The sequence below is a fragment of the Anabaena sp. EIM26 genome, assembly GCF_057568715.1.
The window spans coordinates 3,623,943-3,681,613 of the sequence record NZ_CM172472.1 but is presented as its reverse complement, the minus strand read 5'-3'; the positions used below and the strand labels follow the sequence as shown (position 1 = coordinate 3,681,613).

At 39.6% G+C, this 57,671-nt stretch carries 49 protein-coding genes and 3 pseudogenes (2 of these 52 cut by a window edge); 32 read left to right on the top strand and 20 right to left on the bottom strand.

The window, feature by feature from the left end; all coding sequences use genetic code 11:
• On the bottom strand, positions 1 to 1,086 hold the beginning of the coding sequence (gene gyrA / locus AC012T_RS16040) for a DNA gyrase subunit A (protein WP_487059788.1). It extends 1,434 nt beyond the left edge of the window; the window shows 1,086 of its 2,520 coding nt (coding positions 1-1,086); it begins with the start codon at positions 1,084 to 1,086; its stop codon lies off the left edge, out of view.
• A 229-nt stretch (positions 1,087 to 1,315) separates the two neighbouring features.
• Here gyrA and AC012T_RS16035 point away from each other — a divergent pair, with 229 nt between their 5' ends.
• Positions 1,316 to 1,720, top strand: a complete 405-nt coding sequence (locus tag AC012T_RS16035) for a response regulator (RefSeq protein WP_487059787.1) — start codon at positions 1,316 to 1,318, stop codon at positions 1,718 to 1,720.
• A 478-nt stretch (positions 1,721 to 2,198) separates the two neighbouring features.
• Here the strand turns inward: AC012T_RS16035 and AC012T_RS16030 are convergent, their stop codons facing one another.
• Positions 2,199 to 3,080: a tetratricopeptide repeat protein gene (locus AC012T_RS16030; protein ID WP_487059786.1), complete on the bottom strand. Its 882-nt coding sequence runs from the start codon at positions 3,078 to 3,080 to the stop codon at positions 2,199 to 2,201.
• 814 nt (positions 3,081 to 3,894) lie between these two features.
• Here AC012T_RS16030 and AC012T_RS16025 point away from each other — a divergent pair.
• The 8 genes from AC012T_RS16025 to AC012T_RS15990 all read left to right on the top strand — a co-directional run bounded on the left by AC012T_RS16025 (position 3,895) and on the right by AC012T_RS15990 (position 13,882).
• Positions 3,895 to 5,448, top strand: a complete 1,554-nt coding sequence (locus AC012T_RS16025) for an efflux RND transporter periplasmic adaptor subunit (RefSeq protein ID WP_487059785.1) — start codon at positions 3,895 to 3,897, stop codon at positions 5,446 to 5,448.
• A gap of 147 nt (positions 5,449 to 5,595) precedes the next feature.
• Entirely contained in the window at positions 5,596 to 6,873 is a 1,278-nt protein-coding gene (locus tag AC012T_RS16020; RefSeq protein WP_487059784.1) for an ABC transporter permease, read from the top strand.
• Positions 6,874 to 6,945: 72 nt separating this feature from the next.
• Positions 6,946 to 7,617 (top strand): ABC transporter ATP-binding protein, encoded by a 672-nt coding sequence (locus AC012T_RS16015; RefSeq protein WP_487059783.1) that lies wholly within the window; start codon positions 6,946 to 6,948, stop codon positions 7,615 to 7,617.
• Positions 7,618 to 7,728: 111 nt separating this feature from the next.
• Positions 7,729 to 9,081 carry a TolC family protein gene (locus AC012T_RS16010; RefSeq protein ID WP_487059782.1) on the top strand — a complete coding sequence of 451 codons (1,353 nt, stop codon included), beginning with the start codon at positions 7,729 to 7,731 and terminating at the stop codon, positions 9,079 to 9,081.
• Positions 9,082 to 9,360: 279 nt separating this feature from the next.
• The gene (locus AC012T_RS16005) at positions 9,361 to 9,954 is read left to right on the top strand and encodes a TetR/AcrR family transcriptional regulator (RefSeq protein WP_487066626.1); all 594 of its coding nucleotides are present in this window, start codon (positions 9,361 to 9,363) and stop codon (positions 9,952 to 9,954) included.
• A 275-nt stretch (positions 9,955 to 10,229) separates the two neighbouring features.
• Positions 10,230 to 11,690 carry an efflux RND transporter periplasmic adaptor subunit gene (locus AC012T_RS16000; RefSeq protein WP_487059781.1) on the top strand — a complete coding sequence of 487 codons (1,461 nt, stop codon included), beginning with the start codon at positions 10,230 to 10,232 and terminating at the stop codon, positions 11,688 to 11,690.
• An 87-nt stretch (positions 11,691 to 11,777) separates the two neighbouring features.
• A complete protein-coding gene (locus AC012T_RS15995) occupies positions 11,778 to 12,995 on the top strand; it encodes an ABC transporter permease (RefSeq protein WP_487059780.1) in 1,218 nt (405 codons plus the stop codon).
• A 119-nt stretch (positions 12,996 to 13,114) separates the two neighbouring features.
• Entirely contained in the window at positions 13,115 to 13,882 is a 768-nt protein-coding gene (locus tag AC012T_RS15990; protein WP_487059779.1) for an ABC transporter ATP-binding protein, read from the top strand.
• An 81-nt stretch (positions 13,883 to 13,963) separates the two neighbouring features.
• Here AC012T_RS15990 and AC012T_RS15985 read toward each other — a convergent pair whose 3' ends face one another.
• Entirely contained in the window at positions 13,964 to 16,117 is a 2,154-nt protein-coding gene (locus AC012T_RS15985) for a hybrid sensor histidine kinase/response regulator (RefSeq protein ID WP_487059778.1), read from the bottom strand.
• Positions 16,118 to 16,939: 822 nt separating this feature from the next.
• Between AC012T_RS15985 and AC012T_RS15980 the strand changes: the two genes are divergently transcribed.
• From AC012T_RS15980 to AC012T_RS15965, 4 genes and pseudogenes are all read left to right on the top strand, one after another.
• On the top strand, positions 16,940 to 17,659 hold the full coding sequence (locus AC012T_RS15980; protein WP_487059777.1) for a response regulator: 720 nt from the start codon (positions 16,940 to 16,942) through the stop codon (positions 17,657 to 17,659).
• A gap of 49 nt (positions 17,660 to 17,708) precedes the next feature.
• Positions 17,709 to 19,381, top strand: a pseudogene (locus AC012T_RS15975) (SpoIIE family protein phosphatase).
• Positions 19,382 to 19,384: 3 nt separating this feature from the next.
• Complete coding sequence (locus AC012T_RS15970; protein WP_487059776.1) at positions 19,385 to 19,804, top strand: ATP-binding protein; 420 nt, start codon at positions 19,385 to 19,387, stop codon at positions 19,802 to 19,804.
• A 168-nt stretch (positions 19,805 to 19,972) separates the two neighbouring features.
• On the top strand, positions 19,973 to 20,422 hold the full coding sequence (locus tag AC012T_RS15965; RefSeq protein WP_487059775.1) for a hypothetical protein: 450 nt from the start codon (positions 19,973 to 19,975) through the stop codon (positions 20,420 to 20,422).
• A gap of 23 nt (positions 20,423 to 20,445) precedes the next feature.
• Here the strand turns inward: AC012T_RS15965 and AC012T_RS15960 are convergent, their stop codons facing one another.
• Both AC012T_RS15960 and AC012T_RS15955 read right to left on the bottom strand, forming a co-directional pair.
• Complete coding sequence (locus AC012T_RS15960; protein ID WP_487059774.1) at positions 20,446 to 20,862, bottom strand: nuclear transport factor 2 family protein; 417 nt, start codon at positions 20,860 to 20,862, stop codon at positions 20,446 to 20,448.
• Between the two features lie 161 nt (positions 20,863 to 21,023).
• Complete coding sequence (locus AC012T_RS15955) at positions 21,024 to 21,545, bottom strand: orange carotenoid protein N-terminal domain-containing protein (RefSeq protein ID WP_487059773.1); 522 nt, start codon at positions 21,543 to 21,545, stop codon at positions 21,024 to 21,026.
• A gap of 295 nt (positions 21,546 to 21,840) precedes the next feature.
• Between AC012T_RS15955 and queG the strand changes: the two genes are divergently transcribed.
• Together queG and AC012T_RS15945 are read left to right on the top strand one after the other, a co-directional pair.
• Positions 21,841 to 22,812, top strand: a complete 972-nt coding sequence (gene queG, locus AC012T_RS15950) for a tRNA epoxyqueuosine(34) reductase QueG (protein ID WP_487059772.1) — start codon at positions 21,841 to 21,843, stop codon at positions 22,810 to 22,812.
• Complete coding sequence (locus AC012T_RS15945; protein ID WP_487059771.1) at positions 22,787 to 23,425, top strand: HAD-IA family hydrolase; 639 nt, start codon at positions 22,787 to 22,789, stop codon at positions 23,423 to 23,425. Before queG ends, AC012T_RS15945 begins: the two co-directional genes overlap by 26 nt.
• A 65-nt stretch (positions 23,426 to 23,490) precedes the next feature.
• Here the strand turns inward: AC012T_RS15945 and AC012T_RS15940 are convergent, their stop codons facing one another.
• Entirely contained in the window at positions 23,491 to 23,868 is a 378-nt protein-coding gene (locus AC012T_RS15940) for a hypothetical protein (RefSeq protein ID WP_487059770.1), read from the bottom strand.
• Positions 23,869 to 24,085: 217 nt separating this feature from the next.
• On the opposite strand from AC012T_RS15940, the gene AC012T_RS15935 reads away from it, so the two are divergent.
• Positions 24,086 to 24,619: an orange carotenoid protein N-terminal domain-containing protein gene (locus AC012T_RS15935; RefSeq protein WP_487059769.1), complete on the top strand. Its 534-nt coding sequence runs from the start codon at positions 24,086 to 24,088 to the stop codon at positions 24,617 to 24,619.
• A 168-nt stretch (positions 24,620 to 24,787) separates the two neighbouring features.
• Here AC012T_RS15935 and arfB read toward each other — a convergent pair whose 3' ends face one another.
• The gene (arfB, locus tag AC012T_RS15930) at positions 24,788 to 25,201 is read right to left on the bottom strand and encodes an alternative ribosome rescue aminoacyl-tRNA hydrolase ArfB (protein ID WP_487066624.1); all 414 of its coding nucleotides are present in this window, start codon (positions 25,199 to 25,201) and stop codon (positions 24,788 to 24,790) included.
• 274 nt (positions 25,202 to 25,475) lie between these two features.
• Between arfB and AC012T_RS15925 the strand changes: the two genes are divergently transcribed.
• The 4 genes from AC012T_RS15925 (at position 25,476) to AC012T_RS15910 (ending at position 28,595) form a co-directional block, all read left to right on the top strand.
• Complete coding sequence (locus AC012T_RS15925; protein ID WP_487059768.1) at positions 25,476 to 26,240, top strand: WecB/TagA/CpsF family glycosyltransferase; 765 nt, start codon at positions 25,476 to 25,478, stop codon at positions 26,238 to 26,240.
• A 212-nt stretch (positions 26,241 to 26,452) separates the two neighbouring features.
• Positions 26,453 to 27,661, top strand: coding sequence for an RNA-guided endonuclease InsQ/TnpB family protein (locus tag AC012T_RS15920; protein WP_487059767.1), 1,209 nt, complete (start codon positions 26,453 to 26,455; stop codon positions 27,659 to 27,661).
• Positions 27,662 to 27,724: 63 nt separating this feature from the next.
• Positions 27,725 to 28,471 (top strand): cell division ATP-binding protein FtsE, encoded by a 747-nt coding sequence (gene ftsE / locus AC012T_RS15915; RefSeq protein ID WP_487059766.1) that lies wholly within the window; start codon positions 27,725 to 27,727, stop codon positions 28,469 to 28,471.
• On the top strand, positions 28,449 to 28,595 hold the full coding sequence (locus AC012T_RS15910) for a hypothetical protein (RefSeq protein WP_487059765.1): 147 nt from the start codon (positions 28,449 to 28,451) through the stop codon (positions 28,593 to 28,595). The genes ftsE and AC012T_RS15910 overlap by 23 nt, the downstream gene beginning before the upstream one ends.
• Positions 28,596 to 28,633: 38 nt before the next feature.
• Here AC012T_RS15910 and AC012T_RS15905 read toward each other — a convergent pair whose 3' ends face one another.
• On the bottom strand, positions 28,634 to 29,389 hold the full coding sequence (locus AC012T_RS15905) for an armadillo-type fold-containing protein (protein WP_487059764.1): 756 nt from the start codon (positions 29,387 to 29,389) through the stop codon (positions 28,634 to 28,636).
• A gap of 270 nt (positions 29,390 to 29,659) precedes the next feature.
• Positions 29,660 to 30,262: a hypothetical protein gene (locus AC012T_RS15900; RefSeq protein WP_487059763.1), complete on the bottom strand. Its 603-nt coding sequence runs from the start codon at positions 30,260 to 30,262 to the stop codon at positions 29,660 to 29,662.
• A 503-nt stretch (positions 30,263 to 30,765) separates the two neighbouring features.
• Between AC012T_RS15900 and AC012T_RS15895 the strand changes: the two are divergent.
• Positions 30,766 to 31,661, top strand: a pseudogene (locus tag AC012T_RS15895) (alpha/beta fold hydrolase).
• 577 nt (positions 31,662 to 32,238) lie between these two features.
• Here AC012T_RS15895 and AC012T_RS15890 read toward each other — a convergent pair.
• On the bottom strand, positions 32,239 to 32,772 hold the full coding sequence (locus AC012T_RS15890) for a DUF4330 domain-containing protein (RefSeq protein ID WP_487059762.1): 534 nt from the start codon (positions 32,770 to 32,772) through the stop codon (positions 32,239 to 32,241).
• Between the two features lie 297 nt (positions 32,773 to 33,069).
• On the opposite strand from AC012T_RS15890, the gene AC012T_RS15885 reads away from it, so the two are divergent.
• Positions 33,070 to 33,924 (top strand): M48 family metallopeptidase, encoded by an 855-nt coding sequence (locus tag AC012T_RS15885; protein ID WP_487059761.1) that lies wholly within the window; start codon positions 33,070 to 33,072, stop codon positions 33,922 to 33,924.
• A 112-nt stretch (positions 33,925 to 34,036) separates the two neighbouring features.
• On the opposite strand, the pseudogene htpG reads toward AC012T_RS15885, so the two are convergent.
• Positions 34,037 to 36,007: pseudogene (gene htpG / locus AC012T_RS15880) on the bottom strand (molecular chaperone HtpG).
• A 147-nt stretch (positions 36,008 to 36,154) separates the two neighbouring features.
• Here htpG and AC012T_RS15875 point away from each other — a divergent pair.
• The 5 genes from AC012T_RS15875 to AC012T_RS15855 all read left to right on the top strand — a co-directional run bounded on the left by AC012T_RS15875 (position 36,155) and on the right by AC012T_RS15855 (position 40,532).
• Positions 36,155 to 36,604, top strand: a complete 450-nt coding sequence (locus AC012T_RS15875; protein WP_487059760.1) for a hypothetical protein — start codon at positions 36,155 to 36,157, stop codon at positions 36,602 to 36,604.
• Positions 36,605 to 36,611: 7 nt separating this feature from the next.
• Positions 36,612 to 36,797 (top strand): type II toxin-antitoxin system HicA family toxin, encoded by a 186-nt coding sequence (locus AC012T_RS15870; protein WP_487066622.1) that lies wholly within the window; start codon positions 36,612 to 36,614, stop codon positions 36,795 to 36,797.
• On the top strand, positions 36,797 to 37,054 hold the full coding sequence (locus AC012T_RS15865; RefSeq protein ID WP_487059759.1) for a type II toxin-antitoxin system HicB family antitoxin: 258 nt from the start codon (positions 36,797 to 36,799) through the stop codon (positions 37,052 to 37,054). The genes AC012T_RS15870 and AC012T_RS15865 overlap by 1 nt, the downstream gene beginning before the upstream one ends.
• A 47-nt stretch (positions 37,055 to 37,101) precedes the next feature.
• On the top strand, positions 37,102 to 37,533 hold the full coding sequence (locus tag AC012T_RS15860) for a DUF29 family protein (RefSeq protein WP_487059758.1): 432 nt from the start codon (positions 37,102 to 37,104) through the stop codon (positions 37,531 to 37,533).
• A 221-nt stretch (positions 37,534 to 37,754) separates the two neighbouring features.
• Positions 37,755 to 40,532: a tetratricopeptide repeat protein gene (locus AC012T_RS15855; RefSeq protein WP_487059757.1), complete on the top strand. Its 2,778-nt coding sequence runs from the start codon at positions 37,755 to 37,757 to the stop codon at positions 40,530 to 40,532.
• A gap of 380 nt (positions 40,533 to 40,912) precedes the next feature.
• On the opposite strand, the gene AC012T_RS15850 is transcribed toward AC012T_RS15855, so the two are convergent.
• From AC012T_RS15850 to AC012T_RS15830, 5 genes are all read right to left on the bottom strand, one after another.
• Positions 40,913 to 41,488 (bottom strand): Uma2 family endonuclease, encoded by a 576-nt coding sequence (locus AC012T_RS15850; RefSeq protein ID WP_487059756.1) that lies wholly within the window; start codon positions 41,486 to 41,488, stop codon positions 40,913 to 40,915.
• Between the two features lie 81 nt (positions 41,489 to 41,569).
• The gene (clpB, locus tag AC012T_RS15845; RefSeq protein ID WP_487059755.1) at positions 41,570 to 44,254 is read right to left on the bottom strand and encodes an ATP-dependent chaperone ClpB; all 2,685 of its coding nucleotides are present in this window, start codon (positions 44,252 to 44,254) and stop codon (positions 41,570 to 41,572) included.
• A 314-nt stretch (positions 44,255 to 44,568) separates the two neighbouring features.
• The gene (gloA, locus tag AC012T_RS15840) at positions 44,569 to 45,003 is read right to left on the bottom strand and encodes a lactoylglutathione lyase (protein WP_487059754.1); all 435 of its coding nucleotides are present in this window, start codon (positions 45,001 to 45,003) and stop codon (positions 44,569 to 44,571) included.
• A gap of 71 nt (positions 45,004 to 45,074) precedes the next feature.
• The gene (locus AC012T_RS15835) at positions 45,075 to 45,533 is read right to left on the bottom strand and encodes a DUF29 domain-containing protein (RefSeq protein WP_487059753.1); all 459 of its coding nucleotides are present in this window, start codon (positions 45,531 to 45,533) and stop codon (positions 45,075 to 45,077) included.
• A gap of 186 nt (positions 45,534 to 45,719) precedes the next feature.
• Positions 45,720 to 46,628 (bottom strand): TetR/AcrR family transcriptional regulator, encoded by a 909-nt coding sequence (locus AC012T_RS15830; protein WP_487059752.1) that lies wholly within the window; start codon positions 46,626 to 46,628, stop codon positions 45,720 to 45,722.
• 120 nt (positions 46,629 to 46,748) lie between these two features.
• Here AC012T_RS15830 and AC012T_RS15825 point away from each other — a divergent pair, with 120 nt between their 5' ends.
• Genes AC012T_RS15825 through AC012T_RS15815 form a run of 3 tightly spaced genes read left to right on the top strand, consistent with a single transcriptional unit; the run spans position 46,749 to position 49,987 of the window.
• A complete protein-coding gene (locus AC012T_RS15825; RefSeq protein WP_487059751.1) occupies positions 46,749 to 48,038 on the top strand; it encodes an ABC exporter membrane fusion protein in 1,290 nt (429 codons plus the stop codon).
• Entirely contained in the window at positions 48,035 to 49,213 is a 1,179-nt protein-coding gene (devC, locus tag AC012T_RS15820) for an ABC transporter permease DevC (protein ID WP_487059750.1), read from the top strand. The genes AC012T_RS15825 and devC overlap by 4 nt, the downstream gene beginning before the upstream one ends.
• 57 nt (positions 49,214 to 49,270) lie before the next feature.
• Positions 49,271 to 49,987, top strand: coding sequence for a DevA family ABC transporter ATP-binding protein (locus tag AC012T_RS15815; protein ID WP_487059749.1), 717 nt, complete (start codon positions 49,271 to 49,273; stop codon positions 49,985 to 49,987).
• Positions 49,988 to 50,113: 126 nt separating this feature from the next.
• Here the strand turns inward: AC012T_RS15815 and AC012T_RS15810 are convergent, their stop codons facing one another.
• Positions 50,114 to 51,229, bottom strand: a complete 1,116-nt coding sequence (locus AC012T_RS15810; protein ID WP_487059748.1) for an AI-2E family transporter — start codon at positions 51,227 to 51,229, stop codon at positions 50,114 to 50,116.
• 642 nt (positions 51,230 to 51,871) lie between these two features.
• On the opposite strand from AC012T_RS15810, the gene AC012T_RS15805 reads away from it, so the two are divergent.
• Both AC012T_RS15805 and ftsH read left to right on the top strand, forming a co-directional pair.
• Positions 51,872 to 52,540 carry a DUF1614 domain-containing protein gene (locus AC012T_RS15805; protein WP_487059747.1) on the top strand — a complete coding sequence of 223 codons (669 nt, stop codon included), beginning with the start codon at positions 51,872 to 51,874 and terminating at the stop codon, positions 52,538 to 52,540.
• A 93-nt stretch (positions 52,541 to 52,633) separates the two neighbouring features.
• The gene (gene ftsH, locus AC012T_RS15800) at positions 52,634 to 54,568 is read left to right on the top strand and encodes an ATP-dependent zinc metalloprotease FtsH (RefSeq protein WP_487059746.1); all 1,935 of its coding nucleotides are present in this window, start codon (positions 52,634 to 52,636) and stop codon (positions 54,566 to 54,568) included.
• 115 nt (positions 54,569 to 54,683) lie between these two features.
• Here the strand turns inward: ftsH and AC012T_RS15795 are convergent, their stop codons facing one another.
• From AC012T_RS15795 to AC012T_RS15785, 3 genes are all read right to left on the bottom strand, one after another.
• Entirely contained in the window at positions 54,684 to 54,893 is a 210-nt protein-coding gene (locus tag AC012T_RS15795; RefSeq protein ID WP_487059745.1) for a hypothetical protein, read from the bottom strand.
• 190 nt (positions 54,894 to 55,083) lie between these two features.
• Positions 55,084 to 57,159 (bottom strand): GAF domain-containing protein, encoded by a 2,076-nt coding sequence (locus tag AC012T_RS15790; protein WP_487059744.1) that lies wholly within the window; start codon positions 57,157 to 57,159, stop codon positions 55,084 to 55,086.
• 425 nt (positions 57,160 to 57,584) lie between these two features.
• Positions 57,585 to 57,671, bottom strand: partial view of a glycosyltransferase family 39 protein gene (locus AC012T_RS15785; RefSeq protein WP_487059743.1) — the 3' portion only. Its footprint extends 1,488 nt past the window's final position; the window shows 87 of its 1,575 coding nt (coding positions 1,489-1,575); its start codon lies beyond the right edge, outside the window; the stop codon is at positions 57,585 to 57,587.

Below are 57,671 nucleotides of genomic sequence, written 5' to 3'. Positions count from 1 at the left end.
CTGCAACATTTGACGCAAACTTAACTGGCGTGGTTGCCCATTCACGATCGCTAACAGAATCGCTCCAAAGGTAGTTTGTAAAGCGGTTTGGTGATACAAATGCTGAAGAACTTCCTGGGGGTTGGTATCGCGTTTGAGTTCAATGACCACTCGCATCCCTTCGCGATCGCTCTCATCCCGCAAATCAGAAATGCCGTGTAAGCGTCCTTGATTGACCAAATCTGCTACTTTCTCGATCCAGCCAGCCTTATTCACCTGATAAGGCAATTCTGTAATAATAATTGCCGTCCGCCGCTTACTGCCCCTAGTAGCCGGAATTTCCTCTAATGTGGCCACACCACGCAGCAAAATCCCACCTTTACCTGCGGTGTATGCTTCTCTAATTCCTGAATTACCAACAATTTCTCCACCAGTAGGAAAATCTGGGCCGGGAATAATGTCAAATAACTTTTCATCTGTCAAATCTGGGTTGTCAATTAAAGCAATCAACCCATCAACGATTTCCCCTAAGTTGTGTGGTGGGATATTCGTCGCCATTCCCACCGCAATACCTGAACAACCATTGAGCAACAAAAACGGTAACTGAGCAGGTAATACAGTGGGTTCTTGCTGAGAATTATCGAAGTTGCCAATAAAATCTACAGTTTCTTCGCCAATTTCCGTCAGCATTCCCTCATGACCAATGGATGCTAGACGCGTTTCTGTATAACGCATCGCTGCGGGTGGGTCATTATCGACACTACCAAAATTACCATGTCCTCCCAGTAAGGGATAGCGGCTGGAAAAATCCTGCACCAACCTCACTAAGGCATCGTAAACCGCTTGATCACCGTGGGGATGGTACTTACCTAGTACATCTCCAACTACACGGGCGCATTTCCGGTAAGGTCTATCTGGTGTTAAACCGAGTTCGTGCATCGCATACAAAATTCGCCGATGCACTGGCTTTAAGCCATCACGCACATCCGGTAACGCTCGCCCGACTATCACACTCATGGCATATTCTAGGTAAGACCGTTGCATCTCGGTGTGCAGGGCTGTTGTGATGACCTGTCCTGTTGAGAGCAGGTTTAACTGTTTTGCCATGAAGCTCTTTTCCCTGAATTTTAACTACACAAAAGTCACTGAAACTTAACACTGTAGAAACCACAGCATAACGGATGAAATAGGATTTTTAACACTGGCTTGATCCTCATAGGATAAAAAGCAGTAGTATTATCCTTGATGTTGGGGATACACATTGATTATTAAAAAGGTGGTAGACCACTGCTTTGATCAGGTGGTCAAACCTCTCACCCTTATAAGTTAAATTCTCATGAAAACTGTTTTAATTGTCGAAGATGATCTGATTAATGCTCGAGTTTTTTCCAAGATTTTGTCCAAACGCGGTGGTTTGGGTGTAAAACACACGGAAGATGTGGAAGAAGTAATGAAAATTGCCCAAGCTGGGGAAGCTGATTTGATTTTAATGGATGTTTCTCTGTCACGTAGTATGTATCAAGGTAAGTCTGTTGATGGTATCAAAATTACGCAAATGTTAAAAGCTGATCCAAAAACGACTAATTTACCTGTAATTTTAGTGACAGCACACGCCATGGAAGGCGATCGCGAAAACTTTCTCAAACAAAGCGGTGCTGATGGCTACATCTCTAAACCAGTTGTTGACCATCAACAGTTTGTTGATCAAATCATGGCACTTCTACCCAAAGCAGAGGCTTGAGAATTGATGGCTGAAGTTAGCAAGGCTTACCCATAAATTAAATAATTTGATTTTGGGCTACTTTCACATAGCAGGAAACAGTGAGCAAGGGACAGAGAAATCTTAACAGGCGTGAAAGTCTGTTAGTCTCCGGGTTTTGTGATAGCTGCACTCGCGGCGAAGCTTCTCCTAGAGGAGGATCGCAGCTATCGCCGTCAGTCCTGCCGATAGACTATGCCTTTTTGGTATCGCCCCAGAAGGCATCGGTTTTATGTTTATTGCTACCTGGCAACTGCCACATTTGTATAGAATATATGTACTATAAATGGGTAAAGGTCAGCAACTATTAACCTAAATTATTATTTATTGATTCTGAAAGAAGGTGAGAGAGGGAGATGGAGAGAGAATTTAGATAACTCCACAAAATAAACTATCCAATTTCACTGAATCAAAACGGCTGTTGCCTCCCCCTGCTCCCTGCTCCCTGTCCTCCTACCTCCTACTGTCTAGGCTGTTGTTCGGTTGCTGGTGTTTCTTGGGGTTCTAGGGCTGCTTGCATCTGGGGTAATTCTAAGAATTTTTTCGTATCTAGCAGCAGACGTGTACCCCAGAGATTTTGCTTGAGAAAATCTAAATCAGCATAGCGTTGATCTATGCGAATTGCTGCTTCTCCCATAGATAATCCTTGTTGAGTATCACCTTTATTATAAAATGCTACAGCTAAAGCTAATAAAGGTTCTGCGGCTTGCTTATCAATAGCAACAGCCTCTTGCCATTGTTTAATTGCCCCTTGAACATCACCCTGTTCGTATTTGATTAAGCCGATGTTGTTAATTGCCGGCCAGAATTTTTTATCTTGAGAGACAGCTTGATTGAATTGAGCGATCGCATCGGGTAAGCGACCTAACATATAGTAAGCATTGCCTAAATCGAACAAACCTTCTGGGTCATTGGGCTTTAACTGCAAACCTTTTTGATAATGGGCTACAGATGCCTGATAATTTTGTTTCTGAAAATTAGCTGAACCCAAAGCAAAGAGAATATCCGCATTTTTGGGATTTAGTGTTTGCGCTTTTTGTAAAGCTGCGATCGCTGTATCAAACTCTTTAGCTTGCAAATGCAAACCACCTAAAAGCAACCATACTTTATCATTTTCAGGAGCCAATTGAGTAGCCAACCGCGCTCGTGGCAAAGCTAAATCAATCTGCTGAAACTGTGCTAATTGAGCCGCTTCTTGAGCCAAGCTCAACCCCTGATTTTCCAACTTAGTTGTATCAAGTTGTACTGTATGAGGTATTAGTGCCTGTGCGTGAACTGCTTTTGGCATACTCCACAAACTACAGACAAACAAAAGAAAAATCAAACGAATGTGTTTTGGCACACTACCGCCTCTAAACCACAAATCAAAGAATCTCTCAAATAGCTTAAACGATATCTGCTCTAGAAGAAAGAGTATTGAGTATTGAGTACCGATTAGAGTATTGAGTACCAAGTACCGAGTACCGAGTAATGAGTACAGACTAATTGGATAACTATTTAGAGTATTGAGTACCAAGTACCGATTAGAGTATTGAGTACCAAGTACCGAGTACCGAGTAATGAGTACAGACTAATTGGATAACTATTTTCGGTCAGCATTTTCACATTTTTCCAACCACTGAAATCTTTTGATCTCTCAACTTTGCTCATTTCACTAACCACTGAAATCTCAAAATTGAGAACATAATCACTTTTTTATTTGGAAGTCCCTTCATACTCAATACTCGGTACTCAATACTGTTTTGGTGACTTTAGTCATCCATATCTTTGCCCCTACTAGTGACTTTGGTCATATAGGAGATATGGGCTACTTGTTCGATAATTACTTACATAATATACAGCAGATTACAGATTAATGAAGCACAGCATCAAAATTGAAACCTAGACACCAAGCCAGTACAGAGCGATGAGTAACGGGTAACGAGTAAGAAGGAGAGTCAAGCACTCGGTACTCACAACTCTTCCGACTCCTGACTCCTGCTGTAAGTTTGTTAAACAGTAAAAGTTGCGCCCCAGGCATAGCACAAAGCAAAAATTCATAAAAAAATAGCGACCTGAAAATAAAGTGGATACTTTCTCAGTAAAGTGCTACCAGGCTAGAGTTCCAGCCATTAAGAACCAGCACAGTAGCCGTTTCTTTTATACATAAAGTGAAAATGGCAATTGATACATCAAACCCTGTAGATTCATCTCTATCAGTACCCGAACTCAAGCAGAAAAAAAAAGGTAGAAATCATTGGCTGCCTTGGGTAATCGTTCTTGGACTAATAGGTGGAGTTAGCTACCTAGCTTATCTCCAACTCATAGTTCTTCCCAATCAACAAGCACAACGTCGGGTTGTCACCCGGCCTGTACAAAGGCAGAGCTTATCAATCACAGTTGCCGCAAATGGAACGGTGAAGCCGGAAAGATCAATCAACCTCAGCCCTAAAAATTCAGGCATTCTGAAAAAACTACTGGTCAAAGAAGGAGATTTGGTCGAAGCAGGCCAGATTGTGGCTTACATGGATGATTCCAACCTGCAAGGGCAACTCACCTCTGCTAGAGGACAGATAGCACAAGCAGAGGCCAATCTACAAAAATTGATTGCAGGTAATCGTCCCCAAGATATTGCTCAATCACAGGCACAACTCGACGAGTCCTTGGCAAATTTGCGAAAGGTAGAAGCAGGTAATCGTTCTCAAGATATTGCCCAAGCTGAGGCACGCTTAAAAAGCGCCCAAGCTAATTTCAGTAAAGCAGAAGATGATTTTCGACGGAATCAGCAACTTTTCAATTCAGGAGGAATTTCCCTGCAAACTGTTAACCAAAAATTAGCAGATCGTGATAGCGCCCAGGCTCAGGTGAATGAAGCCCAGCAAGCACTAGCATTGCAAAAAGCAGGATCGCGTCCAGAAGATATTCAACAAGCACGGGCTGTAGTCCAACAGAGACAGCAATCTTTATCACTTCTCAAAGCAGGAACGCGCCGGGAAGATATTGACCAAGCTCAAGCTCAAATGATGTCTGCCCGTGGCTCCCTACAAAACGTCCAAGCCCAAATTAATGACACAATAATTCGCGCTCCCTTTGATGGGGTGGTGACGAAAAAGTATGCTGATCCTGGTGCTTTCGTGACTCCTACAACTGCTAGTAGTGCCGTATCTTCTGCTACTTCTTCTTCTATCTTGTCTCTAGCTTCTACGAATGAAGTTGTCTCCAATTTAGCTGAAACGAATATTTCTAAAATCCGCATTGGTCAAGAAGTCACAATTAAAGCAGATGCTTACCCAGGCAAAACCTTTATAGGTAAAGTTAGTCAAATTGCAGCCCAAGCCATAGTTGAGCAAAATGTTACCAGTTTTGAAGTTAGAGTAGCACTCTCAGACCCTGAAAGGCTGCTGCGTTCGGGGATGAATGTGGCAGCTGATTTTCAAGTTGGTAAATTGGAAGATGTCCTAGTAGTACCAACAGCTTCGGTAGTGCGCCAAGAACGTGCAACAGGTGTGTATGTAGCAGGGGGAGATGGTAAACCTGTTTTCACTCGCATTGAGACTGGTATGACTGTGAATAACTTTACTGAAGTCAAGTCTGGATTGACAGGAGACGAGAGAGTACTGCTCAGTTTCCCACCAGGATCACGCCCCCAATCAACACCACGAGGAGGAGTATTTCCTGGTCTAGATGGTGGTGGTGGTGGACGAGGTGGCGGTCGTCGCGGTGGTTCTTAGTCAGCTGTTACGCAGTTAATCTCCTTCGCACAGCGTGTCGTAGGCAAGAACCCCACTCTGACTGAATGATTTTTCTACTCAATACTCAATACTCGATACTTAATACTCAATACTCGATACTTAATACTCGGTACTCACTACTCAATTATGGCCAAAGCTTATTACGCAAACAAAGCTAAGAACACCCGCACAGTTCCATTGTTAGAAATATTGTTAATGGCGGTAGAGACGCTGTGGAGTAACAAATTACGCACAGGACTAACAATGCTGGGGGTAATTATTGGGATTTCTTCAGTTATTGCCATTACTTCTGTTGGTCAGGGAGTACAAAAGAGTGTTGAGCAACAGATTCAAGCCTTGGGTACGGATGTGCTACAAATCTTAGCTGGTGCGGCCAGAAGCGGTAATATTCGCCAAGGAGTAGGTTCTAGCAGCACGTTGACTTGGGAAGATGCGAAAGCGATCGCTACCCAAGCACCGTCAGCCGAACTTGTATCTGCTTATCTACAGCGGAATATACAAGTTGTTTATGAGGGACAGAATACCTCAACAACAGTTATAGGAACAGATTTAAACTACCCAGAAGTCAGAAATACCCATCCCCAACAGGGCAGATATTTTACCCAAGAAGAACTAGATACTGCTGCACAGTTTGCCATTATTGGGCCGACAGTCCAAAGAACACTGTTTACTCAAAGTAGTAATGTCATTGGTGAAAGAATTCGGATTCAGGGAGAGGCTTATGAAGTGATTGGGGTGATGGAACCTAAAGGTTCTCAAGGGCCAACAGACCGAGATGACCAAATTTTCATTCCTCTGACTAGTATGTCAAAAAGACTAGTTGGTAATAATGCTTTAGTGGGCGTTTCTGTCAATGGAATTTTAGTTAAATCTGCTAATCAAGAACAGTTAGAAGCTGCACAATTTCAAGTTACCAATCTCTTACGTCTGCGTCACAATATCTATCCACCACAAGCCGATGATTTCCGACTAACTAACCAAGCTGATATCGTTAACACCTTCACTAGTGTTGTGGGTTTATTTACAGTGATGATAGTGGCGATCGCAGGAATTTCTTTAGTTGTTGGTGGAATTGGTATCGCTAATATTATGCTAGTTTCCGTTGTAGAAAGAACGCGAGAAATCGGCATTAGAAAAGCAGTTGGAGCAACTAATTCAGCCATCCTTAACCAATTTTTAGCCGAAGCAATAGTGATTTCTATAGCTGGTGGAACTATTGGTATTGTCGGTGGAATTGTGATTGCTTTTGCAGCAGCAACCAGTTTTAAATTTCCCTTTGTAATTTCTTTTTTATCAATCATTGTTGGATTTGCACTTTCACTCAGCGTTGGCTTAGTCGCTGGAGTAATTCCAGCCAGAAACGCCGCCAAATTAGATCCAATAAATGCTTTACGTAGTGATTAAATAATTAAACCTCCGCGTACCTCTGCGCTAACCTTTGCGTTCCTCTGCGTTTAAAATTAACTCCTCAATGATATGACAACCATGATTTGGCTGGAATCTATTACCAAAACCTACCATTTAGGAGAAGTAGATGTTCCCATACTCAAAGGAATTCAACTCTCCATTGAAGAAGGGGAATATGTCTCAATTATGGGTGCGTCAGGTTCGGGCAAATCTACCCTGATGAATATTTTAGGATGTTTAGATCGTCCCACTGGAGGAAATTATATTTTTGAAGGTAGAAATTTAACTACTTTTGATGATGATGAATTGGCATATATTCGCAACCAAAGAATAGGTTTTGTGTTCCAACAGTTTAATTTATTAGCGCGTTCAACAGCCCTAGAAAATGTGATGTTACCGATGGTTTACGCCAATTTACCCAAGCAAAAACGCCGCCAAAGGGCTTTGGCCGCCCTAGAAAAGGTGGGATTAGGCGATCGCATTGCCAACCGTCCTAGTCAACTTTCAGGGGGTCAACAACAACGAGTTGCGATCGCACGCGCTTTGGTTAACAAACCTGCTTTAGTTCTAGCAGATGAACCCACAGGAGCTTTAGATACTGAGACTTCCTATGAAGTGATGAATTTACTCACAGAACTTAATCAGCAAGGAATCACAATTGTGATTGTTACTCACGAACCAGATATCGCTGCTCAAACTCAAAGAATTATCCGAGTTCAAGATGGTTTAATAGTTAATTAATACTGGCATAATATTTCTGCAAAATAGACAAATTTCTCTTGATTTTCTCTGTGTTCTCTGCGCCTCTGCGGTTCGTTTTCAAAAAAGCTGTTATTACTAAGTGTGAAAATTATGTTATTTAAAGTGCATTCTACCTGGGTTGGAATATTTATCGCTCTCATCCCAAATTTTGCAAGTGCAGAAACTCTCCCCATCCCTAACTCCAATCCCAATCCTTTACTATTTCCCACCCGTCCAGAGGAAGTTAAAATTCAGGAAAATGTGCCAATTACCTTAATACAAGCTTTAGAATTAGCACAACGGAATAATAACGACTTACAGGTAGTAAAATTAGAATTAGAACGCAGTCGTTCTGCGTTACGCGAAGCTCAATCAGCTTTGTTTCCTAACTTTGGTGTTAATGGAAGTTTAACTAATAATGGTGATGGTTTTCTGAATAATTCATCTTCACCTAGTACTTCTTTCAATAGTCAAGCACAACTAAGTTATAACCTTTATACCTCCGGCAATCGGGAAGCTAGTATTCGAGCGGCTGAAGAACAATTAAGAATAGATGAATTAGATGTAGAAAACCGATTATTAGAAATTCAGTTAAATGTCACAACTGAATATTATGATTTGCAACAAGCAGATGAACAAGTCAGAATTAATCAGTCATCTGTGGAAAATTCCCAGGCTAGTTTGCGAGATGCTGAAGCTCGACAACAGGCTGGAGTGGGGACAAGATTTGATGTTTTACAAACTCAAGTTAATTTAGCAAACTCTCTCCAAAATCTCACTAATTCTATTTCACAACAACAAGTTGCTCGTCGTCGATTAGCAACTCGATTAAGTTTGCCACAGTCAATTAATATCAGTGCGGCAGATCCTGTAGAATTAGCTGGTCTTTGGCCGCAACCATTAGAAGAAACCATTATTCAAGCTTTTCAAAACCGTCCAGAATTACAACAAGTTTTGGCACAACGTAATATTAGTGAGCAACAGCGACGACAGGCACTTTCACAACTAGGGCCACAAGTTAGTTTAAATGCCAGCTACAATTTACTAGATCGTTATAACGACAGTGTTAGCGTTAGTGATGGCTATTCCTTGGGATTGCAAGCAAGTCTAAATTTGTTTGATGGGGGTGCAGCAAGAGCGCGAGCGGCTCAATCAAAAGCTAATATTGCGATCGCAGAAACTCAATTTTCTAGCCAGCGCAACCAAATTCGCTTTGATGTTGAACAATACTATTTGCAGTTACAGTCCAATTTGGATAATGTGCAAACTTCTAGCGTGGCTATAAATCAAGCCAAGGAAGCTCTAAGTATAGCTAGACTCAGATTTCAAGCTGGTGTTGGTACTCAAACTGAAGTAATTTCTGCCGAAAATGACCTCACCATAGCTGAAGGTAATCGAATCACAGCTATTTTAAATTACAACCGCGCTTTGGCTAATTTACAAAGATCCAGTAATCAGAAATGAGTAACAAGTACCGAGTACCGAGTAATGAGTACCGAGTAATGAGTCCTGAATAATATCAGGTCTGGTGGAGAATACTTTTTTCCTGTTTATCTCGTTCCCAGTCTCCGACTGGGAATGCTATAAGAGAGGCTCTGACTCTTCTTTCTACAATGAAAGGCAGAGCTTTCTAAAATTCATTCCTATACAGAGTATGAGAACGAGAAAAGAAAGTTCCCTATTCCCTGTTCTTGACATCACAATCAATAACGAGTAAATTAATAAGTGACTACACACTTATTTATGGCACGCACACCCAAAATAACTAATGAGCAAATTTTAGATGCAGCCCGTGAAATCTTTCTTCAACAAGGATTTGGGGCTTCAACTTTAGAAATTGCTCAAAAAGCAGGAATTTCTGAAGCGTCGATTTTTAAACGCTTCTCAACCAAAGAAGAACTTTTCTTTGCGTCAATGGGAATTCCTGAAAGACCTCCTTGGGTGCAAGAATTGGATTCTTTATCTGGGAAAGGAAATCTTAAACAAAACCTTATTCATCTGTGTCTGCAAACTTTAGAATTTCATCGTCAAGTAATGCCACGGTTAATGATGTTGCGATCGCGTGGTAATCTACTTCCAGAAACGGCACATATAATTAAATCGAAACCTATCCGCGATGTTAAAGTATTCACTAAATTTCTAGCGGAAGAAATAGAACAAGGACGGCTGCGTCCAAGCGATCCTCAAACTATTGCTATGGTATTACTAGGATCACTAATGAACTATGTTTTCTTAGAACAAATGCATCCTGGAGAAGTTATAAAAACAGAGGAAAAAATTTTCGTTGAAAATCTCGTAGATATTGTTTGGCAAGGAATTGCACCCATTCAAGATTAACTTCACAACTTAACTAAAACTCTTTTGGCAAATTAATAAGTAATTACTTACATTTTATTGTTGTTTCTGGCTAATTAGTAATTATATCTATCTCCAAAACTAGTAAATTTAACCCAATCAGATCATGGCTCATCCTATTTTTAATTGCTAGTATAAAAGCAAAATTAATAATTTCCAAAGCATAGATTTTACTGATGATTTATATAAACCAAATTCTTCATTTCTGACTTCAAAAAATTCACAAATTTCAATTTTAGTAATTACCGCAAAATCATATGACAACTCACATAGAAATTCCGCTGATAGGGAAAAAAATTAAGTACCCATTTCGCTGGTTAATGGGGTTAATGGCATCTGGTATTTTGATAGTTGGTACGACCACAGCCTTAAAAATAGCGAATCCAGAAAACCGTAAACAAGACATTAGTAAACTCACTGTTCCAGTTGCAGCCAAAAGTATCACAGTGCGGATTACTGCTAGTGGGAAAGTGCAACCAGTACAAAGCGTGAATATTAGTCCCAAAAATCCGGGAATTATCACTGAATTGGATATTGAACAGGGAGAAAAAGTCCAGAAAGGGCAAATTATTGCTCGTATGGATAACTCCGAAATTAAAATGCGAATTCTTCAATTTCAAGCCAATTTAGAGCAAGCCAAAGCACAATTAGCGGAAAGTCAAGCGGGGAGTCGTCCCGAAGAAATTGCCCAAGGAAAAGCTCGTTTAGCGCAAGCTGAGGCTCAGTTAGCTATCATTCGTGCGGGGAATCGTTCTCAGGAAATTGATCAAGCTAGAGCCGCTGTAGACTCAGCTAAAGCGCAGGTAGAATTAACCCAAGCTAGGGTAAGACGTTATCAAGGGTTAGCAAAAGAAGGGGCTATTTCTGAAGATTCTCTAGAACAATATATCAGTGAAGATAAAAGAGCAAAAGCCAGTTTAGAAGAAGCTCAACGCCGATTATCACTCCAAAAAGTGGGGAACCGTAATGAAGATATCAAAAGTCAGGAAGCCGTAGTTGCTCAAGAACGGGAAGCACTGCGAAAGCTGGAAAATGGCAACCGTCCTGAAGAAATTGCGAGATTAAAAGCGTCCGTAGCTGGGGCTGTAGCTCAGTTAAAACAGCAGCAAGTGCAGTTGGAAGATACCATTATTCGCGCTCCTTTTGCGGGGATTGTGACTCAAAAATACGCCAATATAGGCGCTTTTGTGACACCAACAACTTCGGCTTCTACAAGTACCTCAGCCACTTCTAGTTCAATTGTGGCTTTAGCGACGGGTTTGGAAGTTTTAGCTCAGGTTCCAGAAGCTGATATTGGTAGGATTAGACAGGGACAGCAGGTGGAAATTGTTGCTGATGCTTATCCAGATCAAGTATTTAAAGGTCGTGTGCGTCTGATTGCTCCTGAAGCGGTGATAGAGCAAGGTGTGACTTCTTTTCAGGTGCGGGTGGTGATTGATAGTGGTGCAGATAAATTGCGTTCTGGCTTAAATGTAGATGTGACGTTTTTGGGCGATCGCATTAACGATGCTTTAACCCTACCAACTGTAGCAATTTTGACTGAAAATGGCAAAACTGGCGTACTGATACCAGATGCGAATAATAAACCCCAGTTTCGAGAAATCACAATTGGAGCGCAAATCAAAAACGAAACTCAGGTTTTAGAGGGAGTCAACAAAGGTGATTTGATATTTGTGAACCCACCCAAAGATTACAAAATGCAACAAAAAAAGAGGTGACAGGTGACAGGTGACAGTTAAGATTTTTTACCAATTACCAATCTAAAATCTAAAATCTAAAATCTAAAATCTAAAATCTAAAATAGTATGAACTTCTTAGAAAGCGTGCAAATGGCGGGTAAAACCTTACTCTCTAACAAATTACGTAGCGCCCTGACTATGTTGGGTATTGTGATTGGTAATGGTTCAGTAATTGCGATGATTGGGATTGGGGAAGGGGGACAAAAGTTTGTAGCTAATCAATTAAATTCCTTGGGGCCAAACGTTTTATTTGTGATTCCCGGTAACGAAGAGACTCAACGGGTAGCTAGAAATGTGACCAGAACGCTGGTTTTAGAAGATGCTAATGCGATCGCAACTCAAGTACCCACAATAGCAGCTACCACAGCCGAATTGAATAGTAGACAGGTAGTTACTTATAAAAATAGAAATACCGATGTCAATATTATTGGGACAACTCCCAGCTTTTTGCAAGTGCGGGATTTTGAAGTAGCCACAGGAAGATTTTTCACCGATATAGACATGAAGCGCAGCAACCAAGTTGTGGTGCTAGGTGCAAAATTGAAAGAAAAACTTTTTGGTAATACTAACCCTGTTAGTCAGCAGATCAGAATTAAAAATGCCAGCTTTCAAGTAATTGGAGTGCTAACTGACAAAGGTTCAAATTTGGGTGTCGATTACGACGAGTCAGCATTAGTCCCGATTTTTACATCAGCAAATCGACTAGTGGGAAGAACTTCTCCCTATGGACTAGAAGTAACCTATATTGTCACTTCAGCCAAAGATGCAGATAGCGTGGATGCGGCAGAATTTCAAATTACCAATTTACTGCGACAACGCCATAAACTCGTCGGTGAAAATGACTTTACAATCCGTACCCAAAAGGATGCTTTGCAAACAGTAGGTCAAATTTCCGGTGCTTTGACAACCATGCTGGCTGCGATCGCTGGAATTTCCTTATTTGTCGGTGGTATTGGTATTATGAATATTATGCTCGTTTCTGTCACCGAACGCACCCAAGAAATTGGCTTAAGAAAAGCAATTGGTGCTACCGAGCAAGACATTTTACTTCAGTTCATTATTGAAGCAGTAATTGTTTCTGTAATTGGCGGTTTAGTGGGGACTACAGTTGGAGTTGGTGGCATAATATTAGTATCAGTCCTGACTCCTTTAGAAGCGAGTATTTCCATCGTTTCCATTACAATGGCAGTTGGTATATCTGGTGGAATTGGATTATTTTTTGGCGTAGTTCCAGCCCGTCGTGCTGCTCAACTTGACCCCATAGTGGCATTAAGAAGTGCATGAAAAGTGCTGAGTTTTGTAGAAAATTATAAGTTCAAAATTCCAGTTTCGATAAATATGATATTTCTTCTCTCTGTGTTCTCTGCGTCTCTGTGGTTCGTTAAAAAAAGGATATAATTCTTGTGGCAAATACTCTCACTATAACTGATGCAAATATTCCCAACTCAGTACCAAAATCAGGAATTATTCGTTTAGAGAATATCTTTAAAGTTTATGGTAGTGGAGAAACAGAAGTAAAAGCACTAAATGATATCAACTTAGTTATAGAAGAAGGTGAATATTGTGCAATTATGGGGCCTTCTGGTTCGGGAAAATCTACAGCCATGAATATTATCGGTTGTTTAGATCGTCCTAGTTCTGGACATTATTATTTAGACAATCTTGATGTAGCCCAAATCGGTGATACAGAATTGGCACATATTCGCAATAAAAAGCTAGGATTTGTATTTCAGCAATTCCATTTATTAAATCAATTGACAGCAATGGAAAATGTCATGCTGCCAATGGTGTATGCTGGTGTTAAGCCTGGGGAAAGAAAAGAACGGGCAATTGAAGCATTGATCAAAGTAGGTTTAGAAAAACGCCTCAATAATAAACCTACCCAATTATCAGGGGGACAACAACAAAGAGTAGCGATCGCCCGCGCCATTGTCAACCGTCCCGTTGTTCTCCTTGCTGACGAACCCACCGGCGCACTTGATTCCCGGACAACTCAAGAAGTTCTAGATATTTTTAGTGAACTGAATGCAAGTGGAATTACAGTAGTCATGGTGACTCACGAACCTGAAGTTGCACGTCAAACCAAGCGTATTGTTTGGTTTCGTGATGGTGAAGTCGTCCATTCTCACATTACGCCAGCAGAATTAAATCAGCTGGTAGTATCTGGATAATAGCCATTAATCGGAGAATTACGGCAAACTTACCAGATTGTTCCTAGTACATTTTGCGTTTCTGCCTTAAAAAAACAGCTGTTAACTCTGCGATAAATTCATGATTTGAGCGATCGCACGCACTAAATTTTCTCGAATTATCGGCTTTGACAGATGCAACTGAAACCCTGCGGCTAAAGCTTGGCGTTGGTCATATTCTCCAGCATAAGCTGTCAATGCGATCGCCTTTGGCATAGGTTCGCTGGCCACTGGAATTTTGCCGCTTTGTTTAGACCTCCAACTTCTCACTTCACGTATCAGCATATAACCATCTATTTCTGGCATACTAATATCACTGATCAACACATCTACCTGTGATTGTGATAGCACTTCTATTGCTTGCAATCCTGAAGATACCGCCATCACTTCAGCCCCATCCTGTTCTAAAACAAACGCCACAAAATCGAGAGAATCAACATCATCATCAACAACTAAAACCTTTACACCATTTAGCGATAAAGAATTTAAAGTCATACTTGCAGAACTATTCTCTTCATCCATCACCCTAGAACTATCATCTTTAGTCAACGGCAATCTGACAGTAAACCTTGCCCCCTGACCTATACCTGGACTTTCTGCAAAAACAATTCCACCATGCATTTCCACTATATTCCGCACAATTGCCAGACCTAAACCTAATCCACCAAATTTTCTGGTAGAACTGCTATCTGCTTGCCGGAAGTAATCAAATACATAGGGCAAAAACTCATCACTAATTCCCTTACCCGTATCACTAACAGTAATTTGAGCATAGTCATCAACCTGCCCTAATTGCACTTCTACCATTCCTCCCCTAGGCGTAAATTTAACAGCATTAGAAAGCAAATTCCAAATAACTTGTTGCAAGCGAGTAGGATCTCCTATCACTTTGCCAATATTCTCTGGCAATACTGTCTTTATCTGAATAGATTTAGTGGCTGCGGCTAAACGGATTGTCTCTATAGTTGACACAATTGTGTTTTCTAAGTTAACGTTTGCCGTATTCAGCACCAGTTTACCCTGTAAAATTCTAGACACATCAAGTAAATCTTCAATCAGTTGAACCTGTAATTTGGCATTGCGCTCAATAGTTACTAAGGCTTGAGATGTTTTAATCTCGTCTAATTTATGGGTTTGCAACAACTGTGACCACCCTAAAATTGAATTTAGAGGTGTGCGTAACTCATGTGAAAGTACAGCTAAAAATTCATCTTTAATTCGATTAGCTGTTTCAGCTTGTGTGCGTGCTGCTTGTTCTAACTCTAGTAAATGGGCGCGTTCTTGTTGAATTTCTTTGTGTTCATGGATATCTGTACAAGTACCAAACCACTTGATGATAGAACCTTGCTCATCTTTAAGTGGTAATCCTCGTGCTAATTGCCAACGATAACAACCATCAACCCGTTTAAAGCGATATTCATTTTCGTATTTAGTACCACTTTCAATAGCATTTAACCAAACTGTATAAGAACTTTCCAAATCATCTGGATGTAACGCTGCTAACCAACCATCATCCAATGATTCCTCAAATGTTAATCCTGTGTATTCGCTCCAATTTTGATTAAAATAATCACACTCTCCTTTGGCATTACTTGTCCAGACCAGTTGGGGTATCGCTTCCACTAAATAACGGTAGCGTTCCTCATTTTGTCTTAAAACTTCGAGAATACGTTGACGTTCAGCTATTTCCTGTTTTAATTGCTCGTTGGTATTAGTAATCTCTTGAGTGCGGAGAGTGACCAACTCTTCCAAATGATTTTGATATTTTCTGAGTTCCTTATCTATACGTAACCTATCAGATATTTCTGTTTGCAATTCTTGATTTATTTGTTGTAGTTGAGTAGGGCTGGGAAGAGCTATTGCTTGAGGAATTAAAGGCACAAGTTCCACTGCCGTAATTACAGATACGAGAGCAGTGCCAGCTTTAATCAAACCTGACAACCAGTAAGTTGGATACCAAAGAGTCCAAATTGCTAGTAAGTGAGTAGTGCCACAAGCAATAATAAAGGCGCTAAATAACAGAAATATCCAAGAAAATGGTAGATCTTTACGCTTATTAACAAAATAAAATAATGTAATAGGAATTGAATAATAAGCGAGGGCAATTAGTGCATCAGATACTAAATGTAGGGAAACTAAATTAGTTTTCCAAAGATAGCAATGTCCATGCGGTATGAACTGATCTGAATTAAAAAAAATATTCCATAATTCTGGCATTGTTTCTAATAAATATATTTTATTTGATTGCGATCAACTATTAAATACAGCAGACTTTAAAAGTCAGCAACTTGACTGAGTTTGTGCTGAACATCCAAACAGATTTATGGGTAAAACTGGCTTGAGTTTTGAAAATATAAAAGTCAGATATCTAAATTTGTGAAAAAATTTGGGGTATCGTTGTTGATAAATGATTTAGGATTGCTATGGCAACCTGGTTCGATTGGTGATAACTTGTGTTGCATGAATCAAAAAAAATCTATAAAAAGTTAGATTTTTGTAGAAGTGATATCCCTAGGTAGTTCTTCTGAAAATAAGATCTGGGATTTCTAATTTTTGAACGGGTTTGATCTGCAAATCCCTATTTGGATATAGATTTTCAGTCACAGTAAATTCTCAAGATTCAAATTGGATTACTATATTACAACATAAAGTGTATTCCGTTTACCTGATTTCTGCCTATATCTATAGAGTATTGATCATAAGATAAATTTCTGGAAATTGCGGCGATAAAGTTGAGACAAAAATGACCATAATCTTTTTTAAAGTCTCTGAATCTAGAGAAAGCACAAAATTTCAGCTTTTTACACCAGCTTGATAAATTACTGCCAAAATACAGTTACCAATTTTGCTGAATTTACACGTTTGGGATCATCTCGGTCAAGAAATACCTGTCATCCGTTGTGCATGATGGCGAAAATTACAGTTACACTACGGAAAGAGAAGTTAAACAATATGGTGGAAATAATTACAAGTTAAGATTCTCATGCCTTTTGGGCATGATTAAGTGTAAAACTGAGTGTTAACAGACAGAAGTTGACTATGAGTAAAATTCGGATTGCGCTAATTGAAGATCATGATCTCACCCGTGTGGGTATTCGGACAGCACTAATGCAAAAGGAAGAGATCGAAGTTGTAGGGGAAGCTGGCAATGCGGCTGAGGGACTAAAAATGTTAAAAAAACTACAACCAGATATTGCCATTGTCGATATTGGTTTACCAGATAAGGATGGCATTGAGCTAACAAAAGAGTTAAAAGCTGTTGCTGAAGGTGGAGAGTTAGACACAAAAGTGTTAATTTTGACCCTACGGGATAATAAAGAGGCAGTATTGGCAGCTTTTGCGGCTGGAGCAGACTCCTACTGCATGAAGGATATCAAGTTCGATAATTTACTCGAAGCAGTGCGAGTAACTTACAATGGTAATGCTTGGATTGATCCAGCGATCGCTCGCATAGTATTACAACAAGCACAACAAAGTCCACAGAGACTGACATCCATATCCTCAGATACCAAAATTTCCGCCAATTCTTTAGAATCATCAGAAACTCAGCAGCCTATTGAAGCTTACTCTCTTACAGAAAGGGAATTAGAAGTATTACAATTAATAGTCGAAGGCTGTAGCAATGCGATCATTGCGGAGAGACTTTATATCACAATTGGAACAGTAAAAACACACGTCCGCAATATTCTTAACAAGCTATGTGCTGATGACCGTACCCAAGCAGCAGTACGTGCCTTGCGTTCTGGAATCGTGGGCTAATGATGCAAGAAGGCAGTCTTGGTGGAGGAAGGATAGCTTGTTGGATAAGATGACTGAGAAAGATCAAGAAAAACTCAAGCTCATGGTGGTAGATGACGAGCCAGATAATTTGGACTTACTCTACCGCACTTTTTGGCGAAATTTTAAAGTATATAAAGCAAATAATGCCCATGATGCTTTGGCAATCTTAGATCAAGTAGGAGAGATGGCTGTGATTATCTCCGATCAAAGAATGCCAGATATGAACGGCACGGAATTGTTCAGTCGCACCGTCGAACGCTTTCCCGATACAATTCGGATTTTGTTGACCGGTTTTACTGATGTCGAAGATTTAGTCGATGCAATTAATTCTGGTCAAGTATTTAAATACATCACTAAACCTTGGAAGCCTGAACAACTAAAAGCATTAGTCGAACAAGGCTGTGATACATATAAATTAGTAAAAAAGCGGACAAAAGAGCTACGTCATGCCCTACGACGAGAATCTTTATTTAATGCCGTCACCACAGCAATTCGGCAATCCTTTGACTATGATAGTATCTTACAAAAAATTGTCTGTACTATTGGCAAAACCTTTGCAGCTACTAGTTGTGTACTCAGACTAGTAGAGGATGATCGCCTGACACAAAACCAGTTTTCCTATCAAGATTCCAAAGACCCAAATTTCACTCTACCCTTCAACCCTATCCCCCTAATTGAAGAAGTTCTCCAAACTCAACACTATCAAATAATTCAAGATATACATCATGACAATCCTTATCACTGCTTAGTTGTCCCATTTACCTACCAACAGCACTTACTAGCTGTGATGACTCTCTATCAATGGGGCAGTGAGCATCCTTGGCCAGAGGAAGACATTCAACTCCTTACAGGTGTAGCAGAACAAGCTGCTTTAGCTCTCTCCCAAGCCAAACTCTACCAAAGCCTACAAGAAAAACAACAGCAAATCCACCTGGAATTAGAAGTTGCTCGCCAAATTCAAAATAATCTGCTCCGTCAAACTTTACCTGATCTGACGGTCTCAAGGTACAAGCCTGCTGTTACCCAGCCAGGGAAGTAGGAGGAGATTTTTTTGAAGTGTTCGTTCATCCTAAAGGTGAATTGTGGTTAGCAGTCGGTGATGTTTCCGGTAAAGGTGTTCCAGCGGCTCTGTTTATGGCTAGTGCTATTTCTTTATTACGTCGGGAATTATCCCAAGAATCACCAGCCGAGCCGAATGTTGTCATGCAGAATCTTAACTATGCTTTATCTGATGACTTAATCAGTAACAATTACTTTATTACCCTTGTCATTGCATCTTACACCCCGGCTACTCAGGAACTTGTTTATGCTAACGCTGGGCATATTTATCCACTATTGTGGTCACAGTCAGAAAATTTGGCGACTCAACCAAATTACCTCAAAATCCGCAGTGTCCCCTTGGGTATCCTACCAAAGTGGCAATCACAGTCTGAGCGATTGAAACTTACTTCTGGAGACACATTACTGTTAGCTAGTGATGGTATTACAGAAGCTAAGGTATCAATAAATTCAAGCCAATCCAAAAATACTGATGGTAGTAGTCGATCTATTCAGCCTACCATGCTAAATCAGGAAGGTCTTTGGCAACTGATCCAAGAGCAACCTCAATCACTGTCTCTCAAACATTTAATCGCTCGTATTCAAGCAGATAACCATGTGCAAGAAGATGACCAAACAATCCTCTCTCTGGAGGTTATGTAAGTAATGAAAAGTGAGCTTCAAGTACCAAGTGACTTGATTTTTGTAAATATCGTTGAAGCTTGGTTGCTAGGATGCTTAAAAATCCAGCTTGGAGAATCTGTGGATTGGTCAGCACAATCCAGTCGTTTACGCTTGGCGTTGGTGGAAGCATATACTAACGCTGTACGTCATGCTCACAAAGATCAGCCTAATTTGCCAATTTTGTTGCGTTTGGAACTAAATGATCACAAATTGTTGCTGGAAATTTGGGATTATGGCCAAGGCTTTGATATGTCTACCTATTTTCCCCCTAATCCGACGGAAAAAAAAGAAGGCGGTTATGGGTGGCTGATTATGAATCGTCTCATGGACAAGGTAGAGTATCGGTTGCAGATTAATGGTGCTAACTGTCTCAAGCTAGAAGCTATTCTGCCCAAAAATTGAAGCAATGAGTTAAGAAATATTAATTAAGCTATAACTTTTGCTAAATTTATTTGATTTATTAGTTGTTTTTATCAAATACTGTAATGTAAGGCTGCTTTTCCCAGCCTGTAGTCTCTTTTGGGTACTAAAAACCCTGAAGTTGATACCAAATTTACTAATTTCACTTTTATGAAACCTTTATTTTGCTTGTCGCCTCGCTATCGTCTTGATGATGAATCACCCTGGCTAGAAGGTATTGACCCCAGTCGTCATTATTGGATAGCAGTTAATGGAGAGAAGAAGGTGACTTTGGCTCTTCCTGGGTTAATAGTTTCTTCTTTTGATGAGTTCAAAGAGGTGATCCGCAAATTCCGCTCTCTACAACCTGGGGAAATAATGAGTTTAGCTAGAATCTCCAGCCGTTGTATGATTCGTTGTATAACGCCTAACTGCTATGCTCTAGAAGCGAGAGTGAATGATGCTCCTGTATGGCATCTTTTTGATCAAGAAACTTTAGATAGCTTGTTAATGACAGCGCACCCAGATTGGCAATGTTCTCCCTCAGATATTGAGTTAGGTAGAAGATTGTTACTGCGTTCTTTAGAAAGAAGTGTAGCTAATCAAAGTCAGATTAGATGAAAGTCTGAAAAATAATTTTTTTGTTAATTCTCTGGTGGACGCAAAGCAATTAACTCTTGCCTAGAGGCTAAAAGTTTGATTCTGGCATCGACAATGTGTTTTTGGTGATTAAGGATAAATAGCCAGAGAGCATTAACACTACACCAAGAAGTTTGTGCTTTTCCTGTGACTTGGATTTGGATTTGATTAGTTACCAAATTCTCAGTAATTCCTTGATAGGGTTCGGCTTTAATGTTTTGCGCTTCTTGATGCAGGTAGGTAGCGATCGCATCTCTTCCCACAATAGCAGACTCCAATGGTGGGTGCATCACACCATCTTCCGCAAATAACCCAGCAGTCGCTGTAAAGTCCCCAGCGTTTAAAGTTGTAAAATAAAGCAAAATAGTTGGTTCTGTAATTCCCGAAATCTGAATTTCTCTTATAAATTCACTAGCTGTCATAAATTTATCTCATTTGGTGATTAGTGATTGGTAAGTTGTTATAAATCACTATCTAAAAAAAGTTGTCCCAAGAAATTAATTACCTGGGAACAACAATAAAAAACATTGAGGTTGAAGAGATATCGAAAACTGATTATCTTCAGATGACTAAATTCGTAATATTAGTCAGCTAAAGGATCAACACCCATGTCAGAAACCACTTTCCGCAGCACTGTAATTTGTTGACCAAAATCCAAATCTTTGAGTGTTTCTAAAACTTGTGCGCCATCACGAGATAGCTGATAACCTGCTGGTACAGGAATAACAGAGCCTTTCGCCATTAATTCTGATAACTCGTACCAGAAAGCCAACTTTGTGTTCACACTGAAAATGCCGTAAGCACGAGATACTTGAGTATTTGCTTGAGCAGCCAAGTCCCGCATTACTTGTAACTGCTCTGGATAAGACATTTGCTTAATTTGACTCAAAAGACCCTCTGCCATTTGTAACCGTGCTGCACCTGTAGCTGCTGGGGTAATGGAGCGACCCATTTCTGTGTAGGCATACCATAGTACAGCTAGTTGTTCATCCACGCTGAGGGCTTTAAAGACAGCAGTAGTTGAAGCGACAGCATCACCAGCTTGGGTGTTGTAGTTGAAAGCCTGAGAGAGGCGGGTTGAAGCTGAATCAGAAGTGAATGTCATATTTTCTTCACCACAGTCTATTAACTAAGTATTCGTCATGAACTGCGTACACCGATAATGCATGAAAAATGGATTTGGTATTTTTTACTCGGCACTTTTTCAAGTCATTTTGTTAATCGGTGGGAGGTTTGCATCACTCTGGGTTGCTTGACCTCTTGCTAACTATTCTGCATTATTTCTTAACAATTTGACAACAATGTTTACAAATAGTATGGATAGTAAGATCAAATGAATATATGCACAAAATAGTGTATAATCACCATGCAACCAACTGGCAAAATTTCTAATCAGAAAAATGAATCAGCCTCCACTCACCAGCAGCATGGTAAAAGAGAAAGCCAGGGAGTTGGGTTTTCATAAAGTTGGGATTGCATCTGTAGATGGTTTAGATGCCGTAGTGACGCAACGGTTACAAACATGGGTGGAATTAGGTTATCACGCTGATATGCAATGGATGGCTAATCCTAAACGTGAGGATATTCGTTTAGTAATGCCAGAAGTGCGATCGCTTGTTTGTGTGGCGCTAAATTATTACACACCAGACCAACGTCCAGAAGGTGAAGAATACGCAAAAATTTCCCGTTATGGCTGGGGAAGGGACTATCATAAAATTCTGCACAAAAAACTCAAACAACTAGCTACTGGACTAGAATCATGGAGTGAAGGTGTAAAAGCCAGATATTACGCAGATACAGGCCCAGTGCAAGATAAAGTTTGGGCGCAAAAAGCGGGTATTGGTTGGATTGCCAAGAATGGTAATGTGATCACACGAGACTATGGGTCTTGGGTTTTTTTGGGAGAAATATTAACGAATCTAGAACTAGAGAGCGATCGCCCAGCTACAGAACATTGTGGAACTTGTACCCGTTGTTTACAGGCTTGTCCTACCGGGGCAATTACCGAGCCATTTGTAGTAGATGCCAATCGTTGTATCGCCTATCATACCATTGAAAACCGAGCAGATCACCTGCCAGAAACACTGACACCTCACTTACATGGCTGGGTTGCCGGTTGCGATATTTGTCAAGATGTATGTCCTTGGAATCAGCGTTTTGCTCAGGAAACAGATGTAACAGATTTTCAACCTTATCCTGGGAATTTAGCACCCAAGCTGGTAGAATTAGCGCAAATCTCAGAAGAGGAGTGGGATAAACAATTTCCAGCATCAGCCTTACGACGGATTAAACCAGAAATGTTACGACGGAATGCTCGTGCTAATCTTGACGCATCTAGGCTAAAGAATGACCCAGAAAGTAATAATATTTGACTTTGATGGAACGATTGCGGATACAGTAGATGCTCTTGTAACTATTGCCAATCGTTTAGCTTTAGAGTTTGGTTATATACAAATTACCCCCGATGAACTAGCTCTACTGAGAAATTTAACTTCTAGAGAAATTATTAGCTACTCAGGTATTTCCGTATTCAAAATTCCTTTTCTGCTCAAAAAAGTCAAAGGAGAATTAAAAACCAAAATCAAAGAATTTCATCCTATACCCGGAATTCCAGAAGCCTTAATAGAACTCAAAAAAGAAGGATATCAACTTGGAGTTATTACGTCTAATTCTCAAGAAAATGTAACTGAGTTTCTCAAATATAATGATTTAGATTATTTGTTTGAATTTATCCATTCAGGAGTAACAATTTTTGGAAAAACCACAATAATTAATAATGTTTTAAGACAGAGGCAAATTAAAACACAATCAGTTATTTACGTCGGTGATGAAACTAGAGATATCGAAGCTTCAAAAAAAGCGAATATCAAAGTGATTGCAGTCACCTGGGGGTTTAATTCAGCGGAAGCACTAGCTAAAGAACATCCAAATTTTTTAATTGATCATCCCAGTGAATTGTTAGAAGTCATCAAAAATAATTCGTAATACTAATAACTCAACCTCATAAAGATTGAGCATTAGCAATAAATAAGTTTTTGATGTTAATGGAATTACTTTCTAGGGGCTTCACCTTTTTTCAAAGCCTGTTGTATTAAATCATCGCTAACAGTAGTAACTGCCTCAGTCCTAGAAGCACCTATTTCCTTAGCCATTTCCACATAATCATCAGGATTACCTGTTGGCTGTGCTTCAGTTTTTGTTTCTTCTGATTCAGAAACTTCATATTTAGGCGCAGTGGCAGTTTCAGCAGCAATTTTCCCTTCACCTGTGCGGTCAATTTCACTGACACTGAATTGCTGTGCAGCTGCATAATCAGCTTCAAAATTTACCTTTGGTGCTTTTTCTTCACCGCTAGCTATTTGTTCAGCAGCTAATTGTGCATCATGAGTGGGAGCTTGATTGGGATTAGGCTGCACTTTATCAGACATAAATTAAACCTTAATTAATATTTGCATTATCTGGAACCATGTTATTGAAATAATCTAATAAAATCTTGTTACCTAAGAGAGATCATACTCTGTACAAAAAGGTAGATAAAACTAAATTAGCTGATTCCTAAATACCCTACTTTTGGAAGTAGAGCATAATTACACAAATTTGATAATCCTATAAGTCTTAACCGTTAAATTATGTTGGGGATCAATTATGACTGCAAGTTACAATAAAACTATTTCTCATCAAGCTCAGAGCCAGACAACTCAAAATTTAGTGGAACAGTTTAATGCCTTAGATACCGATGCCAAATTAGCTTGGCTATATTTTGTTTATGAAAAAATGGGTGAAACCATTACTCCAGCTGCTCCCTCAGCCGCAGAACCAGAATTAGCTCCAATGTTGGTAGGAGACTATTTAGAGTTATCAGATGAAGAACAACTAGAAATTATGCGGGATATAGTTAACTGTAACGATACAAGCTATTCTCGTGCTTATGGAGCATTAAAAGAAAATAACCAATTGTTCGTTTGGTATGTTTGGGCAGAAGCTATGGAAGATACAGTAGTGGGAATGCCAGACAATTATCAGTCAGATGAGACAATTCATGATTTACTTGCTCAAATTGAAGAAATAGAGTTTGAAGCGCAAATTTCTGTTTTGCGGACAATTGCCGGACAGATGGGTTATAGCGATGTCAAGCCGATTGCGACGCAAGCAGAAACAGGCAAAACAGCAAGCTTGTAAATAAACCGAAATTCAGGATTTTGAGTTAGCAGTTAACAAGTTGTCAGTTAATTTAACTCCACTCAGGTGAGGTAAGAATGTATTACTTCATCAAGATGGTGCTGAGTAAAAAATTAGAAGCAATTTGTACTCAGCACTTTTGAAACTTGGATATATTGGTTGCATTACTCATTCTGTAATATTGCCTCGTAGAGCTTTAATTTCACCACGCTTAGTTTTGGTGTCAATGCGTTTATTTTTAGCGCTACGTGAGGGTTTTGTCGGCTTGCGTTTTGGGGCGATGACAGTGACGCTTTTGATTAAAGTTTGGAGGCGTTTGAGTGCGTCTTCTTTATTCTGTTCTTGGGTACGATGTTGCTGGGCTTTGATGATGATGATTCCATCTTTGGTGATGCGCTGATCTCCTAAATTGAGTAACCGTTCTTTGTAAAGTGGTGATAGGGAGGACGCATTAACGTCAAAGCGCAGATGAATCGCTGTAGCTACTTTATTGACATTTTGACCACCTGCACCTTGAGAACGAATTGCACTGATGCTGATTTCGCTAAGAGGGATTGTGGTTTTGTTGGTGATTTGGAGCATGGTCTTGTTTAAAGATGGTTTAGGAGAATTTTTGGGCTTCTTCACAATCCCCTTGTTTTTAGACCGGGGAGTGTCAACGATTTAGAGACGACATGAAGATAACTGTAAAATATAGTATCAGTAGCGCAGGTGCAAGATAGATTTTCTCATTCCCCTCAATAGTCAATCCAGAGATGAGGCGAAAAGTAAGCTGATATCTATAATCCGCCTGGGAAAAAATTTGATAGACTAAGCTTCAACATAATTTTATTTGAGTCTAATTTAAGAATAAACTATGTATAAATCGCCTCTAAAATTTTCAGTATTGGGTTTACCAGTTCATGTAATGAACAATTATCCCAACTGGTTGCTAGAATGCCTAGAACAAGGCAGAGGGACTCATGTGGTAACGCTCAATGCAGAAATGACTATGCAGGCAGAGCGGGATTCATCCCTAGCAGGGGTAATTCAAAACGCTGATCTAGTTATTCCAGATGGAGCCGGAGTTGTTCTCTATTTACAGTGTTTCTTAAGGCAAGAAGTACAACGCTGTCCAGGAATTGAATTATCAGAAAACCTGTTACAAGAACTAGGTCAGCTAGAAACAGCCCCTAAGGTGTTTTTCTATGGAGGAGCGCCAGGGGTAGCGGCCACAGCAGCAGAATTTTGGCAGCAGCAAGTTCCAGGTTTGAATATAGCAGGGACTCATTCTGGCTATCATTCACCAGAAGAAGAAGAAATATTACAACAAACCTTAACTCAATTAGAACCACAAGTTATCTTTGTTGGTTTGGGAGTACCACGTCAAGAATTATGGATTGCTAAAAACCGTCATTGGTGTCCCCAAGCAATTTGGATAGGAGTGGGTGGTAGTTTTGATATCTGGTCAGGAACAAAAACTCGCGCTCCCCGTTGGTTGGCAAATAACAACTTAGAATGGCTGTACCGATTGTATCAAGAGCCTTGGCGTTGGCGACGAATGTTGGCTTTGCCTGAGTTTGCACTGAAAGCCTGTGTTTATCGCTTGACGGTCAGGAGTATCAATGGTGCTGAGTGTTAATTGGTGATTGGAGTAGAGCTAATTTTAGACAATTAGCTAAAACCGACAGAAGCCCCACGACTCATCCGAAGGGGAGCGTGGGATAAATGGCGGGTGAGTTGACGACAGTCCTTTGAGAAAATTTTCCCGTAGGGGAAACAGGGAAAAGGACATGGAGGAAACGAACAAGTCTTGTGTTATAGTGTTTTATAGCAAATTGATTTCAATCTAAGATGCTTAAGGTTGTCAAAGTCAGATTATATCCAGATACCCAACAGCAGCAGTCACTAGCACAAGCTTTTGGCTCTTGTCGTTGGCTTTGGAATTATTGTCTGAATTTGATGAACCAAACATACAAAGAAACTGGCAAGGGTTTGTCTGGATACGCGGTAAAAAAGATAATCCCGCAGTTAAAGAAAGAGTATGAATGGTTAACATCGACCTATTCACAATGTTTGCAGCAAGTCTGCTTAAATCTAGGAGTAGCATTTAACAATTTTTTTGAAAAACGAGCTAAATACCCTAGATTCAAATCAAAGCATGGCAAGCAGTCAATACAATATCCTCAAAACGTCAAGGTTGCTGATCATTATTTAAGTCTGCCTAAAATAGGTGACGTATCAGCCATAATTCATAGACCAATTGAGGGGAAAATCAAAACTGTAACCATATCTAAAAACTGTTCTAACCAATACTTTGCGGCTATTCTATTTGATGATGGTCAAGACAAGCCAGAATCAAACACAGATGGCAAGGCAATAGGTATTGATTTGGGGTTAATTCACTTCGCCGTTACCAGTGATGGCTCAAAATTTGAGAATCCTAGAATACTGAATAAACATGAGCAGAATTTAAAACTTAAACAGCAGCAATTATCTAGAAAGGAGAAAGGTTCTAATAACCGGATCAAAGCTAGAAAAAAAGTTGCTAGAGTTCATAGAAAAATAACTAACTGCCGTGAGGATTTTCTGCACAAGCTATCTCGTAGGATAGTTAACGAAAACCAAGTTATTGTGGTCGAAAATCTCAATGTTAAAGGCATGATGCAAAATCATTGTTTTGCGAAGTCTATCCATCAAGTTGGATGGGGAATGTTTTGCACCATGCTGAAATACAAGGCAGAAATGGAAGGGAAAATATATCAGGAAGTTGATAGATTCTTCCCCAGTTCAAAAACCTGTCATGTGTGCCTTAATCAAGTTGGTAGTTTGCCACTAGATGTAAGATTCTGGACTTGTAAAACCTGCCATATAAAGCATGATCGGGATGTGAACGCAGCTATTAACCTCAGAGATGAGGGACTACGGATTTTGACCTCTGGAACGGGGGATAAAGCCTGTCGCCCAGATGTAAGTCGCAGTAATAGAGGACGCAAGAAATCTACTACTACGCTGTCTGTTGGACAGGAAGCCCACACTGTACCGTCAGGTCAGTGTGGGTAGTTCACTAATCCACCCTATCTCTATGAGGCTGATAACTGATAACTGTGTGAGGAAGAGTAAGGGATGTCAATATTAAGAACTCCAGAAAAAACGGATGCGTCTGTTGACAGGGAAGGTCAGGAGGGGCAATCGCAGGGTAGTCAAGCTGAGACAATGGTGGAATTGCGCTCTGTTTCCAAGACTTATACCAACGGCTATCATGCCCTGCTGGATGTGAGTATAAATATCAAAAAGGGGGAATTTTTGTTTGTTACAGGGCCTAGTGGTTCTGGTAAATCGACTTTTCTGAAATTGCTTTATGGTCAAGAATTACCTACGCAGGGAGAGGTAATCGTTGATGATTTGAATGTAGCAAACTTGCAGGGCGATCGCTTATCATTCTTCCGTCGTCGGATTGGAATTGTTTTTCAAGACTACAAATTAATTCCTCAGCGCACAGTTTCAGAGAATATAACTTTTGTGCTGCAAGCTCAAGGCTATACTCGTAAAGAAATTCAACGGCGTTTAGAACCTACTTTAAAATTAGTAGGTTTATTGTCTAAAGCTGATCGCTTTCCTGATCAACTTTCTGGGGGAGAACAGCAGCGAGTGAGTATTGCGCGAGCAATTATTGCTACCCCACCGCTATTGCTGGCAGATGAACCCACTGGAAACCTCGATCCTGATAATTCCTGGCAAGTTATCAAGATTCTTCAGAAGTTAAACACTTTTGGGGCAACAGTAATTGTGACTACCCACGATGAACAACTGGTCAGACGGTGTAATCATCCAGTGGTACAGGTCAAAAATGGCAGACTGTTTAGAAAGTAGTCGGGTGTTCGGAGTCAGGAGTCAGGAGTTCGGAGTCAGGAGTCAGGAGTCAGGAGTTCGGTGTTCGGTGTTCGGTGTTCGGTGTTCGGTGTCAGGAGTTCGGTGTTCGGAGTCAGGAGTTTAGGAGTCAGAAGGAAGAATCATCTAGAACCTGAGCAAGCCCTAATTATGAATTACCTCTTGTTTAACTTTTGCAGATACAGGTGCAAGAGGTTTAGCACTGCTAGATAGTAGAACTTGTAACCCATCCAAAGTTTGTAAACTATTCAAAGCTGCTTCTTGAATTTCTGGTTCTTCTTCTTTACTCAATAGAAGTCGTAAGCATTTGACAACATCTTGCTTGATAGAAGCTTCAACTTGTCTACGATTAATGAATTTAGTCAGTTGATTTATGGCAATTAGCCGTTTCAAGGCGTTAGGTTCTGTTAAGTTATTCAACAACTGATCAAGATATTCTTCTTCTTGATTGCCTTGAAGGCTGAAGATTTGCCACACTAACAAAATGAGAGTTAATAGTGTCCCCAAACCTTGAACAATCACACTAGCAGCTATCCAAGGACTTGGAGAATCAACCCATATTGCCGCAGCCATGTAAGTGATGACAGTAGCAATACCACCACTAGCGACTGCTAAAGCTAACCGACTGTTGGCAGTGTTTAAAAACCTGCGTATTTCTAACCAACTGATTTGCCAGTTCCATTTCGGTATTGAGTATACTAAACTCATGACTGCAATACCAGATACTATAGCCAATAGTAGTTTCCAGTTCCAAAACAGCATAGCAACGATGATTGTCAAGAACCCCAGTATGCTTCCAGGTTCAGAGAAACGTTTTAAATTTCGTTGCTTTTGGCTTCCTGTCTTGATTTCTGGAAGCTGATTTATGAATTGCCGCCAAAAAGACGAAGCCTGTGCCACAGTTTTTACCTTCTTGATTATAAAATTACTTAATTTGGGTAATTTACGTCCTAGACAAAACCCCTACAAGAATTATATTTGATTAATGTGTGCAAATCAGAAGTTTTCGCTTGTTACCTGATTAGGGGAATACAAAAAATAAATTATCCGAAATTTGTAGAGTGTGTAAGAACGATAGTTATTAATTTACCATTCTTCAGTCCAAGTATTGCCGTATTTTCTGATAGCGTTCCCAGGCAAGAGACATTTAAAAAATGAGTAGCCCCTCAGTCAGGTTGAAAAACAAAATCTAAATTCGTCCAGAGTGAAGTGACCATCAAAGGAGCAAAATTTAACTGTCTTGATATCGGTTGCTGTTACAGATAGCATAGTATTTGGGGGTATCTCCGAGCCGGAATTGATCAGATTAGCTGTGGGCAGAACTGATTTGGTGAGCAATTGATCATTCTGGTCGTATGCTTCAAGAACTAATCTTTGTGAGCTAGTAACTAAGGCACTAACCCAGTTTACAGGATTTAAGAAATTAACTTCTAAAAATCCGCTTTTGGGAGATCCCATTAAAACTTTCAAGCCTGATTGGCTGGGAAATGCTGGATTCGATGGATGTACGGCTAAGGAATTATGAAAGATGAGTCCATATTGCTTAAATTGATTATCTATTATTTCAAAAAAATTTAACTCATCCAAATCCAATCGCATACATTTAGGTAGAGTTACCTTTTCAGCATAGATATCTTCATCTTGCTCTCCTTCAGCTATATCCTGCCAAACTAAAGTTACAATTTCATTTTTTATACCGTATCGACTAGGTTGAAATTGTGTGTTTTCAATTATTTGTATTTGATCTGATTGAAAAGTAGATTGATTTAACATGACACCCCGCTTTAACATTGCCTAGAAATTAATCACGTCAATAAAAAAGTTCTTATTTCTACATACACAACCAAAGTCAATACTTCAATAACTTTGACCAGATAAGTAACCATCCCCCCGTTTTATGATGGGCTTATTCAGTACTCAGTACTACTGGTAGTGATGTAGTTGAGTTCTGCAATTATCTGTGATTTATCCGATAGATTACCATGAAAATTCACGTAGGTATTGATTTAGTTGCCATGCTAAACACCATCAAAAATCGTTATTGCATAGTGGTTTTGGCATGATTTTTTGTAAAATTATCAAAAAAACAATACTAAATCTTTATAAGCTATTGTCGGATTTTACATTTGCTTAATCTAACGATAGTCAGAAGTTATGGGGTTCTGAGTTGGCTGATAATAAATAGGAGTGGGGAGTTTACCGAAATCAGTTAGCACTTTGGATTTATTTTAGTGCTGTAAATGTTCATTAGATGCAAAAAAACACACGTAATACTTATGTTAGAACCACTGGGTTTTGAACAATACTCCATAAATACCTCACTAGGTAGGATGGTCTACTATACAGCTACTAGATCGCCTTGGCAGGATAAAAGTGAAAAATCTGACAAGGAAACTTTGCTATTTCTGCATGGCTTTGGTGGTGGGTCGTCTGCTTATGAGTGGTCGAAGGTGTATCCGGCTTTTGCGGCTGAATATCGGGTGATTGCACCGGATTTAATCGGTTGGGGTCGGTCTGAACATCCGCAACGCAGTTACAAAATTGAGGATTATTTGACGACGATTCGAGAGTTTATTGAACAGACTTGTACAACTCCAGTCACAGCGATCGCTTCTTCTCTGACGGCAGCGTTTATAATTCGAGTAGCGATCGCACATCCTGATCTATTTAAGTCGTTGATTTTGGTCACACCATCTGGGATTTCGGATTTTGGCAAGACTACTCCCGCAGCTTTTTTGCCCAATTAGTCAGCGTGCCTTTGGTTGACCGGTTGCTGTATAGTACTGGAATTGCGACAGATGCAGGTATTCGTGGCTTTTTAGAGCAAAGACAATTTGCCGCAAGTAATCGAGTTTATCAAGAGATTGTGGACGCTTATTTACAATCTGCACAACAACCAAATGCTGAATATGCAGCATTATCTTTTGTGCGTGGAGACTTGTGCTTTGATTTGTCTCTTTACATTCAACAGCTAAAAACTCCCACTGCTATTATTTGGGGACAAAAATCACAATTTACAGGCCCAGAAATTGGTCGTCGCTTTGCAGAAATGAATCCCCAAGCTATCCAGTATTTTCAACCTTTAGAAAACGTAGGGTTAACACCGCAATTAGAATTACCTGCGGTGACGATAGGATTAATTCGTAAATTTTTAACTTTGCTGAATGGGTGATTGGGGAAACTTCGACAAGTCTTAGAGGATGTTTGAAAAGTTTAGGGACGTATAATTTGTCATTCTGTTGGCGTTCACGTAGTGTGCCGTAGGCATAGCGTGGCGTTAGCCATGTGGAGTCTTACGCAACGAAGAATCTGGAGTTTAGCCCACATACTGAGATGCTACGTTCCTCAGCATGACATGGAAGGAGACTTTTCAAACACCCTCTTACAGTGAGCTTGTCGAACTACTCAGTGCATCGCTGGGGACTGGGGACTGGCTCACAGGGGTAGGTTTTTAATATTAACTGTAAAGGCAGGACTAGGAAGACAAGGAGGGAAGGTAGACAAGGAAGATTTGATACGCACAATGGTATTTTGACGGACTGTTCTTGTTACCAAGAGAATCTGATTTTGCACGGTTTTCCTCCCTTGTCCACTGTCCTCCCTTGTCATCCTTGTCTTGCCCTCACGACAATGTAAAATACCTACCCTTGTGAGCTGGGGACTGGGGGAGATTAGGAAGCAGAGGAAGAAATTTATTTACCAATCACCAATTACCCATTACCCATTACCTATTACCCATTACCAAAATGCTATTTATCTTTTAAGCGAATATCAATAACGGAAGCATTAAAGTTGTAGTTAAAACCCTCTAACTCAAAAGGCATCCCAATTTTAACTTTATTATTACCTAAAACTGGACCGCTGTTGGTAAGTTCAGCCGGACCTTCTAAGGTCAAAAGAAAATCTCTACTAAAATTATTGGCTCTTGGATCTGGCAATTCTTTAACAGAACCATCTGGTTGGGGAACAGTGATTGTTCTGGGCAGTTCTTGAATGGATTTAATACCAATTTCACCATAGGGTTGATTACGAATAATCACATTGGTTTTACCACCCTTGTTAAATCCTTGTTTAAATAATTGCTCAGGGTCGCGGACGTTTAAACCACGGACTACTAAGTCTACTTCAATAGGTAGCGTTTTTTTACCAAGTTGAGCTACAGAACCGGAAGTTCCGGGAAATATAAAAATGCCAATTATAACTAGTAATATTACCAGCCCAGCACCTAAATCGAGTAAGTTGATTTTGCCGAATAAGCGACCTTTGGAATCTAAAATAGGCATAACAGGTTTTCTGAAATTAAAGTGAAGTAATAAATCAAAGCGGCGGAAAGGTGGAGTTATGCGACAGTTTATCACGACTGAGACAGTTCCGATCTGTGGGAGTGGAAAGCTGACTCAGAAAGCATTTGATAATTTCTGATTCTTAATCATAGCTTAGACTTTGAGAGTTCTCCGGCTTGTTATGCTGATATCTATACGGTTGTTTAGATTAGGGATATTGAGTTGAGAATGCAACTTAGCTATCTGTAAATACGTCCTCTATTTTAAGTTCTCACACAACTCTATTTTCACAGGATTATGATTAACTGGAATGGATTTTTGGTAAAATACCGTTTAGGGAGACGACCTTGGTTTTACCCGTTGATTTCCTTAAGTGTTGCTTTGAGCCTGTGCTTGAGTACACCTCTACCAAGTCAAGCTTTCGATTTTTTACCGCTGTTATTGCAAGGTGTGCAGGTGTTTCAGTTGTCGAATATGTCTGCTCGTCAGGAAGTTGAGCTTGGTAGGCAGATGAATGATCAATTGCGCCAAGAAGTCAGAATTTCTCGTAATCAAGAGCTTAATAGCTATGTGGAGCAGATTGGTAGACGTTTAGCCGTGAATAGCGATCGCTCTAATATCCCTTATACTTTCCAAGTGGTTGAGGATGATGCTGTCAATGCTTTCGCTACTTTGGGTGGTTTCGTTTATGTGAATACGGGGTTGCTAAAAGTTGCAGATAATGAAGCAGAACTAGCGAGTGTTATCGGTCATGAAATGGGTCACATTGAGGGTCAACACCTAGTTAAGCAGATGCGACAAAGAGCGATCGCTAGTGGTGTGGCTACAGCAGCCGGCTTAAGTCGCAGTCAAGCAGTAGGTATAGGTGTGGATTTAGCTCTCAATCGTCCTCGTAGTCGTCAAGATGAATATGATGCTGACAAAAGAGGACTAGCAAGTTTAACGCGGGCTGGTTATTCTCAGTTAGCGATGGTTTCGTTTATGAAAAAGCTACAGGGAAGAAGTTCTGTTCCCACATTTTTGAGTACACACCCTGGTGCAAGCGATCGCGTTAAGGCTCTCCAAAATCAAATTAATAGCCAACCGAGTAGCGGCAATTATGGCTTAGACAGTACAGCTTATAAGGCTAATATCCGAGCTTTTTTACGATAAAAAATAAAGTAGTGAAAAATTGTAGGGTGGGTTAGCGTAGCGTAACCCACCATTGTTCCTTGCCATCAATAGAGACATTCCAGAGAACGTCTCTACCAAATTGGGATATTTTCTACTTACTTGCTTGTTCAGTGAGTTTGGTAAGTACCTCATTTGAACGTTCAACAAATGATTTCATTCCTTCAGCATCAAAGCCTTTTTGAGACATCAACGCTAAATCATAAACGTGTTGACAAATCATTTTTGTTAACTGCGCCGTAGGTGACTCACCATCACCTTGAATAATGCTACCTTGATTGAGATTAACAAGGTTTTGAATCAAGGGATGTGCAGTATTTACTAACAAAATATGGTCTTCAGGAAAATCAGCATTTTGCTGTTGCATCATTGCGGTCATTTCCCGCATACGACGGAGAATTTCTGGTAACAACACCATTGCGGGTGGTGTTCCTTGAGGATTATCTGATTTTAAAGCTTCAGTGCGGATATTAAGTTTGGGTTTATTGAGTGCTGTCTCAAATAATTCTTTGATTGACTCACTCTTAGTTTTGTTAGTGGTGGGATCAACTATTTCCCCATCTTTATTATCCAACAAAGTATTATCTAAGTCAGAATCTACCCGTGTAAATTTGACATCTTGATATTCTCTTTCTAGGAAGTTAATAAAGTGGGTATCAATGAAGGAGTCCATAAATAGGACTTCTAAACCTTGATTTTTGTGGAGTGCGATATATGTAGCTTGACTCGCTTCATCGGTACTGTAAAAAACGCGGTTTTCGTTACGTTCTTTGTTGCGTTCTAGATATTCTTTGATGGTGGTGTATGGTGTGCTGCTAGTGTTGCCAGATGGGTTGACATCTTGCCACACATCACTTTCTGAAGATTGGACTTCAACTGTGGGGGTTTCAGCAGTTTTGGTTTCTAATGTGGCAGTGCTGCGGAAGATGAGGATATCTTCGACTTGTTTTTTAAATTTATCGTCGTTGAGAACGCCAAATTTAACGAAGGTTCCTAAGTCTTTCCAAGCACTGATGTATTTTTCGCGGTCGTCGCGGTATAATTCTTTGAGTCTGTCGCCTACTTTCTTGGCTATGTAGTCACCGATTCGTTTAACGGTGCGATCGCCCTGCAAGGCACTACGAGAAACGTTCAAAGGTATGTCAGTGCTATCAATTACACCCCGCATGGGCATCAAGAACTGCGGGATAATCTCTTCACAGTTATCACTAACAAACACTTGATTGCAGAATAACTTGATTTGTCCCTTTGTCACATCCACATCAGGACGCATTTTGGGGAAATACATAATCCCGTTCATCATAAACGGATAATCAGTATTCAAATGCACCCATAACAGCGGTTCTTCTTGGAAAGGATAGAGATAGCGGTAAAATTATAAATAATCTTCATCAGTGAGATTACTGGGAGATTCTCGCCAAGCTGCTTTTTGTTTATTTAATACTTCACCTTCCAGTTTAATGGGAACTGGCATGAAGTCGCAGTAAGTTTTCACCAGATTTCTGATTCTGACTGCTTCTAAAAATTCCTCTTCTTCACCTTCGAGAAAGAGGGTAATCGTAGTCCCGCGAGTGGTGCGGTTTGACTCTGATAAGGTAAAGGCTGGAGAACCGTCACAAGTCCAGTGAACCGCTTGAGAACCTTCTTTGTAAGAGAGAGTATCAATTTCTACTTTTTTTGCCACCATGAAGGAAGAATAGAAACCTAAACCAAAGTGACCGATAATCGGTTGATCTGATTTACCTTCATACTTGTGGATAAATTCTTCTGCACTGGAGAAAGCAACTTGGTTAATGTATTTTTTTACTTCCTCAGCCGTCATACCGATACCAGTATCGCTGATGGAGAGAGTTTTGTTATCTTTGTCAATAGCGATCGCAATTTCGTCTTCGCCAATATCTCCACTATACTCCCCAGCACGGGCTACCATCTTTAATTTTTGGATAGCATCTACCGCGTTGGATACGAGTTCCCGCAAGAAGATTTGATGATCTGAATATAGAGACTTCTTGATAATTGGGAAAATATTCTCAGTATGTATACTGATAGTGCCTTGTTCTAGCATAGTTATCCGTCTGTTTTACTTGCAGATATCATTCTGACAATCAATTTTCGACGATCTATGTCTTTTTGGAGGTAAGGAATACCTCTTAATTATGATTCGGATTACACTACCATCTGTGGGGATTGGGGACTGGGAAGAGAATTTTAGTTGAGAGTTTTAAGTAATTATGATGCAATGGGTGTATTCGACTGTTTTAATGAAAACGTCATGGAACCTACAACTTTAGCAGTTGCCATTGCTACCATATTTCTGACCAAAGCCTTAGAAAAATCCGGTGAGACATTTAGTGAGAGTTTAACAAAAAAGGTTGGTGAAGCGATCGCTAAAATCCGCAACCATTCCCCACAAACAGCCACAGCATTAGCAGCAGGTAATCCAGAAGCATTAAATCTCACTCCAGAAGTCCTCAACCAAATCCCACCCGATCCGATTTTTGCTGAGTTGGTTGCTACTGCTGATGTAGAAGAAAATGCCACATTTGCGGACAAGCATCAAGCACTGAAAGCAGGTGGCACAATTAACATTATTGGTAAACAGATTAACATTTCACAAGCTGGTACAGGCAACACTCAAACAAACAACTTCAGTAATTTCTGAATCTATGATGAAAGTACGAGAAGTTATCAACTTGCTTGAATCAGATGGTTGGTATTTGGTAACAACAGAAGGTAGTCATCGTCAGTTTAAACATCCAACAAAGCTAGGCAAGGTAACGGTATCGGGAAAAATGAGTGATGATGTCAGAAAAGGAACGTTAGGAAGCATTCTCAGACAAGCAGGACTCAAATAATGGATAAGTATCTGATCGTTCTGGAAAAAACCGCAACAGGATTTTCCGCATACTCCCCTGATGTGTGGGGTTGCGTTGCTACAGGTGAGACGCTGGAAACAACATTAGAAAATATGCGTTCAGCCCTAGTTTTCCATCTTCAAGATAACGAATCAATTCCTCAACCTCGTGGTATTGATGCCTATTTGGATGCGTTACGCGAATCAGAAGGAGAGGAATTTTATCTCACGCATATTGGTGTGGGTATTTTGAAATAATCTCTCACAATCTTAATTTGAGCAATTTAATTCAGGAGGTTTGAGTTATGGAAGAATTGCTAGAACTTCAACAATTGCTGATTAATGGCAATATTCCTGGTGCGTTGCTGCTAGTTGAAGAAATGACCGAAATGAGCAAAGATGATAAGCTGAATAAAATTTTTAGTTTCGGTATTATTTTACTACTGCATTTGATTAAACAATCAGCCGAAAAACGCTCAACAAAATCTTGGGAAATATCTATTTCTAATTCAGTTAAGCAAATTCAACGCACCAATAAAAGACGCAAGACAGGTGGAAATTATTTAACTTTAGCAGAATTGCAAGAAACCCTAGAAGATGCCTACCAATCAGCTTTAAATCAGGCAGCATTAGAAGCATTCGCAGGTAAATATGATGAGGAAGCAATAGCAAAAATGGTAAATAAAGAGATGATATTAGAACAAGCTATTGGCTTAATTTCAGCCAATCCCACATAAACAAAATACCACTTACTCAAGATTGAAATCAAAATCTGATTCTTGCGTAGAGGTAATTCATGAATTACCCTTGCGTTTCTCGTTCCCATACTCTGTATGGGAATGAATTCTAGAAGTCTCTGACTTCAATAATAGCAGAGGCAGAGCCTCGATGATAGCATTCCCAGTCTCAGACTGGGAACGAGATAACGAGATAAACACTTTTTAACTACAATTTTCCTATGAACTTTAACAACATTGACAAACAAATAATTATCACACAAGCCGGCGAAGGTAATACCCAAATTAATAACTTTCCCTCTCTTCCACCACAACTACAAGCAAACCCTTTCACACCACCCCAACCCCGTGAAGGTGGACTGTTTGGACGCGAAGAGGAATTAAAAGAACTCCATCAATTATTGCAAAGTGGTAAAAACGTCTGCGTTGTCTCCGGTATGGGTGGAGTTGGGAAAACTGGACTGGTGCGAGAATATGCCAATTTAACAGAATGCACATCATTCTTTACTGGTGGAGTCTATTATATTGATGCCAGAGATAGGCAAAATATGGCTGCGGAAACTATCGCTTTGACAGAGTGGAGATTTAAAAGTGAAGTACCAAAAAATTTATCACCTCAACAAATGGTAAACGCTTGTTGGCAAGCATGGAAATATCAAACAGAAAATGTATTATTGATTCTTGATGATGTATCTGGTTTGGTAGAAAATATCAAACCCTATTTACCACCAGCAGATTTAGTAAAAATCCGTTTGTTGATGACTTCGCGGGAAACACCAGATAAACGCATTGCGGAAAAATTAGAATTACAAGTATTGTCAGAAGCAGCAGCAGTAGAATTACTAGCTTCAATTATTGGACAAGGAAGAATAGATGCAGAACCAGAACAAGCTAAACAGCTTTGTTATGAGTTGGGATATTTGCCTTTAGCTTTAGAATTGGTGGCATATTATTTAGATGATGAAGACCATCAGGATTTATCACTGTTAGCAATGCGTGGTAAGTTACAAGAAAAAGTTAAACATCCTTCATTATCACCAGAACAAGTACCGGGAGGAATGCAAGCAAAAAGAGGTTTACAAGCTGCATTTGATTTAAGTTGGGATGAATTAAAACCAGAAGCGAAACATCTCGCTTGTGTATTTGGTGCTTTTGCAGCTTCTCCTGTTCGTTGGGGTTTTGTGACAGCTATTTATCAACAGTTACAAGGTGAATCATTTAATCATGATAATTTAAAAGACCGTTGGTTAAAATCTTTAAGAAAACTGCATCTAGTGATGACTGTTGAAGAGAATATTTATAATTTACATTTACTTATTCACGACTATTTTAGTCAACACCTGAAACAAGATTCTAACTACAGCCAAATTCAACAAGGATATTGTGATGTTTTTGTTAATATTGCTGGTGATGTTAATCAATCAAGCAATCTAGAAACATTCAATTTAATTGAACCACATCTCAAAAAGATGATTGATTGGCGTAAAAGTAATGAAAATACTCAACTTGCTTACAGTTTAAATCAATTAGCACTACTGTATGAATCACAGGGACGGTACAACGATGCTGAACCTCTTTATTTGCAATCTTTAGATATATGGAAACGCCAATTAGGTGCTGACCATCCTGATGTCGCTACCAGTCTCAATAATTTAGCAGGATTGTACAGATCACAAGGACGTTACAACGATGCTGAACCTCTTTCTTTGCAATCTTTAGAAATCTGGAAACACCAATTAGGTGCTGACCATCCTGATGTCGCTACCAGTCTCAATAATTTAGCAGGATTGTACAGATCACAAGGACGTTACAACGATGCTGAACCTCTTTCTTTGCAATCTTTAGAAATCTGGAAACACCAATTAGGTGCTGACCATCCCTCTGTTGCTTCCAGTCTCAATAATTTGGCAGAATTGTACAGATCACAAGGACGTTACAACGATGCTGAACCTCTTTATTTGCAATCTTTAGAAATCAGGAAACGCCAATTAGGTGCTGACCATCCTGATGTCGCACAAAGTCTTAATAATTTGGCAGCATTGTATAACTCACAAGGACGTTACAACGATGCTGAACCTCTGTATTTGCAATCTTTAGAAATCAGGAAACGCCAATTAGGTGCTGACCATCCTGATGTCGCACAAAGTCTTAATAATTTGGCAGAATTGTACAGATCACAAGGACGTTACAACGATGCTGAACCTCTGTATTTGCAATCTTTAGAAATCTGGAAACACCAATTAGGTGCTGACCATCCTGATGTCGCACAAAGTCTTAATAATTTGGCAGCATTGTATAACTCACAAGGACGTTACAACGATGCTGAACCTCTTTATTTGCAATCTTTAGAAATCAGTAAACGCCAATTAGATGCTGACCATCCCTCTGTTGCTACCAGTCTCAATAATTTGGCATTATTATATGAAGCGCAAGGACGTTACAGCGATGCTGAACCTCTTTATTTGCAATCTTTAGAAATCTGGAAACGCCAATTAGGTGCTGACCATCCTGATGTCGCTACCAGTCTCAATAGTTTGGCAGGATTGTACAGGTCACAAGGACGTGACAATGATGCTGAACCTCTTTATTTGCAATCTTTAGAAATCAGAAAATGCCAATTAGGTGCTGACCATCCCGATGTCGCTACCAGTCTGAATAATTTGGCATTATTATATGAAGCGCAAGGCAAATATTTAGAAGCTGAAAATTTAGCTAAACAAGCATTAGTAATATATCAAAAAAGATTAGGCAATCAACATCCCAGTACGCAAAACGCAGCAGTTACAGTAAAAGCCTTACATATAATGAGACTTTTGCATTGCAATAAGGAAACATTGATTGATATTCTCCAAGCTCTTGCACAACAAGCAAACCTTCCTGAACTCAATAATGAAACAGCATTAACTTTGCTAAAAATGATGGAAAGGAATCCTGAGTTATTGTCATCTATTCGAGAGTATTTGCAACAGCAAACAGAAGCATTGGATGATAATACATAAAAACAAGTTTGTAATGCAATCATAAAATTGTCTGAATCAGGATATCCAGGATTATAGGATTTACAGGATTATAAGTGTCAAAATACTTGATAAATTACTAAAATCCTGAATAATATCATGTTTGAATCAAATAAATATAGTGCGATTTTGTGGGAAATTTTCACAAAACTAATTCTGCTTTGCGTAATTTATCGTTAACTTATCAAAAACCATTAAGAACAACTACTCAAACCATAAATAGAAACCTGTTTAGATAGAAAATGACACGGTGATTAAAGTGAAATCCATAAATCATCCACAATAATCACTCTTGTATCTATCATCCTGTAAATCCTATAATCCTGGAAATCCTGATTCAGACAATTAGAAGTTTTGCCAAATTAAGAGGGAGATTCAAAACTTATATCTTCATAAACATCATTTATAGAACATTGAAAATCTACACTTGCTAAATTGAGATTTTCCTCCTTTCCATAACTATAAAATAACCATTGACCTTCTGAATTACGACGGAAAACATCTACATTGATTTTATTTTGACTAATTAAAACATATTCCTGAAGTGATTCTAAATTACGATAGTCAGCAAATTTATCACCTCTATCAAAAGCTTCTGTAGTAGGAGATAAAACTTCGATAATTAAACAGGGATAACGTAAAAAGTTATTAAAGGCTTTATCTCTTTGATCACAACTAACAATTACATCAGGATAATAATAAATATCCATTGTTTCAATATGTGCTTTTGTATCGGAAATATAAGCCTGACAACCTTTTCCGCGCAGATGATTTCTTAGCATTGAAGCAATATTGAGAGTAATAACTACATGAGTATTACTAGCACCAGCCATTGCATAAACTTGTCCCTGTCTGTATTCATGTTTGATAGGGCTTGTTTCTTCTAATTCTAAATATTCTTCAGGAGAAATATAGTTAGAACTAGGATTTGCAATCATAAAAAATACCCTCGGTAAATATATTAGATCATGCAATATAATCTCATGGGGGTAATTGTCCACCCCACAAGATATATAAACTTACGCCTCAGAAGATGCTTCAATTAATTTCACTGTCTTTTTGCCCACTGATACTTTAACTGATTGTTTTTTAGCGAAAGTTAACCCATGTTCACCCTTATCAATGATGATTGTGTCCCCAGAGATAAAGGTATTTTCTAATAACTTGGTAGCAAGGGGGTTTTCAACTTCGCGCTGAATTGACCTTTTTAACGGACGTGCGCCATAAACTGGGTCATAACCTGCTTCTACTAAGTGGTCACAAGCTGCTTGGGAGATTTCAAAGGATATTTTCTGCTCTTTTAAGAGATTTTCTACCCGTTTGAGTTGAATACGGATAATATGCCGCATTTCTGAACGGTTGAGGGTGTGGAAGAGTATTAAGTCATCAACACGGTTGAGGAATTCGGGACGGAAGTGACTTCTTAAACCTTCCATAACTCGGTTTCGCATCATGTCATATTTGCTATCATCACCAGCGACATCGAGAATATGTTCACTACCGATGTTGCTAGTCATGACTATGACGGTATTGCGAAAATCTACTGCCCGTCCTTGGGAATCAGTAACTCTACCATCATCTAATACTTGCAACAGAATATTAAATACATCGGGATGGGCTTTTTCAACTTCATCTAAAAGCACGACAGAATAAGGATGGCGGCGAATTGATTCGGAAAGTTGTCCACCTTCTTCGTAGCCGATGTAACCAGGAGGCGCACCCACGAGGCGAGAAACCGAGTGTTTTTCCATATACTCGGACATATCTAACCGGACTAAAGCATCATCAGAATCAAAGAGAAATTGAGCTAAAGCGCGGGCGAGTTCTGTTTTACCTACGCCTGTTGGCCCCATAAACAGAAATGAACCAATGGGTCGTCCGGGGTCTTTCATCCCTGCACGGGCGCGACGAATAGCCGCAGAGACGGCGGAAACGGCTTCTTCTTGTCCGATTACCCGTTCATGTAAATGGCTTTCGAGTTGAAGTAATTTTTGCCGTTCTGATTCTAAAAGACGATTTACGGGGATTCCTGTCCATTTGGCGACGATTTCGGCAATATCGGCTTCTGTGACTTGTTCCCGGAGTAGGGTTGAACCTTGATTTTGAATTTCTAACAGTTGTGCTTCTTTAACTTCGCGATCGCGCTGCACTCCCTCCAATTTGCCATACTTAAGTTGGGCAGCTTTATTCAAATCATAATCTCGTTCTGCTTGTTCAATTTGTACCCGCAGAGCATCTTCTTCTTTCTTTAAAACGCTAATAGCTTCTAATAACTGTTTTTCACCTTGCCATTGCTCATTAAATTTTTGCTGTTTTACAGTTAAAACGCTGATTTCTTGCTCAATTCCCTCTAAACGCTCTCTAGTTGGGGAATTAGCTTTTTCTTCTCCAGATAATGACAGCTTTTCCATTTCTAGCTGCATTATACGTCTGTCAATGGTTTCTAATTCCGCTGGTTTGGAGGTAATCTCCATTTTCAATTTCGCTGCGGCTTCGTCTACTAAGTCAATAGCTTTATCGGGTAGAAACCTGTCAGCAATATAACGCGCTGATAAAGTTGCGGCTGCGACTAAAGCAGAGTCAGAAATTTTCACATTATGATGCACTTCATAACGTTCTTTTAAACCCCGCAGAATCGAAATTGTATTTTCTACGCTTGGTTGGTCTACATATACTTGTTGAAAACGGCGTTCAAGTGCAGCATCTTTTTCTATGTGTTTGCGATATTCATCTAAGGTAGTTGCACCGATACAACGCAATTCACCCCGCGCTAACATAGGTTTTAGCAAGTTTCCAGCATCCATTGAACCTTGTTGGTTAGCACCAGCACCGACAACAGTATGAAGTTCGTCAATAAAGAGAACTATTTGCCCGTTTGATTCAATAACTTCACGGAGAACATTTTTTAAACGGTCTTCAAATTCACCTCGGTATTTTGCGCCAGCGATTAAACTACCGATGTCTAAAGATATCAATTGACGATTCTTCAAAGATTCGGGAACGTCGCCGTTGACCATTCTTTGGGCTAAAGCTTCGGCGATCGCAGTTTTACCAACTCCCGGTTCACCAATTAAAACAGGGTTATTTTTACTACGACGAGATAAAACCTGAATTACCCGACGAATTTCGTCATCTCGGCCAATCACAGGATCTAATTTTCCGGCTTTTGCCTGTTCTGTCAAATCTCTACCAAAACGTTTTAATGCTTCGTAAGGTGCATCTGTAGATTCTGGTTCTCCCACCTTTTGAGTCACTTTTTGGGTAGTGCGAACAGTTTTAACAGCAGCTTCTAACTTAGCTATATCTACATTTAAGCCTTTAAATATTTTTCTGCCAATGCGATCGTCTTCAGCTAAAGCCAGGAGTATATGTCCCTCGCCAATTTCCTCTTCTCTCATTCTCGCTCGAATTACTTCAGCGCGATCAAGTAGCAAATCTAAATTGCGTCCTAAGTAAAGCTGATCACTTTTACCAACTTTCGGCTGACGTTGGGTATAAGCTTCTAGTTGCTGTTTTAAACGGTTAGAATCAACATCTCCACGGGCTAAAATACCTGTAGCTAAACTTGTAGGTTCTTCTAAAAGAGCAATAATTAAATGTTCGACTTCTAATTGCTGTTGTTGATAAGCACGGACTATATCCTGAGATTTAGTAATCGCTTCCCAGGCCGTATCAGTAAATTTATTAGGATCTGTAGGCTGCATCTGTAGAATTTTGGATTTTAGTTGAGAAATTGGGGAATGGGGAAATTTTAAGTATATAGACTAGCAATACCTTTTGCTGTGCCTACAAACAGGGAAACAGCCGAAAACATAGTGTTGCTTCATACTACATATTTAGTCTTTTCCTAGTATCCCACTCCACCCAAATAACGATCCAAACATAATTAGCGTATATCCGCTTATATCTTCGGTGGCAATTTGAGATTGGTAATTTAGTAATCCCCTTTTCCCTAATTTAGCTGAAGCCTGAGTAAATTGGCCTTTTTGTGCTTTACCTAAATTTTTTGGTGAACAAATTACTGTTTCACCAGTTGGTTTTCTGATTCTGCTTTTTCAGCTGTTCCGTGAGTAGCCAATTGAATTAACTCAACTTTATACCCATCTGGATCTTCCACAAAAGCAATGACAGTAGAACCATGTTTCATAGGCCCTGGTTCCCGGACTACCTTACCACCACGATTTTTAATTTCCTCACAGGTAGCGTAAATATCATCTACTCCCAAGGCAATATGACCGTAAGCATTACCCAATTCGTACTTTTCCACGCCCCAGTTATAAGTTAATTCTAGTACGCTATGGTCGCTTTCTTCGCCATAGCCAACAAAAGCGAGGGTAAATTCTCCACCTGGATAATCTTTGCGTCGCAGTAATTTCATTCCTAGTAGTTCACAGTAAAATTTTAATGACTCTTCTAGGTTGCCGACTCGCAGCATTGTGTGTAGTAATCGCATATTCATACCTTTGTTCAATTCTTATATTTTATCAAACAGAATTCAAAATTTAATTCTGTGCGAATGTATCTTTAATTGCAAAGAACATTATTCAGACTTTCTTCTACAGTAAAGGGAGATTCTTTAGGAAAGAAATTTAACTTAATTCCTGTTTCATGGGAGGCTTGAAGACGTGCTTTTTCGTAACAATCTGCAAATACTTCTGCCAGTAGAGGTTGCAAACTGGGACTATCTTCTAATAGTGTTTCAATACAAATACGTTGCTCTGCAATAGTACTGCGCCAACTTTCAGAGCGTTTTTCTGGTTGATATTGCCATTTTAACAAGTGCATTAATAATACAATTAAACGGTTTTTTAACTCCCGTTTTTCACTTCTACCCATGCTTTCGATTTCTTCAATCAGATTTTCTAAATCAACTTCTGCAAATCTTCCTGCTTTTAATTGTTTAGCTGTTGTGTCTATCCACAGATAAAAATCTTGGTCGTAAAGATGAGCTTTTGTAGTTACTTTTGTTTGGGGGGTTGTCATAATATTTTTAACCTCCTATTGTTCTAATATAGCAGGAGTCAGAATTCAGTAGTAAAACCCTTGTGTAGCATGAGTTTTACCATTAATTGATGTCTTAATCACCCTGTCCATTGCTATATAACAAATAAATTTAAATTATGGTGCTTTAGTTCAATTCCTGTAGCTCTATCCATGTATATACAAAAATCACTCTCTTGATTCCTGATTATCTCCAAATCCTTGACGAGCAAAGATTTCAATCATCTCGCTGCGGGTCAAATTATTTGCTGCCGCTAATTCATCCAACTTTGCCCAAGCGGTATCTGTGAGCCTGATAGACCGCAATTTTTTAGTCTCAGAACCATAATCAGCCTGAAATTTACCTCCTGGTGTGCGCTTGCGTCTGGGTGATTTATGCCTTGTACCGGAATACTTGTCGCCATGTATATCTATTTTATTACTGGTGATTAAATTAACTAAATTATCAATCAAGCGATCGCTCTCCATTGGCAAAATCTCTCGACTATGCAGCATATTTTGAAGAATTGTGAAATGGATTAATGTCCCCTTAAAAATCCGTGCAGCCACCTCTGGGTCAGGTAATTGTAGTTCTGGATGGGCTTGAAAATATTGGGTAATCACCTCCAACGCAGGTTTATCTACATTGCGGACGAATACTTGCGCTAGTAAGGGAAACCTGCCTGATTCGCCAATAATCAGCCTCACAAGACCCAGTAATTCCTGCGAACAATTAGTATTATCTAAAATATTTTTTGCCAAGCGACGCAGCACAATCTCCGGTTCACCTTCCAGAAATCCGGGTTCAGGGTTAAAAACGTCCAAATATTTTTGCTGTGCTAATCCTTCAATCAATGCAGTGAATAATCCTTCTTTATCCTGAAAGTAGCTGTATACAGTTGCTTTCGATACCCCTGCGGCTGCTGTCACCCTATCCATTGTTGTCGCAGCGTAACCATGTGCCAAAAATTCCTGCATTGCACCAGCCAGGATAGCATCAACTTTATCTGCTAACAATGATTGTCTTTGGTTTTGCGCTCCTTGTGAAAGCGATCGCTCTACAAGACTTTCTTCTACAGCTTTGTTCTTTTTTCGCATATCAGCTACCCAGATTAATTTTTCCGGTGACTATTGACATTATTGTAATGAACAGTTTAGTTTAATAGAGTCACTAAACTAATTAGTTTACCTACCATTCTAAATCTAAGAGAGAAACTTATGGTGCGTGATGTAGCATTTAAACCTAGTTCCCGACCAATAATTATGCTGGGAACAGCGATAATTGTCGGCATTGGTAGCTTACAAGGGTATAGAATTTTACAAAACCAATCTAAAACTGCCGAGCAAACTCAAGTCTCCCAAGTCAGCATACCGCCAATTAAGACTGTGACAGCATTAGGAAGACTTGAACCCAAGGGAAAAATAATTAAACTTTCCGCACCCGCTTCTAGTCAAAATAGCCGAGTAGAGACACTTTTGGTTAAAGAAGGGGACAACGTTAAAACTGGGCAAATCATAGCCATTTTGGATAATCGTCCCCGTCTCGAAGCCGCTTTTCAAGAAGCCCAAGCATCAGTGAAAGTTGCCCAGGTAAACTTAGAAAAAGTGCAATCTGGTGCGAAACTAGGCGAAATAAACGCTCAAAAAGCTGAAATTGACCGAATAGAGGCGCAAAAGCTAGGAGATGAAACTGGACAAAGACAAGCCGTAGCTAGATTAGAAGCGCAATGGCAAGGTGAGACAACAGCACAACAAGCAACAATTAATAGACTCCAAGCTGAACTCAAAAATGCTCAAGTAGAACTGCAACGTTATCAGCAACTTTACCAGGATGGGGCAATTTCTCAATCTTTATTTGATACTAAAAGCCTCAGTGTTGATACCATCACCCAGCAATTGAGTGAAGCGAAAGCCAACCTCAACCGCATTGATAGCACAGGACGTAAGCAAATTAGCGAAGCTAAAACCGTCCTCAGCCGGATTAATGCCACAGGTAGCAAACAAGTTAGTTCAGCCACAGCCACCTTAAACCAAATAGCCGAAGTGCGTCCGGTAGACATAGAAGCAGCAAAAGCTGAAGTTAACCGTACTATAGCCGCAGCCAAGCAAGCCAAGGCAAATTTAGACCAAGCTTATGTGAAATCACCCCAAAATGGTGTAATTTTTGACGTTTATACCCGTTCCGGTGAAGTAGTATCCAACGACGGAATTGTGGAAATTGGACAAACTAACCAGATGTATGCGGTTGTAGAAGTTTACCAAAATGATGTAAGTAAAATTACTCCAAAACAAAAGGTAAAAATCACCAGCAACTCCCTACTAGGTGAATTACATGGAACCGTAGATTGGGTAGGCTGGAAAGTAAAACGGCAAAATGTGATCAATAGTGACCCTAGTGAAAATATTGATTCTAGAGTTGTTGAAGTTCATGTACAGCTAGATCAAGCATCCAGTAAAAAAGCAGCAAAATTTACTAACTTACAAATCAAGGCAGTAATTTTACTATGATAGGATTAATTCAAGAACTACAAAGACGTACACCTTTGGGATGGTTGCAACTCAACCACCATAAAAGTAGGTTATTAGTTGCTTTATCCGGTATTGCTTTTGCTGATGTCCTCATTTTCATGCAACTTGGCTTTCAGAACGCCTTGTATGACAGCAATACCACCTTAAACCGCGCTGTGCTTGCAGACATCGTTTTAATCAGTCCGCAAAGCCGAAATATGCAAAATATGTCCACTTTTTCCCGAAGACGACTCTTTCAAGCAGCTGATGTACCCGGTGTTAAATCAGCCGAAGCCATGTATATCGGTTTAGTCACCTGGAAAAATCCCCAAACACGCCGCAAGACCTCAGTGCAAGCGATCGGATTTAATCCTGAACAAGCTGTATTAGATATACCAGAAATCAACGCCCAATTAGATAAACTTAAATTACCAGATAACTTCCTTTTTGACCGGGGTGCTAGAGGTGATTATGAGCAGGTATTTAGCAAAATTGATGCAGGTCAAATTGTCAGCACAGAAATAGAAAAACGGACAATTAATATTAGTGGATTATTTAAATTAGGAGCATCATTTGGGGCTGATGGTACATTAATTTCTAGCGATGAAAACTTTCTCCGCATCTTTCCTAAACGACAGGTAGGAGGCATCAATCTCGGCTTAATTTCCATTCAACCAGGCTATGATCCACAACTTGTTGCCCAAGCATTAAAATCACAGCTAAAAAATGAAGATGTGAAAGTTTTTACCAAGCAAGAATTTATTAAATTTGAAGAAGATTATTGGAAAAAAGAAAGTCCTATCGGCTTTATATTTACAGTAGGCGTATCTATGGGATTTATTGTTGGTGTCATTATTGTTTATCAAGTTCTTTCCACAGATGTAAATGCCCATCTCAAAGAATATGCAACATTTAAAGCAATGGGATATCAGAACTCATATTTATTAGGTGTAATTTTTGAAGAAGCAATTATTTTGGCAGCATTGGGTTTTATTCCTGGATTCATAGTACCTTTAGGACTTTATCAACTGACTAGAAACGCCACCAACTTACCAATATACATGACCTTAACAAGAGCGTTAATAGTTTTTCTATTGACAATCATCATGTGTGCAATTTCCGGCACAGTAGCCACTGGTAAACTACAATCAGCCGATCCAGCCGATATGTTTTAAACACTTCACAATCACTCTTTACGTCTCTGCGTGAAAAACTTCTTTAAAACCTCGATTATGCAAACTATTAATTCTCTAAAACCAGTAATTTCAATTCAAAATCTCGACCATTACTTCGGAACTGGACAACTGAAAAAACAAGTATTATTTAATATCAATCTCACTATTAATACAGGTGAAATTGTCATCATGACTGGGCCATCAGGTTCAGGAAAAACCACATTATTAACCTTAGCTGGTGGGTTACGTTCTGCTCAATCAGGAAGCTTGCGAATATTAGGTGAAGAATTATGCAAAGCTAATCCCAAACAACTCACCCAAGCACGACGCAATAACGGTTATATCTTCCAAGCTCATAACTTACATGGTAGTTTAACAGCACTGCAAAACGTGCGAATGGGTTTAGAATTACAACCAAAAATATCAACTCAGGAAATGCTTAATCGTTCAAAAGCAATGCTAGAAGAGGTAGGATTAGGAAATCGAATTGATTACTACCCAGATAGTTTATCAGGTGGACAAAAACAACGAGTTGCGATCGCACGAGCATTAGTAAGTCAACCTAAAATCGTTTTAGCAGATGAACCGACAGCCGCACTGGATAAGCAATCTGGACGGGATGTGGTAGAATTAATGCAGAAATTAGCAAAAGAGCATGGTTGTACAATTTTGCTTGTTACCCACGATAACCGCATTTTAGATATAGCAGATCGTATTGTTTACATGGAAGATGGTCATCTCGTCAGGGATACTGTAGGTGCGGTGACTGCGTAAAAGCGAAATTATTATTACCTCAAGAGACATCGACTGAATTTAAATATGCGTTATCCAGAACTTTTGTAGAGACGTTCCATGAGTAGGGATTCTCGTCTCTACAATCCTTTTTACTTCTATGTCTAATTACTCTTCATCCTTTCCTGTAACTTCCACTTCCTGAATATTGTTGATATCAGTAGATTCATAAACCATCACTAATTCATTATCTAGTTGATGATTATGCCGCCATTCATCCAAAACATCTTTAACTAATACTTCTTGTATCCAAATTTTAGCGACAACAGTTAAAGGTAGTGCTAACAATAATCCTAAAAAGCCAAAGAAAGTAACAAAGAATAACTGAGAAATTAAGGTTAATGCTGGCAATAAAGATACCTGATGTGCCATGACTACAGGGGTGATAAAATTACTCTCAGCTTGTTGAATAAAAAAGTAGAGAATTAAGACAGCAACAGGTTTCCAAGGAGAATCCAAAAGAGCGATTGCCATTGCTGGAACTACACTCATAGTTGGCCCCAAATTAGGAATTAAATTCATAAATCCCGCTAAAACTGCTAGTGCTAAAGCTGCCTTTACCCCCAAAACTGACAAGCCCACCAAGCTCATCAATCCCACCACAAAGATAGCAATAAAAGCCCCTGTCACCCATCCTTCTAATGAAGCTTCACACTTGGCTAAAATTCCCTCTACTCGTCGCCGATAAAATGAGGGAAACAGCCGTATAAATACTTTACGATAAGCATTAGGATCGGCTAAAAACATTCCTGTTAAAACTAGCACCAAGAGAATATTCAGGACAATTACCAAAGAGCCAGAAACAAAGGCAAAAGAGTTGCCCAATACTCGATTAAATAAAGGCTGTGCTTCGGAAATTAAACCGTTAAGATCGGGGATATAAGGTACTAATTGGTCAGGAATATGAGTTCTCTGTTCGTCAATCCAATCATTAATGCGTTCAAACCCTTGAGGAACTCGTAAAGTGAGTTCTTGAAATTGCTGGGCAAAGGGTGGCACAATCAGCCAGAAAAAGCCAATTACACCAGCGAAAAAGAGAGCTACTGACAGAACAACAGCAAGGACACGTTTCATCCCTAAGCTTTCTAAACGTTGAGCTAACCTATTTAAGGCAGTTGCTAAAACAACAGCAGCAAATATCAGTAACAGTACTTCCCGTAGTTGCCACAATATATATAATGATATGACTAAGGCAATTAAACCAATCCATTGACCAAGTTTCACACACTAACTCCCAAAGCTGACTGTGATAAAATTTTCTAGCTATGTAGCTAGGTTAGCTGATTTTAAGGGTTTTCCCTGAAGATTTTCAGTTAATTTTGTTTCTGTGCTGGAATTCGCCAAAGTAGGATAGTGATCATAGTTATAGTAGGCAATAAAATTAGAATTAGCGCGTTTGTTGATGTTTGTGGAATCAAAAACATCGGACCAACATACTTAATCGAAAATGATATTACAGTTGAGAGTAGAAGTAGTTTTAGCAAGAAGCCTAGTTGATTTTTCATCTCGGTACGGCAATACACATTTTTTTGGTGGGGTATACACGAATTTAAACTGCACGATTCAGTTTCTACAATAGGTATCAGATACAAAAATTTACTTGTTTTGATTTTGTAGCTGTAAACATACACAACAAAATTAGTAAGAATTCAGGAGTCAGGAGTCAGGAGTCAGGAGTCAGGAGTCAGGAGGAAGAAGAATATTTTTTTTCTGTTCCCTGCTATATCAAACATTCTGTATCCTGAATCCCTACCAAAATTAAATTCTCGAAAATATGGGAATAATCACATTCTCTAGTTGCTGGTAAATTGCCAAAAGGCTGGATTGGATGCTGTAACTTCCAATTAATTCTATTTTCTCACACCTATGATTTATCTACCAGTTTCATTACTGTTATTTATCGCTTTGTTGCTGTTGCTGCCATTTATCTGGTTTGCTGTAGCAGTAGACGTGGTAGAAATTGCAGTAGCCAAGTTGGGTTTTTCTCCTAATATTGCCTTTTTATTATTGCTGCTAGTAATTGTTACTAGTACAATCAATATTCCCCTTTATCGCTTAGAAGCTCCCTTTCAAGTAGCGGATGAATTTGCTGCACTGTGGTTAAGGGAATTTTGGGGTATTCCGTTAAGGAAAATACAACGTTCTACCGTGGTAGCTCTAAATGTGGGTGGTGGATTAATACCTGTAGCGTTGGCATTATACCAATTTTCTCAGGGAAATACGCTGGCAATTCTGATAGTTACAGCCATTGTCACTGTTGTCAGCTACTTCGCAGCTCAGGTAGTACCGGGAATTGGCATTCAAATGAATCCATTGCTTGCTCCTTTAAGTGCGGCTGTGTCTGCCATGCTCATAGCCTCAACTCATGCTGCACCTGTAGCTTTTGCTGGTGGTGTTCTAGGTACGGTCATTGGTGCTGATTTGTTACATCTAAAAGATATTCAAGCTATGAGTTCTGGTGTGTTGAGTATTGGTGGTGCTGGTGTATTTGATGGTATTGCTCTATGTGGATTATTTGCTTTGTTATTAACTTGAAAACAGAGAATAGGGAATAGGAAGAATGTAAGGTTTAATAATCCAATCATCAATCACTAATCACCCATTACCAAATTTAATTGAGGTAAAAATATGCCTGTTGAAACTAATAATAAGCAAATGAAAACACCGAAAATCCGGCAGTTTGGTGGGAGTTTTTTAATTTTATTGACTCTGTTGTTGTTGTTAAATTTGATAGTTCCGAGTTTGTTTGGGACTCAATCAACACAAGTTCCCTATAGTGATTTTATTGCTCAGGTAGAAGCTGGTAAGGTAGATAAAGCGGTTGTGGGGAGCGATCGCATCGAATATTCTATCAAAACCCCAACCCCTGAAGGTAAAACTGCTGAAAATGTATTCATAACCACACCTGTCGCCATTGATTTAGATTTACCGAAAATTCTCCGCGAGAATAAGGTCGAATTTGCCGCACCACCACCAGCCGAAAACGCCTGGATTGGCACGGTATTGAGTTGGGTCGCTCCTCCATTAATTTTCTTTGGGATTTGGGCTTTTTTAATGAATCGTCAAGCTGGTGGCCCCGCAGCGTTGACAGTAGGTAAAAGCAAAGCCCGCATTTATTCTGAAGGTAGTACTGGGGTAAAATTCCTAGATGTGGCGGGTGTAGATGAAGCCAAAGCCGAACTAGAAGAAATCGTTGATTTTCTCAAAAATGCGACCAAATACACTAACTTAGGGGCAAAAATTCCCAAAGGTGTGTTGTTAGTTGGCCCTCCTGGTACTGGTAAAACATTACTAGCAAAAGCGATCGCAGGAGAAGCCAGTGTTCCCTTCTTCAGCATCTCCGGTTCCGAATTTATCGAATTATTCGTTGGTGTCGGTGCAGCACGAGTCCGCGATTTATTTGAACAAGCCAAACAACAAGCCCCCTGTATCGTCTTCATTGATGAATTAGACGCTTTAGGTAAATCTCGTGGTGGACCTGGTGGTTTCGTCGGTGGTAACGATGAACGAGAACAAACCCTCAACCAATTACTCACCGAAATGGATGGTTTTGACGCTAACACCGGTGTAATTATCATCGCTGCTACCAACCGTCCCGAAGTTCTTGACCCCGCTTTACGTCGTCCCGGTCGTTTTGACCGTCAAGTTGTCGTCGATAGACCGGATAAAATTGGTCGTGAAGCAATTCTCAAAGTTCATGCTAGAAACGTCAAACTTGCCGAAGATGTAGATTTAGGAATTATTGCCACTCGCACACCTGGCTTTGCTGGTGCAGATTTAGCCAACTTAGTTAATGAAGCCGCATTATTAGCCGCGAGAAATAATCGTCAAGCAGTACTCATGGCAGATTTTAACGAAGCCATTGAACGTTTAGTTGCCGGTTTAGAAAAACGTTCTCGTGTCTTGAATGAAATCGAGAAAAAAACCGTCGCTTATCACGAAGTTGGACACGCCATAGTTGGTGCATTAATGCCCGGTGCTGGCAAAGTTGAGAAAATTTCTGTTGTTCCTCGTGGTGTCGGTGCTTTAGGTTATACAATTCAAATGCCAGAAGAAGACCGTTTCTTAATGATAGAAGACGAAATTCGCGGACGCATTGCCACATTATTAGGTGGGCGTTCTTCCGAAGAAATCGTCTTTGGTAAAGTCTCTACTGGTGCTGCTGACGATATTCAAAAAGCCACTGATTTAGCAGAACGCGTGATTACAATTTATGGAATGAGCGATAAACTCGGTCCAGTTGCCTTTGAAAAAGTTCAACAGCAATTTATTGAAGGTTACGGCAATCCTCGACGTTCAATTAGTCCCCAAATGACAGAAGAAATTGACCGAGAAGTTAAGCAGATATTAGATAATGCCCATCATATGGCTTTAAGCATTCTCCAATATAACCGCGACTTACTAGAAGAGATTGCCCAGGAATTATTGCAAAAAGAAATCCTGGAAGGTGTCTATTTACGGGAACGTATTACCCAAGCAAAAGCACCCGCTGACATGGGTGAATGGTTGCGGACTGGTAAGTTAGATAGTGATAAACCTTTGCTGCAAACACTTTTGGTTTAGAGTTTTTTGAAACGCAGAGAAACACAGAGGTAACGCCGAGGTTTGCGGAGATTTTCTTCTGTGTTTCTTTTTTCATCAAAACTCAACCAGCTAAAAAGTTCTTTGACTGCTAGTTCTATTTTTTTTCTAATTTCTGTATCTCTTTCTCTGTCCGTTCGTAGGGTTTTGTCTTTGGTCGCCAAGAGGGAAACAGGTTAAGAGCAAAGTTGTTCATAGCTGTACGAGTCTGAGTACTGGCTTTTCCTAAAGCACCAGGTAACACCTGATCTCCTCCTGCCACAAACAGTAGAAAGCCAATGAGTATCAAAGGCATATATCGTTTCATGTCTAAATTACCTCACAGACGGCACTATCGCAATTAATAGACATAGGAATTGAAAAGTAGAGACGTTTCATGGAACGTCTCTACAACGGTTCTAGGAAACGCACATTTAATTTTCACGCTTTTGTCTAATAAATATCTATCTCACCAGTATGCCCAAGGGTTTAGCTAAATGACAACTCCTCTTTTATTATTAACTTGAAATTTTTAGGGGAATTTCAATCCAAATCTCACAACCTTTACCAGCTTCAGAAACACACCTAATTTGACCACCATGTTTTTCTACAATAATTTGATAGCTCACAGATAAACCTAACCCAGTACCTTCTCCTGGTTCTTTCGTAGTAAAGAAAGGTTCAAAAATCCGTGATTCCATCCCTTTTTCAACGCCACAACCATTATCAGCAATACAAATCAAAACAGAATCTTGTCCTGTAAGTTTTGTCCGAATCCAAATTTTCGGCTGGTCAGTTAATTTTCCACCTGCCATTGATTTTTCTAATGCCCAAATTGCGTTATTGATAATATTCAGAAACACCTGATTTATCTGGGCTGCATAGCAGAATATGGTTGGTAAATTACTATATTCTTTAATGACTTGAATGGCTGGAAAATTTGTTTCTGTTTGTAGTAGTCGATTTTGAAGAATTAAAAGTGTACTGTCGATGCCTTCATGTAAATTAATAGGCTTCTTTTCTGCTTGATCAAGGCGAGCAAAAATCCTTAATGAAAGAACTAATTCACGAATACGGTTAGCCCCACTCATCATGGAATTTAGCATTTTTGGCAAATCATCAGCAATAAAATCTAAATCTAGAGATGCTACTTGCTGTTTGAATTCTGCTGTTAGTTGAGGATAGCTTTCTTGGTAAATACGTATAAATTTTAGTAAATCTTGAGCATAATTATTAACATAGGGTATATTGCCATAAATAAAACTAATCGGGTTGTTAATTTCATGAGCTACCCCAGCTACTAGTTGTCCTAAACCAGCCATTTTTTCACTTTGAATTAACTGGCTTTGAGTTTCCTGTAACTCCTTGAGAGTTTTGGTAATTTCCTCTTTTTGATGCTGTGTTTGTTTCAACAATTCTGCTTGCTGCAAAGCTACACCTAATTGTGAACTAACTTGGGTGAGTAAGTAGACTTCATCTTCTTGCCAATCGCGGGTTTCTGTGTTTTGATAAACTGCTAATAAGCCCCAAATTTTATGCTTATAAAGGATAGCAATAATTACATAAGCCTTCGCTTGATAGCTTTCTAAAACTTTGATGTAACAGTCGCTAAATCCGGCTTGATAAATATCATTACAAACACGATATACTTCACCTTTAGTAAACCGACCACCTCCTGTATCTTGTAGGTATGTATCAGTAGAAGGTTCAATTAAATCTTTTAATTTGCATTCGCTGATGTTGTCTCCTAATTCTGGTCGTTGTAACTGTTCTTCCATGAGAGTAACCCAACCCTCAGTGACAGCCTCAAATACGAATTCACCACTCCAATCAGGATTGAAGCGATAAATAGCGACGCGATCGCTATTCAGTAACTTTCTGAGTTCTTCGGTAGTAGTGCGGAAAATGTCTTCTAAGTCCAGCGACTGGCGAATTTTTTCGATGGTTATCGCTATAGTTTTTTGCCATTCTGCTGCTTTTTCTCTGGCTTTAGCTTGTGCGAGTTGTGCAGATTGCAGTTTCATCTGTTCTATGTAATCTGCTTGCTGTAAGGCAACTCCTAGATGTTCAGCAATTAATTGCACAAATTCAATTTCTGATGCTTTCCATTCCCGTGATCCACTACACTGATGAATATATAGCAAACCCCATAAATCTTTACATTTCATCAGGGGGACAACTATATTGGCACGAACGTGAAATTTTTCCAAAATTTTCACATGGCAATCACTAGTAACATCTTGATAAATATCCGATATTACTTGAATTTTTCCTTCCCGATAAAGTTTGGTAAACTCCCCAGCAAAGCAGTGGTTATACAGTTTAGTTGTCAAGATGCAAACTGATTCTGCACCTACATCTTCATAGATAAATTCGCCTTCCCTTTCCAATTCAGGATAAAAGCGAAACACCCCAACCCTATCTGTGTTAAGCAACTGACGGACTTCTGTAACTGTAATTTTGAAGATAGTGTTTATATCTAAAGACTCACGAATTTGGGCAATTACTCTAGACAGAGTTTTTTGTTTTTCACCCTGATCGAGGGAAAATGTCATATCTGGCTGGTATTTTTTTTGGGATGTCGATTGTATCATTTCCCACAGGATTCTCAATATAATTATTTTCTAGGGTAACAATAAATATTAAACATTGGTGGCTGTAGAGTATTTGTACATAAAAATACGTGAGTCAACGATTTGGTACTAATTTCATGTGAAGCTGCGCTTTATTTACGTAGGGACAATTCGTGAATTGCCCAATTGCCCCTACAATGTCTATTTTTACAGAAATATCATAGGCGCATTTAAGGCTATGCCATGCAAGCTATAATCCAGAAATGGTATGAGTCTTATCCTTACCTGCAATCGTAGTTTGCATTCTCTGATGCTCAGGACTTACGCAACTGGCACATTAGTAGGGTGCTTAAGACTGCATGAATCCTGCGAATAAACAGATTGTTGATATCTGACGCACCCGGCAACAGATTTTTAGTGTGACACTTGCGTAAGTCCTAATGATTTTAAATGCCTCCATCCTTAATTTCCAGGAGATTAATATATTCAATGCCACGACTATCTTTAACTGTATGAACTTTTTTCCATTGATA

Bases quoted from the DNA above. Each gene is read 5' to 3' on its own strand.
- queG (WP_487059772.1), top strand. From the start codon at position 21,841: ATGAATCAGCCTCCACTCACCAGCAGCATGGTAAAAGAGAAAGCCAGG.
- AC012T_RS15815 (WP_487059749.1), top strand. From the start codon at position 49,271: ATGCAAACTATTAATTCTCTAAAACCAGTAATTTCAATTCAAAATCTC.
- AC012T_RS15855 (WP_487059757.1), top strand. From the start codon at position 37,755: ATGAACTTTAACAACATTGACAAACAAATAATTATCACACAAGCCGGC.
- AC012T_RS15965 (WP_487059775.1), top strand. From the start codon at position 19,973: ATGAAACCTTTATTTTGCTTGTCGCCTCGCTATCGTCTTGATGATGAA.
- AC012T_RS15865 (WP_487059759.1), top strand. From the start codon at position 36,797: ATGGATAAGTATCTGATCGTTCTGGAAAAAACCGCAACAGGATTTTCC.
- AC012T_RS15920 (WP_487059767.1), top strand. From the start codon at position 26,453: ATGCTTAAGGTTGTCAAAGTCAGATTATATCCAGATACCCAACAGCAG.
- AC012T_RS15850 (WP_487059756.1), bottom strand. From the start codon at position 41,488: ATGATTGCAAATCCTAGTTCTAACTATATTTCTCCTGAAGAATATTTA.
- AC012T_RS15940 (WP_487059770.1), bottom strand. From the start codon at position 23,868: ATGTCTGATAAAGTGCAGCCTAATCCCAATCAAGCTCCCACTCATGAT.
- AC012T_RS15825 (WP_487059751.1), top strand. From the start codon at position 46,749: ATGGTGCGTGATGTAGCATTTAAACCTAGTTCCCGACCAATAATTATG.
- AC012T_RS15860 (WP_487059758.1), top strand. From the start codon at position 37,102: ATGGAAGAATTGCTAGAACTTCAACAATTGCTGATTAATGGCAATATT.
- AC012T_RS15945 (WP_487059771.1), top strand. From the start codon at position 22,787: ATGACCCAGAAAGTAATAATATTTGACTTTGATGGAACGATTGCGGAT.
- AC012T_RS16000 (WP_487059781.1), top strand. From the start codon at position 10,230: ATGACAACTCACATAGAAATTCCGCTGATAGGGAAAAAAATTAAGTAC.
- AC012T_RS15790 (WP_487059744.1), bottom strand. From the start codon at position 57,159: ATGATACAATCGACATCCCAAAAAAAATACCAGCCAGATATGACATTT.
- AC012T_RS15925 (WP_487059768.1), top strand. From the start codon at position 25,476: ATGTATAAATCGCCTCTAAAATTTTCAGTATTGGGTTTACCAGTTCAT.
- AC012T_RS15835 (WP_487059753.1), bottom strand. From the start codon at position 45,533: ATGACAACCCCCCAAACAAAAGTAACTACAAAAGCTCATCTTTACGAC.
- AC012T_RS15935 (WP_487059769.1), top strand. From the start codon at position 24,086: ATGACTGCAAGTTACAATAAAACTATTTCTCATCAAGCTCAGAGCCAG.
- ftsE (WP_487059766.1), top strand. From the start codon at position 27,725: ATGTCAATATTAAGAACTCCAGAAAAAACGGATGCGTCTGTTGACAGG.
- AC012T_RS15900 (WP_487059763.1), bottom strand. From the start codon at position 30,262: ATGTTAAATCAATCTACTTTTCAATCAGATCAAATACAAATAATTGAA.
- arfB (WP_487066624.1), bottom strand. From the start codon at position 25,201: ATGCTCCAAATCACCAACAAAACCACAATCCCTCTTAGCGAAATCAGC.
- gloA (WP_487059754.1), bottom strand. From the start codon at position 45,003: ATGCGATTACTACACACAATGCTGCGAGTCGGCAACCTAGAAGAGTCA.
- AC012T_RS16005 (WP_487066626.1), top strand. From the start codon at position 9,361: ATGGCACGCACACCCAAAATAACTAATGAGCAAATTTTAGATGCAGCC.
- AC012T_RS15830 (WP_487059752.1), bottom strand. From the start codon at position 46,628: ATGCGAAAAAAGAACAAAGCTGTAGAAGAAAGTCTTGTAGAGCGATCG.
- AC012T_RS15805 (WP_487059747.1), top strand. From the start codon at position 51,872: ATGATTTATCTACCAGTTTCATTACTGTTATTTATCGCTTTGTTGCTG.
- AC012T_RS15995 (WP_487059780.1), top strand. From the start codon at position 11,778: ATGAACTTCTTAGAAAGCGTGCAAATGGCGGGTAAAACCTTACTCTCT.
- AC012T_RS15980 (WP_487059777.1), top strand. From the start codon at position 16,940: ATGAGTAAAATTCGGATTGCGCTAATTGAAGATCATGATCTCACCCGT.
- devC (WP_487059750.1), top strand. From the start codon at position 48,035: ATGATAGGATTAATTCAAGAACTACAAAGACGTACACCTTTGGGATGG.
- AC012T_RS15870 (WP_487066622.1), top strand. From the start codon at position 36,612: ATGAAAGTACGAGAAGTTATCAACTTGCTTGAATCAGATGGTTGGTAT.
- AC012T_RS15960 (WP_487059774.1), bottom strand. From the start codon at position 20,862: ATGACAGCTAGTGAATTTATAAGAGAAATTCAGATTTCGGGAATTACA.
- AC012T_RS15985 (WP_487059778.1), bottom strand. From the start codon at position 16,117: ATGCCAGAATTATGGAATATTTTTTTTAATTCAGATCAGTTCATACCG.
- AC012T_RS16010 (WP_487059782.1), top strand. From the start codon at position 7,729: ATGTTATTTAAAGTGCATTCTACCTGGGTTGGAATATTTATCGCTCTC.
- AC012T_RS15890 (WP_487059762.1), bottom strand. From the start codon at position 32,772: ATGCCTATTTTAGATTCCAAAGGTCGCTTATTCGGCAAAATCAACTTA.
- AC012T_RS15970 (WP_487059776.1), top strand. From the start codon at position 19,385: ATGAAAAGTGAGCTTCAAGTACCAAGTGACTTGATTTTTGTAAATATC.
- AC012T_RS15955 (WP_487059773.1), bottom strand. From the start codon at position 21,545: ATGACATTCACTTCTGATTCAGCTTCAACCCGCCTCTCTCAGGCTTTC.
- AC012T_RS16025 (WP_487059785.1), top strand. From the start codon at position 3,895: ATGGCAATTGATACATCAAACCCTGTAGATTCATCTCTATCAGTACCC.
- AC012T_RS16035 (WP_487059787.1), top strand. From the start codon at position 1,316: ATGAAAACTGTTTTAATTGTCGAAGATGATCTGATTAATGCTCGAGTT.
- ftsH (WP_487059746.1), top strand. From the start codon at position 52,634: ATGCCTGTTGAAACTAATAATAAGCAAATGAAAACACCGAAAATCCGG.
- clpB (WP_487059755.1), bottom strand. From the start codon at position 44,254: ATGCAGCCTACAGATCCTAATAAATTTACTGATACGGCCTGGGAAGCG.
- AC012T_RS15885 (WP_487059761.1), top strand. From the start codon at position 33,070: ATGATTAACTGGAATGGATTTTTGGTAAAATACCGTTTAGGGAGACGA.
- AC012T_RS15795 (WP_487059745.1), bottom strand. From the start codon at position 54,893: ATGAAACGATATATGCCTTTGATACTCATTGGCTTTCTACTGTTTGTG.
- AC012T_RS16015 (WP_487059783.1), top strand. From the start codon at position 6,946: ATGACAACCATGATTTGGCTGGAATCTATTACCAAAACCTACCATTTA.
- AC012T_RS16020 (WP_487059784.1), top strand. From the start codon at position 5,596: ATGGCCAAAGCTTATTACGCAAACAAAGCTAAGAACACCCGCACAGTT.
- AC012T_RS15910 (WP_487059765.1), top strand. From the start codon at position 28,449: ATGGCAGACTGTTTAGAAAGTAGTCGGGTGTTCGGAGTCAGGAGTCAG.